Origin of the sequence: Streptomyces sp. NPDC058001 (genome assembly GCF_042886315.1) — a bacterium.
Classification (GTDB): Bacteria; Actinomycetota; Actinomycetes; order Streptomycetales; family Streptomycetaceae; genus Streptomyces.
The window spans coordinates 227,163-284,246 of the sequence record NZ_JBHVQT010000002.1 but is presented as its reverse complement, the minus strand read 5'-3'; the positions used below and the strand labels follow the sequence as shown (position 1 = coordinate 284,246).

Genomic DNA, 57,084 nt, shown 5'->3' with positions numbered 1-57,084 from the left:
TCGATGTCGATGGAGATGTACAGGGGACGGTCGCCGATCCGCTGCCGGAGTTGGTCGGCGATCTCGTCGGCGCCCCGGCGGTAGACGTCGGCCGATGTGACGATGCCGAAGCCCAACTTCTCGTCGTCGGTGAGGTCCTGCTTGCCGTACAGCGGGCCGCGCGTACCGACGTGGGAGAGCGCGGACGTGTCGAGGATGCCCTCCTCGACGGCCCGGCGGAACGGCGTCCCGTGTGTGTACTCGGCGCCGAAGTACGTGTCCCAGGTGTCGAGATGGGCGTCGAAGTGGAGCAGCGCGACCGGGCCGTGCTTCTTCGCGACGGACCGCAGCAGGGGCAGGGCGATGGTGTGGTCGCCGCCGAGGGTCATCAGCCGGGCACCGCTGCCGAGCAGGTCGTCGGCGGCGGCCTCGATGGTGTCGACGGCCTCGTGGATGTCGAACGGGTTGGCCGCGATGTCCCCGGCATCGGCGACCTGGGCGAGCGCGAACGGGGACGCGTCCTGCGCCGGGTTGTAGGGGCGCAGCAGCCGGGACGCCTCGCGGATCGCGTTGCCGCCGAAGCGGGCGCCCGGCCGGTACGAGACGCCGGTGTCGAACGGCACGCCCACGACGGCGACGTCGGTGGTGCCGACCTCGTCGAGCCGGGGCAGCCGGGCGAACGTTGCGGGCCCGGCGTACCGGGGTACGCGGGAGGAGTCGACGGGTCCGCGCGGCGTCTCGTTGCTGCTCATCTGAATGTGCCTTCTTTCCTACGCTTCGTTGCGTTTTCTGACTCTACCCAGGGGTTATTGGGTGGCGGTGACGGGCTCGGGTTCTGCCGTCTCCGGGGCACCGCGTCCCGCGAGCCGTTCCCGCCAGGCGGCGAGTACCGCCGCGTCGGTGGGCGGGGTCGCCAGGGATACGACGACGTAGACGGCGAGCGAGGACAACAGGCCGTAGTAGACGGGCTGGTTGGCGAGGATGCCGTAGTGCCACATCAGGCCGATGACGGCGAGTCCGCCGACGACGACCGAGGCGAGGGCGCCGGGCGCCGTGCCCCGCTTCCACAGCAGTCCGCCGAGGATGGGGACGAGGAGTCCGCCGACGAGCAGGTTGTACGCGACGGTCAGCGCCTCGACCACGTTGTTGAGGGCGATGGCGATACAGATCACGCCGATGCCCATGATCAGGATGAAGACACGGTTCCCCTTCACCTCGTCGTGCGCCTCGCCGTCGTCGCGTTGGCCGCCGACCACGCCCCGCACCCGCGACCAGATGTCGTTGTTGGCGACGGTCGCGCAGGCGATCAGGGCGCCGGAGGACGTCGACATCACGGCGGCGAGCGCGGCGGCGAGCACCAATCCCCGTACGCCGATGGGGAGTTCGTCCTTGACGATGGTCGCGAAGGCGTCGTCCGCGTTGGCGAGGTTCGGGTAGAGCACCTTGGCCGCGGTGCCGATGACGGCGCCGGCCAGCGCGTACACCAGGCAGTAGGTGCCCGCGACGGTGCCGCCCCAGCGGGCCGTGCGGTCGTTGCGTGCGGTGAACACGCGCTGCCAGATGTCCTGACCGATGAGCATGCCGAACGTATAGATCAGGACATAGGTGAAGATCGTCTCGCCGCCGATGCCCAGCGGGTCGAAGTACTCGGTGGGCAGCTTGGCCTTCATCTCGCTGAAGCCGCCCGCCTTGACGACGGCGATGGGCAGCAGGAGCAGCAGCACGCCGATCGTCTTGACGACGAACTGCACCATGTCGGTCAGCGTGATCGACCACATGCCGCCGAGCGTCGAGTAGGCCACGACGATGGAGCCGCCGAGGATGATCGACAGGGTGCGGTTCATGTCGAAGAGGACATCGAAGATCGTGGCGTACGCGATGGTCGAGGTGACGGCGAGCATCAGCGTGTACGCCCACATCACGACACCGGAGATCACGCCGGCCCGGCCGCCGTAGCGCAGGTCGAGCATCTCGGAGACCGTGTACACCTTCAGTCGGGCGATACGGGCCGAGAAGAACACGGACAGGGCGAGCAGGCCGAGTCCGATGGTGAAGACCATCCAGGCGCCGGAGAGTCCGTACTTGTAGCCGAGGCCGACGCCGCCGATGGTGGACGCGCCGCCCAGGACGATGGCGGCCATGGTGCCGGAGTACATGGTCGGGCCGAGCCTGCGGCCCGCGACGAGGAACTCGCTCTTGGACTTGGCGCGGCGCATGCCCCACCAGCCCATCGCCAGCATGCCGGCCAGGTAGATGACGATCACTGTGTAATCGACGGCCATGTGGCCCTCCTTCGCGCACCTCGGTGGCGTGTCGTGTGGGGGAGGTCGGGGACGATCGGTGACCCGGGGACATCCGCCCGTACCCGTGTCATCGACGGGGACGACGATAGGTGGCCGGAAAGCAACGCTGAAGTGTACGTTTCATCCATTCATACCGAACGGAATGGAGGGATCGTCCACCGTGCCGGACTCCGCCGCCCCACCGCCCACTCCCCCGGTCCCGCTGGCCGCGCTGCTGGCCCGGGAGGATCTCGGGCTGCGCCAGATCGCGGGGCCGCCGGCCGGGACGACGACGATCCTGTGGGCGCACACCTCGGAGATGTCCGACCCGTATCCGTATCTCCTGGGCGGCGAGCTGCTGTTGACGGCCGGGGTGCACGCGTCCGAGGCGGCGGGCACCGGGGCCTACTACGACGACTACGTGGCCCGGGTCGTCGAGGCGGGCGGCGCCGCGCTCGGCTTCGGGGTGGCGCCGGTGCACGACACGGTGCCGCGAGCGCTGGTCGCGGCGTGCGAGCGGTACGGGCTGCCGTTGGTCGAGGTGCCGCCGCGCACCACGTTCAGCGCGGTGACGCGGGCCGTGTGGGCGATCATGGCGCAGATCCGGCACACGGAGCTGCGCCGCGTCACGGAGGCCCAGCAGGGCCTCGCCTCCGCCGCCGCCCGGCCCGACCCGGTCCCCGCCGTCCTCCGACAGCTCGCCCAGCGCGTCGGCGGCTGGACGGCCCTCCTCGGCCCGGACGGCACGGCGGTGCGGACGGCGGGTACGGAGCCGGGCGCCGCGGTACGGAACGCGGTCGCGGATCTCGTACGGGTGGTGTCCCGGCCGGGGTCCGGGGCACCGGCGCCCACGTCGGCGACGGACACCGTCGGGGGCGCGCCGCTCGCGGTGTACGCGCTCGGGGGCGGCCAGGGATTCGCGCTGGGGGTGGCCGGCGGCCGACGGGACCCCGGTGACCACACGGTCACGGGTGTCGCGGTCGTCCTGTTGTCGTTGTTGACCGGGGAGCATCAGGGGGCCGCGCAGGCCGGGCGTTCGGCGGCGCTGCTGCGACTGCTGCTCGGGGCCGAGCCGCACCAGGTGGTTCCGCTGCTCGGCGCCGAGACGTGGACCGTCGTGCACGGGCACCGGGCTTCGGGCCCGGCGGACGCGGTGGCCGCCACCGCCCTCGGCACCGCGCTCGGCTCCCCGCTCGTGGACGCGGGGCCCGATGCGGTACGGGTACTGGTACCGGCCGACCGGGAGATCACCGCGCAGCCCGGCTGGAGCCTCGGCGCGAGCGCGTCCGCCGCCGCGCCGGATCTCGCGACCGCCGACGCGCAGGCCGCGCGGGCGCTGGTACGGGCCCTGGCCACCCGGACACCGCTCACCCGGCACCGCCCCGCCGACAGCGGCCTGGCGTCGCTGATCCCGGCGACGGAAGCGGAGGCGCACGCCCGAGCCCTGCTGGCTCCCCTGGCGGAGAACCCGGCCCTGCTGTCGACGTTGCACACCTGGCTCTCGCTGCACGGCAGTTGGGACCGCACGGCCGTCGCCCTCGGCATCCACCGCAACACGGTCCGCCAACGCATCGCCCGCTGCGGCACCCTCCTCACCCAGAACCTGGACGACCCGGACACCAGAATGGAACTCTGGTTCGCCCTCCGCCGAATCCTGTAGGGGGGAGGGGGAGGAAGGGGCCGGCGCCGCCGGGTGTCTCTTCCCGCCACTTCGCGCGGCGCCGGGCTGAGGGACTCAACCCGTGGCCGTGACGGACTCGTCCAACAGCCCCGCCGCGTCCAGCAGATACGCCGTCATCGGGTCGTAGTACCGGGGGCTCGTGACATGGTCGTCGAGGGGAACCGTCACCTGAAGGGTGCCCTCCGCCTCGCCGAGGAACAGCGCCGGGTCGTTGGAGTCCGCGTACCCCACCGAGTCCAGACCGCGCTGCCCCGCGCACCCCGCCCAGCCGTGGTCCGCGACGACCAGGTCCGGCAGCGGACGGCCCTCGCGCGCGAGCCCGTCGAGGATCGCGGTCATCGGCGCGGGCGAATGCGTGTGCCACAGCGTGGCGCCGCGCTCCAGCACGGCGACATCGGCGAACTGGAAGACAAGGCCCTCGTCGGCGTGCAGATGGTCCGGGATCACCACGATCTCGCAGCCCGCCGCCCGCAGCGCCGCGGCCGTCGCCCGGTGCACATCGAGGAGCCCGCCCGGGTGCCCGGTCGCGAAGAGAACGCTTTCCCGCCCCGCCGCCGCCTTCCGCAGCCGCCCCGCCATCCGCTCCAGCCCGTCCACGGTCAGCTCGGGATCGATGGTGTCCTGACCGAACCGGTACTCCGGGTCGTCGTTGACACCGCAGCGCTCGGCCATCACGGCGAGCACGTCCTGCTCGTCGTTCCAGCGGTCGCCGAGTTCCAGGCCGAGCCAGTAGTGACGGTCGCCGTTCGCGAGTTTGCGGTAGTGGGAAAGGTTGTTCTCGCGAGGCGTGGCCACATCCCCCGCGATACGCGTGCGGACGAGATGGTCGACAAGGGCGGCGCGGCTGGGTGTCCCGGATATCGGCATGGGTCCCATTGTGCCGTCGGCCCCCGTACACGGAGGCTCCGTCCCGAACGCTGGGACACGCGTCACGCCCCGTCCACCCACCGCCGGCCCCCAACGCGAGTGGAGACTTTTTGCCCACCCGTACGGCGTCCACCTGTGCATATGCGATCCCCGATACGGAAAAGTCCCCAAAGGTAGTTCAATGAAACGATGGAAGCCATGAAGTTCCTTCTCGAAGTCGATCTGGACGGCATGGCATCCGACGGGGAGCGCGCCCGCGAGCTGGGGCGCGTCCTGCGGTACTGGGCCGGGAACGTCCGCCACTACGACCTGGAGCCCGGCGACGGCTCCCCGGTGTACGACTCCGGGTACCGCGAGGTCGGCCACTGGACCGTCGTGACCGCGGATTCCCCGGCGGATCCCATGGCGGACTCCCCGGCAAAAGCCCCGCTCAGCGGGGAATCCGGACCACGCCCTCCTGAATCACCGTGACCGCCAACTGCCCGTCCCGCGTGTAGATACGGGCCTGGCCGAGCCCCCGCCCCGCAGACGCGGACGGCGACTCCTGGTCGTACAGGAGCCATTCGTCGGCGCGGAAGGGCCGGTGGAACCACATCGCGTGGTCGAGGGACGCGCCGACCACGTCCCCGACCGCCCATCCCCCGCGCCCGTGCGCGAGGAGCACCGAGTCGAGGAGGGTCATGTCGGAGACATAGGTGGCGAGGCAGACATGCAGCAGGGGTTGGTCGATGGCGCCGTGGAGCTTGCCGTTGGTGCGGAACCAGACCTGCGACCGGGGCTCACGCGGCTGCCCGACGCTGGCGTACGGGGGCGCGTCGACGTACCGCAGGTCCACGGCCTGGGCCGCGTCGAGCAGTCGGCGCAGCACATCGGGGTCGAGGACGTCGGAGTACCGGGGCAGCAGTTCCTCGGCCGTGGGAAGCGTCTCCGGGTCCGGTGCCTGCGGCATCGGGGCCTGGTGCTCCAGGCCCTCCTCGTACGTCTGGAAGGACGCCGAGAGATGGAAGATCGGCTGGCCGTGCTGGACGGCGACGACGCGGCGCGTGGTGAAGGAGCGGCCGTCGCGGATCCGGTCGACGGTGTAGACGATGGGCGCCCCGGGGTCGCCCATGCGCAGGAAGTACGCGTGCAGGGAGTGGGCCGCGCGGTCGCCCGGGACTGTGCGGCCCGCGGCGACCAGGGCCTGTGCGGCGACCTGGCCACCGAAGACGCGGGGGATGACGGCGGAGCGTGACCGCCCGCGGAAGATGTCCTCATCGATCTGCTCCAGGTCGAGCAGATCGATGAGGGACTCAAATGACTGATGCATACAACGAGTGTGCCTGTGGTGTGTCGGTGAGGTGTTGCGCGTGCGTTGCGCGCGGCCTACAGGCCCATGTCCTTCGCGATGATCATCTTCATGACCTCGCTGGTGCCGCCGTAGATACGGTTGACACGGTTGTCGGCGTAGAGGCGGGCGATGGGGTACTCGTTCATGTAGCCGTACCCGCCGTGCAGTTGGAGGCACTTGTCGATGACGCGGTGGGCGACCTCGGTGCAGAACAGCTTGGCGCTCGCGGCCTCGGCGGCGGTCAGCTCGCCCCGGTCGTGGGCTTCCAGAGCGCGGTCCGAGACCGCTTCCGCCGCGTCGACCTCGGCCTTGCAGGCGGCCAGTTCGAACTTGGTGTTCTGGAAGGACGCGACGGTCTTGCCGAAGACGGTGCGCTCCTCGACGTACCGCTGGGCGAAGCGGACGGCGGCGGCTGCCTGCGCGTAGGCGCCGACAGCGATGCCGAGGCGCTCCTGCGGGAGGTTCTGGCCGAGGTAGGAGAAGCCCTTGTTCTCGTCGCCGAGGAGGTCCTCGACGGGGACCTTGACGTCCGTGAAGGACAGTTCGGCGGTGTCGGAGGTCTTCAGGCCCAGCTTGTCGAGCTTGCGGCCGACCGCGTAGCCCTCGGTCCTGGTGTCGACGACGAAGAGTGAGATGCCGTGCCGGCGGTCCTCGGGCGTGGGCGGCGCGGTGCGGGCGCAGACGATGACGCGGTCGGCGTGGACGCCGCCGGTGATGAAGGTCTTGGCGCCGTTCAGTACGTAATGCGTGCCGTCGTCGGAGAGCTTGGCGGTGGTCTTCATACCGGCGAGGTCGGAGCCGGTGCCGGGCTCGGTCATCGCGATGGCGTACATGCTGCGCCCGGTGACGAAGTCGGGCAGCCAGCGCTTCTTCTGCTCATCGGTGGCATACGCCTTGAGGTACGGCAGGCAGAGGGCGACATGGACGCCTGAGCCGCCGAAGGACACGCCCGCGCGGGCGGTCTCCTCGGAGACGATCGCCTGGAACTTGAAGGACTCCTCGCCCGCGCCGCCATACTCCTCGGGCACCTCTATGCCGAAGATGCCCAGCTCACCGAGTTGGTGGTAGAAGTCGCGTGGCGCCTGTCCCGCCGCGTACCACTCGTCGTAGACGGGGACGACCTCGGCCTCGATGAAGGCGCGGATGGTCTCCCGGAACGCCTCGTGGTCCTCGTTGTAAACAGTTCGGCGCACGGGGTTCTCCTTCTGGGAGGCGGGGTCCCGGGACTGGGCGTGGGCGTGGGCATGGCTCGACTAAGCGCTTGCTCAGGCCCAGGTTACCCGTCAGTCACCGTAGCCGTCCAGAGAGAGCCGCGTCACTGGGTAAACGCTTACGCCCCCTCTCACGTGCCCGCCGCGTCGAAGGCGCCCCGGGCCAGCCGGTGCAGCAGGCTCGCCATCGCCGTGCGGCCGGGCAGGGAGCCGGGGCGGCCGATGTGCGGGGTCGAGTTGAGCAGGCCGAAGACCGCGTGCACGGTGGCGCGGGCCTCCGGTTCGGAGAGCCGGTCGTACCGGTCACGGACGACGGTGACCCACAGTTCTACGTACTGGCGCTGGAGCTGGCGCACCAGCTTGCGGTCGCTGTCCCGGAGGCGGTCCAGCTCGCGGTCGTGCAGGGTGATGAGGGGCCGGTCGTCGAGCGCGAAGTCGATATGGCCCTCGATGAGCGAGTCGAGCAGCGCGTCGGGGCGCCCGTCGGACTCCTGGACGCGCCGCTTGCCCCCGGTGAGGAGCTGTCCGCTGATGCCGACGAGCAACTCGGCGAGCATCGCGTCCTTGCCGGCGAAATGCCGGTACAGACCGGGTCCGCTGATGCCGACCGCGGCCCCTATCTCGTCCACGCCGACACCATGGAAGCCCCGCTCGGCGAAGAGCCGCGCGGCCTCCTTGAGGATCTGCTCACGGCGGGTCTGTGCGTCGGTTCTCGTGACCATGGCAGCAATTCTAGACAGGGCGGTTAGCGGTCGTTAACCTGGAGGACATACGTTAACGCTCATTAACCATGCTCATGAACCATGGGGGCTCGATGCAAGAGGCACCGGTGCTGGGGACGGCGGCCGATCCCGCGTCCGAAGCGTTTCGGGCCAACGAGGCGGCGCACCGCGCCCTGGGCGACGAGCTGCGGGCGCGTCTCGCGCGCGTGCGGCTCGGCGGCGGTGAGCGGGCCCGTGCACGGCACACCGCGCGCGGGAAGCTGCTGCCGCGCGACCGCGTGGACACCCTCCTCGACCCCGGTTCGCCCTTCCTCGAACTGGCACCGCTGGCGGCCGAGGGGCTGTACGGCGGGGACGCCCCGGCGGCCGGGGTGATCGCCGGGATCGGCCGGGTCTCGGGCCGCGAGTGCGTGATCGTCGCGAATGACGCGACGGTCAAAGGCGGCACGTATTACCCGATGACCGTGAAGAAGCACCTGCGCGCGCAGGAGGTGGCCCTGGAGAACCGCCTGCCGTGCGTGTATCTCGTGGACTCGGGCGGCGCCTTCCTGCCGATGCAGGACGAGGTGTTCCCGGACCGGGACCACTTCGGGCGGATCTTCTACCACCAGGCCCGGATGTCCGGCGCCGGCATCCCGCAGATCGCGGCGGTCCTCGGGTCGTGCACGGCGGGCGGGGCGTATGTCCCGGCGATGAGCGACGAGGCGGTGATCGTGCGCGGTCAGGGCACGATCTTCCTCGGCGGCCCGCCCCTGGTGAAGGCGGCGACCGGCGAGGTCGTGACGGCCGAGGAACTGGGCGGCGGCGAGCTGCACTCCCGGGTCTCCGGGGTCACCGACCACCTCGCGGAGGACGACGCGCACGCGCTGCGGATCGTCCGCACCATCGTGTCGACCCTCCCCGCGCGCGGGGAGCTGCCCTGGGCGGTGCGCCCGGTGGAGGAGCCGAAGGCGGATCCCTACGGGCTGTACGGCGCGGTGCCGGTGGACTCGCGTACCCCCTATGACGTGCGGGAGGTCATCGCGCGCGTGGTGGACGGTTCCCGGTTCGCCGAGTTCAAGGCCGAGTTCGGGCAGACCCTGGTGACCGGCTTCGCGTGGATCCACGGGCATCCGGTGGGCATCGTCGCGAACAACGGCATCCTGTTCTCCGAGTCGGCCCAGAAGGGCGCCCACTTCATCGAGCTGTGCGACCAGCGCGGTATCCCGCTGGTGTTCCTCCAGAACATCTCGGGCTTCATGGTCGGCAGGGACTATGAGGCGGGGGGCATCGCCAAACACGGCGCCAAGATGGTGACGGCGGTCGCCTGCACGCGCGTGCCGAAGCTGACGGTGGTGGTCGGCGGGTCGTACGGAGCGGGCAACTACTCGATGTGCGGCCGGGCGTATTCGCCGCGCTTCCTGTGGATGTGGCCGAACGCCAAGATCTCCGTGATGGGCGGCGAGCAGGCCGCGTCCGTCCTCGCGACCGTCAAGCGCGACCAGGCGGAGGCCCGTGGCGAGGACTGGCCCGCCGAGGACGAAGAAGCCTTCAAGGCCCCGATCCGCGCGCAGTACGAGACCCAGGGCAACGCCTACTACGCGACCGCGCGCCTCTGGGACGACGGCGTGATCGACCCCCTGGAGACCCGCCAGGTCCTCGGCCTGGCCCTGACCGCATGTGCCAACGCCCCGCTGCCGCCCCGCGGCGACGGCTTCGGCGTCTTCCGGATGTGAGGGTGGGAATGGACGACGTGGTAGAGCCAGAGGTGCAGTCGGTGGTGAAGCCAGAGGTGCAGTCGGTGGTGAAGCCAGAGGTGCGGCCGGAGATGCGGCCGGACGGGACGCCCCGCGCGGACGGGGCACTGTTCGACACGGTCCTCGTGGCCAACCGGGGCGAGATTGCCGTACGCGTCATGCGCACCCTGCGCGCGCTGGGGATTCGGTCGGTGGCCGTCTTCAGTGACGCCGACGCCGACGCTCGGCATGTGCGTGAGGCGGATGAGGCGGTGCGGATCGGGCCCGCGCCCGCCGCCGAGAGCTATCTGTCCATGGACCGGTTGCTGGAGGCGGCCCGCCGTATGGGCGCGCAGGCGATCCACCCGGGGTACGGCTTCCTCGCGGAGAACGCCGCCTTCGCGCGCGCGTGCGCCGACGCCGGGCTCGTCTTCATCGGACCGTCCGCCGACGCCATCTCCCTGATGGGCGACAAGATCCGCGCCAAGGAGACGGTCCGGGCGGCCGGCGTCCCGGTGGTCCCCGGATCGTCGGGCAGCGGCCTGACGGACCGTCAACTCATCGACGCGGCCCGCGAGATCGGGATGCCGGTCCTTCTGAAGCCGTCGGCGGGCGGCGGCGGCAAGGGCATGCGTCTGGTCCGGGACGAGGCCCTGCTCGGCGACGAGATCGCGGCGGCCCGGCGTGAGGCGCGCGCCTCGTTCGGCGACGACACGCTGCTCGTGGAGCGGTGGATCGACCGCCCCCGGCACATCGAGATCCAGGTACTAGCGGACACGCACGGGCGGGTGATCCACCTCGGGGAGCGCGAGTGCTCGCTCCAGCGGCGCCACCAGAAGGTCATCGAGGAGGCGCCCAGCGTGCTGCTCGACGCGGCCACGCGCGCGGCGATGGGCGAGGCGGCCGTCCAGGCGGCCCGCTCCTGCGGGTACGTGGGCGCGGGCACCGTCGAGTTCATCGTCCCGGGCGGCGACCCGTCGGCGTACTACTTCATGGAGATGAACACCCGCCTCCAGGTGGAGCACCCGGTGACCGAGCTGGTGACCGGCATCGACCTGGTGGAGTGGCAACTCCGGGTCGCCGCCGGGGAACGCCTGCCGTACGCGCAGGAGGACGTCCGGCTCACCGGGCACGCGGTGGAGGCCCGTATCTGCGCCGAGACGGTGTCCTTCCGCGAGGGCGCGCGCGGATTCCTGCCGTCCGGCGGCACGGTGCTCGCGCTGGACGAACCGCACGGCGACGGTGTGCGCACCGACTCGGGGCTGAGCCTGGGCACCGAGGTCGGCAGCCTGTACGACCCGATGCTCTCGAAGGTCATCGCGTACGGCCCCGACCGGGCCACCGCCCTGCGCAGGCTGCGCGCCGCGCTCGCGCGGACGGTCACCCTGGGCGTACCGACCAACGCGGGCTTCCTGCGCCGCCTGCTCGCCCACCCGGACGTCGTCGCGGGCGCGCTGGACACCGGGCTGGTCGAGCGGGAGGCCGAGGGACTGGTCCCGGACACGGTCCCCGACGAGGTGTACGAGGCGGCGGCGGCCGTACGGCTCGCCGAGCTGGAACCCGCGCGCGACGGCGGCTGGACGGACCCCTTCGACCTGCCGAGCGGCTGGCGGCTGGGCGGTACGCCGGCCCCGGTCGCCTTCCCCCTGCGCATTCCGGGCCACGACCCGGTCACGTACCGCGCGCGCGGTGAGGCCACCGTCACCGCCGACTCCGTGTCGGTCACCCTCGACGGTGCCCGGCACACCTTCCGGCGCGCGGGCGACTGGCTGGGCCGCGACGGCGACGCCTGGCAGGTGCGGGACCACGACCCGGTGGCCGCGTCGCTGACGGGCGGCGCGCACGCGGGCGCCGACTCCCTGACGGCGCCGATGCCGGGCACGGTCACGGTCGTGAAGGTCGCGGTGGGCGATGAAGTCACCGCCGGCCAGAGCCTGTTGGTGGTCGAGGCGATGAAGATGGAGCACGTCGTGTCGGCGCCGCACGCGGGCACGGTCACCGAGTTGGACGTCAGCCCCGGGGCGACGGTCGCGATGGACCAGGTACTCGCCGTGATCGAACCCCACGAAACCCCTGCCGACGCCCTCACCGGCACCCCCGAGGAGGAGACGGCATGACGACCCCCGAACCGGCCCCCGAACGTGCCCCCGAAGTGAACGCCGAACCGGCCCCCGGCCTCCCCATGGAGGTCCCCACCCAGGACCTCCCGCCGCGCGTCCGCATCCACGAGGTGGGCGCCCGGGACGGGCTGCAGAACGAGAAGGCGACCGTCCCGACCGAGGTGAAGGCGGAGTTCATCCACCGGCTCGCGGACGCGGGCCTGACCACCATCGAGGCGACCAGCTTCGTACGCCCCGACCGGGTGCCCCAACTCGCCGACGCGGAAGCCCTCTTCCCGCTGGTCCGCGACTTGCGCGACGAGCGGGGCGTGGCCCTGCCCGTCCTGGTGCCCAACGCGCGCGGTCTGGACCGGGCCCTCGCCCTTGGCGCCCGCCGGGTCGCCGTCTTCGCGAGCGCCACGGAGTCCTTCGCGCGGGCCAACCTCAACCGCACCGTGGACGAGTCCCTGGCGATGTTCGAGCCGGTGGTCGCGCGGGCGAAGAGCGGCGACGCGGGCAAGGTCCATGTCCGCGGCTATCTGTCGATGTGCTTCGGCGACCCCTGGGAGGGCGCGGTGCCCATCGCGCGCGTCGTCCACGTCTGCAAGGCGCTGCTCGACATGGGCTGCGACGAACTCAGCCTGGGCGACACGATCGGCGTCGCCACACCGGGCCATGTCCAAGCCCTGCTCGCGGAGTTGAACGAGGAGGGCGTCCACACCGACCGGATCGGCGTCCACTTCCACGACACCTACGGGCAGGCGCTCGCCAACACGCTGGCCGCGCTGCAACACGGCGTGACCACCGTCGACGCCTCCGCCGGCGGCCTCGGCGGCTGCCCCTTCGCCAAGTCCGCCACCGGAAACCTCGCCACCGAGGACCTCGTGTGGATGCTCAACGGCCTCGGTATCGAGACCGGCGTCGACCTCGGCCGTCTCACCGCCACCAGCGCGTGGATGGCCGGCCACCTGGGACGGCCCAGCCCGTCCCGCACCGTCCGGGCCCTCGTCGGGGCGACCACGGACCCGTCACCCAAGGAGTCCTGACCATGTCGATCGACCACCGGCTCTCCCCGGAGCACGAAGAACTGCGGCGCACCGTCGAGGAGTTCGCGCACGATGTCGTCGCGCCGAAGATCGGCGACTTCTACGAGCGGCACGAGTTCCCGTACGAGATCGTGCGGGAGATGGGCCGTATGGGGCTGTTCGGCCTGCCGTTCCCGGAGGAGTACGGCGGGATGGGCGGCGACTATCTGGCGCTCGGTATCGCCCTGGAGGAGTTGGCGCGGGTCGACTCGTCCGTGGCGATCACCCTGGAGGCGGGCGTGTCGCTCGGCGCGATGCCGCTGCATCTCTACGGCACCGAGGAGCAGAAGCGGGAGTGGCTGCCCCGGCTGTGCACGGGCGAGATCCTGGGCGCGTTCGGCCTGACGGAACCGGACGGCGGCTCCGACGCGGGCGCGACCCGCACGACCGCGCGCCTGGACGAGGCGACGGGCGAGTGGGTGATCAACGGCACCAAGTGCTTCATCACCAACTCCGGTACGGACATCACCGGGTTGGTGACGGTGACGGCGGTGACGGGCCGCAAGGACGACGGCAGCCCCCGGATCTCCTCGATCATCGTCCCGTCCGGCACCCCGGGGTTCACGGTGGCGGCGCCGTACTCGAAGGTCGGCTGGAACGCGTCGGACACCCGTGAGCTGTCCTTCGCGGATGTGCGCGTACCGGCGGCGAACCTGCTGGGCGACGAGGGGCGTGGGTTCGCGCAGTTCCTCCGCATCCTGGACGAGGGCCGCATCGCGATCTCGGCGCTGGCGACCGGGCTCGCGCAGGGCTGTGTGGACGAGTCGGTGAAGTACGCGCGCGAACGGCACGCGTTCGGCCGGAACATCGGGTCGTACCAGGCGATCCAGTTCAAGATCGCGGACATGGAGATGAAGGCGCACACGGCCCGTCTCGCGTGGCGCGACGCGGCGTCCCGGCTGGTGACGGGCGAGCCGTTCAAGAAGGAGGCGGCGCTCGCGAAGCTGTACTCGTCGACGGTGGCGGTGGACAACGCCCGCGAGGCGACCCAGATCCACGGCGGCTACGGCTTCATGAACGAGTACCCGGTGGCCCGGATGTGGCGGGACTCGAAGATCCTGGAGATCGGCGAGGGCACGAGCGAGGTCCAGCGGATGCTGATCGCCCGCGAACTGGGGCTTGTGGGCTGACTCATGGGCCGGCCCATCGGCTGATTCATGGGCGAGGAGCGGTGGCGGTACGGGTCCCCCTGGCCCGACGAGGTGAGGTTAGGCTAACCTTCCTTCGTCGCGTTCCGGCGGGACCCCTGTCCAGGTCCTGCCGGCCGAGCCCCCACGACTCTCCAGGAGTCCTCATGACGACTGCCGTAGCCGCCCCGTTCCGGTTCTTCTCCCTCCAGGTCGTCCGGACGAGGCGGCTCGGTCCTTCGATGGTCCGGATCACCTTCGGGGGACGGGAGTTGGACGGCTTCGACTCCGGCGGGCGTGACCAGAGCGTCTCGCTGTTCCTGCCGCACCCGGGGCAGGACGAGCCGGTCGTCCCCCTCGAAGCGGGCGACAACTGGTGGCACGCCTGGCGTGAACTCCCCGCCTGCGTACGGGCGGTGATGCGGTCCTACACCATCCGCGAACAGCGCCGTGACCCCGAGGGCGCGGGCGAGATCGACATCGACTTCGCACTCCACGGCACCGACACACCGGACAGCGCCCCCTCAAGCAGCGCCGCCTCAAGCACCGCACCCGCAGGCCCCGCAGGCCCCGCCTCCCGCTGGGCCGCCACCGTCTCCCCCGGCGCCCGCGTTCTCGTCCTCGGCCCGGCGGTCGCCGACAACACCGCCGTACGATTCCGGCCGCCGACCGAGGACCCCGATCTGGTGGTCCTGTGGGCCGACGAGACGGCACTGCCCGCCGCAGCCGCGATCCTGGAGTGGCTGCCGGAGGGCACCCGCGCCCGCGTCTGGCTGGAGGTCGCGCACTCCGGTGACCGCCAGGACCTGCGGACCCGCGCCGACGCCGAGATCACCTGGCTGGTGCGGGACGAGGGTGCCCCCAGCGGCCCCGACGCGGTACGGGCCGCTGGGCTCCCGCCCGCCGAACGGCCGTACGCCTGGATCGCCGGGGAGTCCGGCTGCGTGAAGGCGCTGCGTCGGCATCTCGTACGGGAGCGCGGGATCGACCGGCGGCAGGTCACGTTCGTCGGGTACTGGCGGCGCGGCTTCTCGGAGGAGCAGGTGCGCGCGGCGGCCGAGACGGACACCGGCGCCGAGGAGTGACCTGAGGGACCGTGCGGGGTGATTCTCGTCCCGCGCCGGTCCAAACCCCTGCGCGAGTGGCGCTGCGCACAGTGACCGCATGCCATCCCAGACGTAACTTAGGTTAGGCTAACCTAAATAGAGCTGATCGCGGCTCGAAGCCTTCGCGTCCCCTTCCTTCCCCCGCACGGAGGACCCCCCATGCGCTCGCACCTGCTCAATGACACGACCGCGGACCGGTATCGCCGTTCCGTGACCGAGGGAATCGAGCGGGTGGCGGACCGACTCGCCACCACCGCACGGCCGTTCACCGGAGTGACGGTCGACGCCCTGACGCCGCGCCTGGCCGCCGTCGACCTGGACCGCCCCCTCCTCGACACGACCGCCGCCCTGGACGAGCTGGAAGAGGTCTACCTCCGCGACGCCGTCTACTTCCACCACCCCCGCTATCTCGCCCATCTCAACTGCCCGGTCGTCATCCCGGCCGTGCTCGGTGAGGCCGTCCTGTCCGCCGTCAACTCATCGCTCGACACCTGGGACCAGTCGGCGGGCGGCACCCTGATCGAGCGCAAGCTCATCGACTGGACCACCGAGCGCATCGGCCTGGGACCGGTCGCCGACGGCGTGTTCACCAGCGGCGGCACCCAGTCCAACCTCCAGGCGCTCCTCCTGGCCCGCGAGGAGTCCAAGGTCGACAGCTTCGCCAAACTGCGGATCTTCGCCTCCGAGGCCGGCCACTTCAGCGTGCAGAAGTCGGCGAAACTGCTCGGCCTGAACCCCGACGCCGTGGTCCCCATACCGTGCGACCACGAGAAGCGCATGCAAACCCTCGCGCTGGCTCGGGAGTTGGCACGCTGCTCCCGGGACGGTCTGGTCCCGATGGCCGTCGTCGCCACGGCCGGGACCACCGACTTCGGCTCCATCGACCCGCTCCCCGAGATCGCCGAACTCTGCGCCCAGTACGGCACCTGGCTGCACGTCGACGCCGCGTACGGCTGCGGACTGCTGGTGTCCCGCCGCAACCGGCATCTGCTCGACGGCATCGAACGCGCCGACTCGGTCACCGTCGACTACCACAAGTCCTTCTTCCAGCCGGTGAGTTCGAGCGCGATCCTGGTCCGGGACGCCGCCACGCTGCGGCACGCCACGTACCACGCCGAATACCTCAACCCGCGCCGCATGGTGCACGAGCGCATCCCCAACCAGGTCGACAAGTCCCTCCAGACCACCCGCCGTTTCGACGCGCTCAAGCTGTGGATGACGCTGCGCGTGATGGGCGCCGACGGCATCGGGGAACTGTTCGACGAGGTGTGCGACCTGGCCGCCGACGGCTGGCGGCTGCTGGCGGCCGACCCGCGCTACGACGTCGTGGTGAAGCCGACTCTGTCCACGCTCGTCTTCCGCTACATCCCGGCCGCGGTCACCGACCCGGCCCACATCGACCGCGCCAACCTGTATGCCCGCAAAGCCCTGTTCGCCTCCGGAGACGCGGTCGTCGCGGGCACCAAGGTGGGCGGCCGGCACTTCCTGAAGTTCACCCTGCTCAACCCCGAGACGACCACCGCCGACATCGCGGCCGTCCTCGATCTGATCGCCGGCCACGCCGAGCAGTACCTGGGAGAAGACCTTGACCGCGCCGTCTGACCACACCGGCACCGGAGCCACCCCCATGGACACCCCCGTGGATGCCTTCGTGGACGCCGACTTCATAGGCATCGGCCTCGGCCCCTTCAACCTCGGCCTCGCCTGCCTCACCGAACCGATCACCGAGCTGAACGGTGTCTTCCTGGAGTCCAAGCCGGACTTCGAATGGCACGCGGGCATGTTCCTGGAGGGCGCCCACCTCCAGACACCGTTCCTCTCCGACCTGGTCACCCTCGCCGACCCGACATCCCCGTACTCCTTCCTCAGCTATCTGAAGGAGTCCGGGCGGCTGTACTCGTTCTACATCCGCGAGAACTTCTATCCGCTGCGCACCGAGTACAACGACTACTGCCGCTGGGCCGCGTCGAAACTCTCCAGCATCCGCTTCCGCACCACGGTCACGGAGGTGACGTACGACGCGTCCGACGGCCGGTACACCGTGCGCACCGACGGCGGCACCGCGTACCGCTCGGCGCGGCTGGTCCTCGGGACCGGTACCCCGCCGTACGTTCCCGAGGCGTGCGAGGGTCTGGGCGGGGACTTCGTGCACAACTCCCGTTATCTGCAGGCCAAGCCGGACCTTCAGCGCAAGGAGTCGATCACGCTGGTCGGCAGCGGCCAGTCCGCCGCCGAGATCTACTACGACCTGCTGGGCGAGATCGACGTCCACGGCTACCGGCTCAACTGGGTCACCCGCTCCCCCCGCTTCTTCCCGCTGGAGTACACCAAGCTCACCCTGGAGATGACCTCGCCGGAGTACGTGGACTACTTCCACACGCTCCCCGAGGAGACCCGCTACCGCCTGGAGTCCCAGCAGAAGAGCCTCTTCAAGGGCATCGACGGCGACTTGATCAACGCCATCTTCGATCTTCTCTACCAGAAGAACCTCAGCGGCCCGATCCCCACCCGACTGCTCACCAACTCGGCCCTGCGCACGGCGACTTATGACGAAGGCACGTACACCCTCGGGCTGTGCCAGGAGGAGCAGGGCAAGGACTTCGAGATCCGTACCGAGGGCCTGATCCTGGCGACCGGCTACCGCTACCGCACCCCGGACTTCCTGGCCCCGGTGCACGACCGCATCCGCTGGGACGGACAGGGCCGCTTCGACATCAGCCGCACCTACGCCATCGACACGACGGGCCGCGGAATCTTCCTCCAGAACGCGGGCACCCACACCCACTCGATCACCTCACCCGACCTGGGCATGGGCGCGTACCGCAACAGTGTCCTGATCAGAGAACTGCTGGGCACCGAGTACTACCCCGTCGAAAAGACCATCGCGTACCAGGAGTTCGCCGCATGAGCACCACCCCCACACGCCCCGACGTGACCGCGGGCGGCTTCGCCGTACGCCCGCTCGACCCCGTGGCCGACGCCTCGCTGGTGCATGCCTGGGTCACGCATCCCAAGGCCGCGTTCTGGATGATGCAGGACGCCCGGCTCCAGGACGTCGAGCGCGCGTACATGGCCATCGCCGCGGGCGAGCACCAGGGCGCGTTCATCGGCCTGTACGAGGGTCGGCCCGCGTTCCTCATGGAGCGGTACGACCCGGCGTACGTCGAGCTGGTGGGCCTGTACGAGCCGGAGCCCGGTGATGTCGGGATGCACTTCCTGGTCGCCGCGACGGACACGCCCCTGCACGGGTTCACGCGGGCCGTGATCACCGCCGTGATGGCGTTCCTGTTCGAGGACCCGGCGACCCGGCGGGTCGTCGTGGAACCCGACGTCCGCAACACCGCCGTGCACGCGCTGAACGCGGCCGTCGGCTTCGTACCGGAGCGTGAGTTGGAGAAGCCGGAGAAGCGGGCGCTGCTGAGCTTCTGCACCCGGGAGCAGTTCGAGGCGGCCCGTGGGGTGACGGCATGACCCCGACCTCGTCCCCGACCCCGACCTCGTCCGCGGCCGACTCCGTCGCCCATCTCACCCCCGACCGCTGGGCGGCGGCCACCCGGCACCTCCTGTGCAAGGCGCTCTCCGAGTTCACGCACGAGCGGCTGATCGCACCCGAGCCGCTGATCGCACCCGAGGGCACCAAGGTCGACGGCCACTACCGCGTCCCCACCGACGACGGCTCCGTCGACTACCGCTTCACCGCGCGGCGCCTCGCCCTCGACCACTGGCACATCGACCCCGCGTCGATCACCCGCCACCGCACCGCCGACTCCACCGAACTCCCCCTGGCGGCACTGGACTTCTTCATCGAGCTGCGTGGCGCGCTCGGCCTGAGCGACGAGATCCTGCCGGTGTATCTGGAAGAGATCTCGTCCACGCTCGCCGGCACCTGCTACAAGCTCCGCGCGCCGGACGTGCCGGCGGCCGACCTCGCGCGGGCGGACTTCCAGGCCATCGAGACGGGCATGACCGAGGGCCACCCCTGTTTCGTCGCCAACAACGGCCGGCTCGGCTTCGGCGTGCACGAGTATCTGGCGTACGCGCCGGAGACCGCGCGGCCCGTGCGGCTGCTGTGGCTCGCCGCGCGCCGCGACCGTGCGGCCTTCACGGCGGGCGCCGGAATCGAGTACGGGCCGTTCCTGCGCGCGGAGTTGGGCGAGGAGACGCTGTCCCGGTTCGACGGGCTGCTGCGGGAGCGGGACCTCGATCCGGCGGACTATCTGCTGATGCCGGTACACCCCTGGCAGTGGTGGAACAAGCTCTCCGTCAGCTTCGCCGCCGAGGTCGCGCAGAACCGTCTCGTGGTGCTCGGCGAGGGCGAGGACGCCTATCTGGCCCAGCAGTCGATCCGTACCTTCTTCAACACGAGCGACCCGGCCAGGCACTACGTCAAAACGGCGCTGTCCGTCCTCAACATGGGCTTCATGCGCGGGCTTTCGGCGGCGTACATGGAGGCGACCCCGGCGATCAACGACTGGCTGGCGGGACTGATCGAGCGGGACGAGGTACTGCGCTCCACCGGCCTGACGATCATCAGGGAGCGGGCCGCCGTCGGATACCGGCATCTGGAGTACGAGGCCGCGACCGACCGGTACTCGCCGTACCGCAAGATGCTCGCCGCGCTGTGGCGCGAGAGTCCCGTGCCGTCGCTCCGGGACGGTGAGCGGCTCGCCACGATGGCGTCACTGCTGCACACCGACCGCGCCGGCCGGTCGCTGGCCGCCGCCCTGATCACCGGCTCGGGCCTCCCTCCGGTGGAGTGGCTGCGCCGCTATCTGCGGGCCTACCTCACCCCGCTGCTGCACAGCTTCTACGCCTATGACCTGGTGTTCATGCCGCACGGCGAGAATGTGATCCTGGTCCTGGACGAGGCCGGCGCGGTGAGCCGGGCGGTGTTCAAGGACATCGCCGAGGAGATCGCGGTGATGGACCCGGACGCGGTGCTGCCGCCCGCCGTGGAGCGCGTCCGGGTGGAGGTCCCCGACGACAAGAAACTCCTGTCGATCTTCACGGACGTCTTCGACTGCTTCTTCCGCTTCCTGTCCGCGCAGCTCGCCGTGGCGGGCGTCATGACCGAGGAGACGTTCTGGCGGACCGTCGCCCGATGCGTGAGCGACTACCAGGACGCGCGGCCTGAACTCGCCGACAGATTCAAGCAGTACGACCTTTTCGCGCCGGAGTTCGAGCTGTCCTGCCTCAACCGACTGCAACTGCGCGACAACCGGCAGATGGTCGACCTCGCCGACCCCTCCGGGGCGCTCCAGTTCGCGGGAACGCTGACCAATCCCCTTGCCCGGTTCGCCGGCTGAGCGCTCCGTTGGCAGTCTGGTGCGAAGACTGCGGGCGGTCGGTGGCTGGTCGCGCCCGCGCGGCGGAGCCGCAGATGTCACAGCCCCGCGCCCCTGAAGGGGCGCTTCCCTCCAGACCGGCGGGTGCCCCGGCACACGGTCCCGTGCCGGGGCGTCCGTCTCACAACTCTTCGCAGGGACCGGTCAGTTGGAGGGCCAGGGCACCTGTGGGGAGCGGTAGTAGCCGATGCCGAGGGCGTCCCAGCGCGGGGCCTGCGCCGCGAGCCGGACCTTGTAGGTGTCCCAGTCGTGCGTGGCAGCGGGTGACCAGCCCAGTTCGGCGATTCCGGGCAGCCTCGGGAACGCCATCACGTCGATGTCGGCCGAGGTCACCAGCGTCTCGGACCACAGGGGCGCCTCGACGCCGAGGATCGACTCGGCGGGCGCGCCCGCGAGATACGTGCCCGGGTCCCAGTCGTAGGACCGCTTCACCTCGACCAGCCCGGCCCAGGACAGGCCGAGCGGGGTGTCCTTGGTGTACTTCATGTCGAGATAGCTGCGGTCTGCCGGGGACAGCACCAGTTTCGTGCCGTTCTTCGCGGCGTCGGCGACCTGCTTCCGCTCGGCGGCGCCCGTCGCGTCGTACCCCCAGTACTGGGCGACCGCTCCCTCGGCGGGAGTCGCGCCCGTCAACTGGTGCCAGCCCATGACCGACTTGCCGTACTTCGCGACGAGGGGCTGCACCTTGTTCATGAAGGTGACGTAGTCCGCGTGGCTCGTGGAGTGCGCCTCGTCGCCGCCGATGTGGATGGTCCCGCCCGGGGTGAGCGCGGCCAGTTCCCGCAGCACGTCGTCCACGAAGTCGTAGGTGATCTGCTTCGGGACGCACAGGGAGCTGAAGCCGACGCTGGTGCCCGTGTAGAGCGGGGGTGCGACACCGTCGCAGTTGAGGTCGGCGTAGGAGGCGAGGGCGGAGTTGGTGTGGCCCGGCATGTCGATCTCCGGGACGACCTGAAGATAGCGCGAGGTGGCGTAGCGGACGATCTCCTTGTACTGGGCCTTGGTGTAGTACCCGCCCGCGCCGCCGCCGACCTGTGTGGAGCCGCCGTAGGTGGCCAGGCGCGGCCAGGAGTCGATCGCGATCCGCCAGCCCTGGTCGTCGGAGAGATGCAGATGCAGCTTGTTGACCTTGTAGAGGGCGAGTTCGTCGATGTACCGCTTGACCTGGTCGACGGTGAAGAAGTGCCGGGACACATCGAGCATGGCGCCCCGGTAGGCGTAGCGCGGGGTGTCCTCGACGGTGCCGCCCGCGATGAGCCAGGGGCCGGGCTGCCGGGTGTCCTTCTCGACGGCGGCGGGCAGCAGTTGACGGAGCGTCTGGACGCCGTGGAACAGTCCGGCGGGCCGCCGCGCGGTGATGGTGACGCCTCGGGAACCGCTGTCCAGGCGGTAGCCCTCGTCGCCGAGTTCCTTGTCCTTGGCGGTCAGCTTCAGCCGGATGGCGTTGCCCCCGCCGTGGTCGGTGACGGGCAGCCGGTACCCGGTGGACGGCCGCAGCACGTCCGCGAGATAGTCCCCGATCCGCCGTACGTCGCGTGAGCCGTCGTCCACGCGGATCGTGGTGCCGGGGGTGATGCGGTACGCGGATCCGCCGGCGTCGACGGACGCGGGCGCCGGGACCACCTGGCCGAGCGGGGTCGGGGTCGGGGCGGTTGCGGGCCGGGCGGGGGCGGCGCCGACGCAGGAGATGCCGACGGCGGCGACGAGCAGCAGCGAGCCGAACAACCGGGTCGCTCTGTGATGGGGGTTCACCAACGGTCCCTTCGACGAGGTTCGCGGTGCATGGTGTAGACCACTCTCCCCGTGATGCGAATGTCAGAATCCCCGTATGGCGGAAATCATCCAGCGGGACGGGACGTGGACGTTCGACGGCGAGGCCCTTCGGCTCGTGCCGGGGCGGGACAGGAAGGTCGGGCTGCTCCGGACGACGCTGGGCGAACTGGCCGTGCCGCTGGGCGCGTTGGCGGGCGTCGCCTTCGAGCAGGGCCGTAAGTCGGGGCGGCTCAGGCTGCGGTTGCGGGGCGGCGCGGATCCGCTGCTCCAGGTGACCGGCGGGCGCCTTGAGGACGCGTCCGACCCGTATCAGCTCGCGGTCGATCCGGACCGGTACGGGGTCGCCGAGTATCTGGTGGACGAGGTCCGCAACGCGCTGCTGCTCGACCAGGTGCCGGCGGGCCCGAGCGACCGTTACCTGCTGCCCGGCCCTCCGGTGCCGCTGTCGGTGTCGGCGGGGGACGCCACGGCGGGCTTCGACGGCGAGACGGTGCGTCTGGAGTGGAACTGGAAGACGGAGGAGGCCAAGTCGGCGGCCGGGCCGCGGTCGATCGCCCTGGAGGACATCACAGGCGTCGAGTGGCAGCCGTCCGCCGGGCTGGAGAACGGGTATCTCCGCTTCACCGTGCGGGGCACGACGGGAAAGGCCGCCCCGGCGAAGTACGACCCGCACGCGGTGGATCTCTGGGGCTTCAAGAAGGACCCCCTGATGGCGCTGGTCGCGGCGGCGGTCCAGGCCCGGCTCCCGCACCCCTCGGCGCCCGCGACCCCGGCGGAGCTGCCCGCGCCGCCGGTCGAGCGGTCCGCCATCGCGGCTGCGTCCGGGGCGGGGTCCGGGGCCGGGTCGCAGTCCGGGGCCGGGGCCGAGGACGACCATGACGCGCTGCTGCGGCGACTGCGCGAACTGGGTGAACTCCACCAATCGGGCATCCTCACGGACGAGGAGTTCACGGCGGCCAAGCAGGCGGTACTGAAAAGGCTGTGACCCGGGCCACCCGGGACGACCACTCACCCGCCCTTGTGCCCGATATCGGGCAGGAATCTTGCGAAAGTGCGAGCCGTGGCCCAGGATCGTCGGGTGCACGACGACCTTGTTGATCACCTGTCCCGCAGTACGCCGCTGAGCCGCGGCGAAGCCCTCCGGGTGATCCAGGACGTCCTGGCGTACTTCGACGAGACCACCGAGGAGTACGTCCGCCGCCGGCACCGGGAACTCCAGGGCCGGGGCCTGGTGAACGCGGAGATCTTCGAACGGATCGCGGCGGACCTGGCGTACCGCACGGTCGCCCCGCCCCAGCCCTCACTGAGGCAGCTGCGCCGCATCGTCTACGGCTGACGGTCACCCGAACAACCAAAGGAACACATATGTGCGGAATTGTCGGATACATCGGGCGTCGTGATGTGGCACCGCTCCTCCTTGAGGGGCTCCAGCGCCTGGAGTACCGGGGCTACGACTCGGCGGGCATCGTCGTCACCGGCCCGAAGGCGGCCGGTCTGAAGATGGTCAAGGCCAAGGGCCGGGTCCGTGACCTGGAGGCCAAGGTCCCCAAGCGGTTCGCCGGGACCACCGGTATCGCGCACACCCGCTGGGCCACCCACGGCGCCCCCTCCGACCTGAACGCACACCCCCATCTGGACGCCGAGGGCAAGGTCGCCGTCGTCCACAACGGCATCATCGACAACGCGTCGGACCTGCGCGCCAAGCTCACCGCCGACGGCGTCACCTTCCTCTCGGAGACCGACACCGAGGTCCTCACGCACCTCATCGCCCGCTCCGCCGAGAAGACCCTGGAGGAGAAGGTCCGCGCGGCCCTGCGCCTGGTCGAGGGCACGTACGGCATCGCCGTCGTGCACGCCGACTTCCCGGACCGGATCGTGGTCGCCCGCAACGGCTCCCCGGTCGTCCTCGGCATCGGCGAGAAGGAGATGTTCGTCGCGTCGGACGTCGCCGCGCTGGTCACCCACACCCGCCAGGTCGTCACCCTGGACGACGGCGAGATGGCGACGCTCAAGGCCGACGACTTCCGTACGTACACCACCGAGGGCACCCGGACGACCGCGTCCCCGACCACCGTCGAGTGGGCGGCCGAGTCGTACGACATGGGTGGCCACGACACGTATATGCACAAGGAGATCCACGAGCAGCCCGAGGCCGTGGACCGGGTGCTGCGCGGGCGGATCGACGACCGGTTCTCGACCGTGCACCTGGGCGGCCTCAACCTGGACGCCCGGGAGGCGCGGGCGGTGCGCCGGGTGAAAATCCTCGGCTGCGGCACCTCGTACCACGCGGGTCTGATCGGCGCCCAGATGATCGAGGAGCTGGCCCGTATCCCCGCCGACGCCGAGCCCGCGTCGGAGTTCCGGTACCGCAACCCGGTGGTCGACCCGGACACCCTGTACGTGGCCGTCTCGCAGTCCGGTGAGACATACGACGTGCTCGCGGCCGTGCAGGAGCTGAAGCGCAAGGGCGGGCGGGTGTTCGGCGTGGTGAACGTCGTCGGCTCGGCCATCGCCCGGGAGGCCGACGCGGGCGTGTATGTGCACGCGGGCCCCGAGGTCTGTGTCGTGTCGACCAAGTGCTTCACGAACACCACGGTCGCCTTCGCGCTGCTCGCGCTGCACCTGGGCCGGATCCGCGATCTGTCCGTGGCGGACGGCAAGCGGATCATCGCGGGGCTGCGCCGGCTGCCCGCGCAGATCACCGAGTGCCTCGACCAGGAGGCCGAGATCAAGAAGCTGGCGGAGCAGTACGCGGACGCCCGCTCGATGATGTTCATCGGCCGGGTACGCGGCTATCCGGTGGCACGTGAGGCGTCTTTGAAGCTCAAGGAGGTCTCGTACATCCACGCCGAGGCGTACCCCGCCTCGGAGTTGAAGCACGGGCCGCTCGCACTGATCGAGCCGGCGCTGCCCACGGTCGCGATCGTCCCGGACGACGACCTGTTGGAGAAGAACCGTGCCGCCCTGGAGGAGATCAAGGCCCGCAGCGGTCCGATCCTCGCGGTCGCGCACCAGGAGCAGGAGAAGGCCGACCACACGATCGTCGTCCCGAAGAACGAGGACGAGCTGGACCCGATCCTCATGGGGATCCCGCTTCAACTCCTCGCGTATCACACGGCGTTGGCGCTGGGCCGGGACATCGACAAGCCGCGGAACCTGGCGAAGTCGGTGACGGTGGAGTAGTGGAGTAGCGGAGCAGTGCGGTAGTGGGCCGACGGGGAGCCTCTTGCCGGGGCCTGGCGTGAGTGATCCCTGTGCGGAAGGTGGCGCGCACAGGGATCACTCCTCGGCCGCCGGGGTCGCCCATCACTCCGGCGGCGGCTGCTCAGCCGGTGGCCGTCACTCCTCGGCCGGCAGCGCGTCCGGGCAGGGTCGTCGGCCAGTGGGCCAGGGCCGCCGTCGCTCCGTACCACGCGGCGAGTCCGCCGAGCGCGGCGAACCAGCCGCCCGCCTTGGCGAGTCCGGCCGAATCGCCGAACTGACCTATGGCCAGCAGGACCAGGGCGACGAACATCAGCGCATAGGTCGCCCGCAGCAGCGGTGAGCCGCCCGTGGCACCCAGGGTGAGGCTGAGCGCGACGAGGGCGAACAGCAGCAGGAAGAGTCCGGCCGCGTTGGCCGAGACCTGGCTGTCCGCCGAAACGCCCCAGGTGAACCAGAAGGCACCCAGACCGGCGAAGGCCGTGCCGGTGAACGAGTCACGCTCACGGAACGCCAGCAGTCCGGCGATGAACAGGGCGAGGCCGCCGATGTAGGTGGCGACCGAGACGGCGTCCGCCGCCGTCACGCCGTCGATGACTTGGGTGTTGCCGACACCGAAGGCCAACAGGGTGAGGCCGAGGGCGAGATGGCCGAGGGTGGATGTGGTGCTTCCCGCAGAGACGTCGTTGTCCACGGCGGGCTCCCTTCAGATGCAGTCGTGCCGCGTGAGTTGGGGCCGCTTGGTTGCGGCCTGCGACCGATATATGCCCTTCACAAGGGCACAAACCACCTCTACGCGCGGGTAGATTTGTCGGTCGCCACACGGTGACGGCGTCATCTCACCTGGGGGAACCCGGAGTTACGGGATCACTATGACCGGGCGCTGGGCGCGGCGGGCGAGGCGGCCGGCGACCGAGCCGAAGATCCGGCCGACGATGCCGTGGGTCGACCCGACGACGATCGCGTCCGCCTCGTACTCCCGCCCCACTTCCTCAAGTTCGTGGCAGATGTCGCCGCCGCGCTCGACCAGGATCCAGGGGACCTCGGCCAGATACTCGGCGCAGGCCAGTTCGAGCCCGAGGACCTCGGTGCGGTGGTCCGGGACATCGACGAAGACAGGGGGTTCGCAGCCGGCCCATACGGTGGTGGGCAGCCGGTTGGCGACATGGACGATGATCAGTCCGGAGCCCGAGCGGTGAGCCATGCCGATCGCATACGCGAGGGCGCGCTCACTGGACATCGATCCGTCGAAACCGACGACGACGCCGTGCTTGAAGGCTGGATCGCAGGGGTGGCGTGATTCTTCCGCCGCCAGCGGGTCGGACGTCGGATCGACGACCTGCCGCTTGCGGTCCGCGGGTTCGAAGGATTCGTGACCGGCCATGGGTGTCTCGGCGAAGGGAGTCCTCTATGAGAGGGGCGGCTGTCCGGGATGAGGCTGTCAAGGAGTCGAGGCTGTGTCCGGGAATCATCTTCCCAACCCCATACCCCCAAGGGTACGGCGACACTCCTCTCCTGCCCAGAGCCGTCGCGTTCACTCAACGTTCCAGGGAGCATGCATGAGGGCACACCCGTGACGCAATGGTGCCTGCCACGTACAGCCGCTTTGCCGGGGTATGCGCCTCAGGGTTTGGTTGCTCAGTTGTGGGCAGGCGCCGTGTACCGAGAACGGGTGGGCAGCACGCCAGGTGCCGGGCGCCCCGGAAGTTCGCGTAACCAGGGACACAGAGCGCCCTCATTCGTACGCCCGCGCACTGACTGATTCCCGCGCACGCCCCCATACATTTTCAGCCAACTTGGCCAAGGCGCCGTCCCTTTGGTCCAATACCGCTCCACCCCCCGTCCCACCTGGGATGAAAGGACCAAGAGGCCCGTTGGCACCCTACGCGGACCGGCCACGCGCGAATCGCGCACTTCCCTGCACGGCCCCGGAGTGCAACGCTTCGTGATCGAATGCTTCACGCCAAGTTGTCATGTCGACAATGTGCGGGGTGCTCAAGTGGTCACCCCGACACCATGGGACACAGTAGATTCGATCATGACTGTCGTACGGCGGGGGACTCGTGCAGGACCGAGGGGAAATGTGCTGGAGCGACATGCCCAACGCGTTAGGGGCGCCGCGACCACCGAGGGGGGCTTAGCCGCATGAGCCACGACTCCACTGCCGCGCCCGAGGCCGGCACCCGGAAACTCTCCGGGCGCCGCCGCAGAGAGATAGTCGCGGTGCTGCTGTTCAGCGGCGGCCCGATCTTCGAGAGTTCCATCCCGCTGTCGGTGTTCGGCATCGACCGCCAGGACGCCGGCGTACCGCGCTACCGCCTCCTGGTGAGCGCGGGCGAGGACGGTCCGCTACGGACCACCGGCGGGCTCGAACTGACCGCGCCACACGGCCTGGAGGCGATCTCCCGGGCCGGCACCGTGGTCGTACCGGCCTGGCGTTCGATCACCGCGCCGCCCCCTGAGGAGGCGCTCGACGCACTGCGCCGCGCCCATGAGGAGGGCGCCCGGATCGTCGGGCTGTGCACCGGTGCGTTCGTCCTGGCCGCCGCGGGTCTCCTCGACGGCCGGCCCGCGACCACCCACTGGATGTACGCGCCGACCCTGGCCAAGCGGTATCCGTCCGTCCATGTCGATCCGCGCGAGCTGTTCGTCGACGACGGAGACGTCCTGACCTCGGCCGGTACGGCGGCGGGCATCGACCTGTGCCTGCACATCGTGCGGACCGACCACGGCAACGAGGCCGCCGGAGCACTCGCCCGCCGGCTCGTCGTACCGCCCCGGCGCAGTGGCGGCCAGGAGCGCTATCTCGACCGGTCGCTGCCGGAGGAGATCGGCGCCGACCCGCTCGCCGAGGTCGTCGCCTGGGCCCTGGAGCATCTGCACGAACAGTTCGACGTGGAGACCCTCGCGGCCCGCGCGTACATGAGCCGCCGTACGTTCGACCGCCGGTTCCGCTCGCTGACGGGCAGCGCCCCGCTCCAGTGGCTGATCACCCAGCGGGTCCTCCAGGCGCAGCGGCTCCTGGAGACGTCCGACTACTCGGTGGACGAGGTGGCGGGCCGCTGCGGCTTCCGCTCCCCCGTCGCGCTGCGCGGCCACTTCCGGCGCCAGCTCGGCTCGTCGCCCGCCGCGTACCGGGCCGCGTACCGGGCGCGCAGGCCGCAGAGCGAGAAGATCATCGATACGGGAGTACTCGGCGGCCCGGACAGCCCGGTCCCCGCCCAGACCCGGCGTACGGCGGCTGCCGACTCGCTCGGCCGATCCGCCGCGGTGCACGCGGACCCGGGCAAACACGGCGCCGACATGTACGCGGCAGGACTGTCCGGACGCCCGAGTCTGCCCGGCCAGCGGAGCGCGCCGTAGGGTAAGGCACATGAACGATCGCATGGTGTGGATCGACTGCGAGATGACAGGACTCTCGCTGGCGAATGACGCGCTCATCGAGGTGGCCGCACTGGTCACCGATTCCGAGCTGAACGTACTCGGCCACGGGGTGGACATCGTCGTCCGCCCGCCGGACGAGTCGCTGGAGACCATGCCCGAGGTGGTGCGGCAGATGCACACAGCCTCGGGCCTCCTGGAGGAGCTGGCGGGCGGTACGACGCTGGCCGACGCGGAGGCACAGGTCCTGGCGTACGTGCGTGAGCACGTCAAGGAACCGGGCAAGGCACCGCTCTGCGGAAACTCGGTGGGCACGGACCGGGGCTTCCTGGACCGGGACATGCCGGCCCTGGAGTCCTTCCTCCACTACCGCATCGTGGACGTCTCCTCGATCAAGGAGCTGGCCCGCCGCTGGTATCCGCGGGCCTACTTCAACAGTCCCGAGAAGAACGGCAACCATCGCGCCCTCGCCGACATCCGGGAGTCGATCGCCGAGCTGCGGTACTACCGCGAGGCGATCTTCGTACCCCAGCCGGGGCCGGACTCGGAAACGGCACGGAAGATCGCCGCGAAGCACGTCCTGCCCGTCGAATGAACGGGTGCCGCGCCTGACGGAAAAGGCGGGCGCGAGCACCCTCCGGGACCCTGTACACTTTTTCTCGGCCGGTAGGTGATCCCCACGGAGAATCCACCGGTCATGGTGGGTGTAGCTCAGCTGGTAGAGCACCTGGTTGTGGTCCAGGATGCCGCGGGTTCAAGTCCCGTCACTCACCCTGAATGATCAAGGCCCGACCTGCACAGACAGGTCGGGCCTTCGTCATACCCGCCGCTTTGGGAACATCATGGGAACCCACACTGCCGCAATGGCGTTCGTGGACGTTCGCCGACTGTTCGGCCGTCGCCCCGCCCGCTACTCTCCCTCCCCATGACCACGGAGCTTCCCGCCGGGTTGCGGCGCATAGATGGACATCCCGGGGTTCCGTTCGCCGCCGAGGTGTGGCGCGTAGTGGAGGGGATGGGGATTCCGGTCGCGCTCGTGGCCGAAGAGGGGGGTGTGATGCCGCCGCCCTTCGGGGTGACGATGGCGGTCGACGAGGACAACGTGATGATCACGTGGGCCGTTCCGCGCGAGGAGCGGCTGCCCGAGCAACTCCCGCCCCACCCTTCGGAGATCTCCCTGATCTCCCTCGATCCCTTTCCGGTCTACGACCACATCCCCGACCACATCCACGACGAGACGGACGACCACACCGAGGACCAAAGCGACCTTGACCTCGACACCGACACCGACACCGACACCGACACCGACGAGTGGCTCGCCGCTCTTCAGGCCGCCACCACTCTCACCACCACCCTCGCCGGGATCCTCGTCACCCTCGGGTACGCCGTGAGCGGGGTCTCGCTGCCCGACGACCCCTACCCCCCGAGCCTCGTCGTCGTGCCGAGTGAGGGCGTCTGACCGGACACCCGTCAGGACGACGCCCGTTCCACCAACTCCGTGGGCAGGACCACCTGCCGGCGCTCCCCCGGTTCCCCACGGTGGGTCGCGATCTCCTCCTGCAAGAGTTCGATCATCGCCCGGCCCATCCCCTCGATCGGCTGGCGCACACTCGTCAGGGGCGGGTCCATGTGCCGGGCTATGGCCGAGTCGTCGAAGCCGACCAGGGCCACGTCCTGCGGGGTGCGCCGGCCCCGCGCCCGCAGGGTCTGCCGGGCGCCCGCCGCCATCACGTCCGAGCCGGCGAACACGGCGTCCAGGTCGGGGTGCCGGTCGAGGAGTTCCGCCATCGCCCGAAGACCGCCCTCCTCCGTGAAGTCCCCCGCCGCGATCATGGTCTCGTCCACCGCACGGCCCGCCAGCCGCAGCGCCTCGCGGTAGCCGTCGACGCGGCGCTGCGCACCGTACACATCCATCCGGCCCGCGATCGTGGCGATGGACGTCCGGCCGCCCGCGATCAGATGCTCCACGGCGGACCGGGCGCCGCCGAAGTTGTCCGAGTCCACCGACGGCAGCGTCTCGTCGGCCGAACGGCGACCGCTGATCACCGTGGGGATCTCCAGTTGGGCCAGCAGATCGGGCAGCGGATCGTCCGCGTGCACCGAGACGAGCAGGACGCCGTCCACCCGGTGCGCTGCGAGGTACTGGGCGAGCCGCCTGCGCTCGCGGTCGCTGCCCGCGAAGATCAGGAGAAGTTGAAGTTCCGTCTCCGCCAGTTCCGCGCCGACCCCGCGCAGCATGTCCGAGAAGTACGGTTCCGCGAAGAACCGGGTCTCCGGCTCCGGGACGACGAGGGCGATCGCGTCGGTACGGTTCGCGGCCAGGGCGCGGGCCGCCGTATTCGGTACGTACCCCAGTTCCGCCACCGCCGCCTCGACGGCGAGCCGGGTCGCGTCGCTCACCCGCGGTGACCCGTTGATCACCCGGGACACCGTGCCGCGGCCCACACCGGCGCGGGCCGCCACCTCTTCCAGGGTCGGCCGTCCGCCACCCCGGCCCCGCACTCCATGGCCCGCCATTTTCGTCGCCCGCCTCCCGTCGACCGGCGCCCGACTCCGGCGCCCCCGCCCCCACCCGAACTGGAATGTAACAGCCGCCGCACGGCCGCCCCGCTGACCCTGGCGCCCGTAGCTAACAGCCCGATAACTGAACGCAACTCTCCGCGTCCCGTCCCTTGACACCCCCGCGCGGACCCGCGAACCTTCAACACATCACATGTGGGAGCGCTCCCACAGTACCTGACACATACACATCCCGCACGTTCCCCGCCCGAGCCGCAGCGAGAACCAACGGGCCCAGCAGAGCAGTTGGCCGGGGGGTCGGCACGTCAGGCAACAGGAGGACACACATGCGTACGAGTACCCGCGGGTCCCGTCGGCTGGCCGCTTTCGCGGTCGTGGCCGCGCTCACGACGGGGCTGCTCGCCGGGTGCGCCGACGACGCGAAGGACAGCTCGTCGAACGCATCGGACGGTGGCGGCAACAACGCCAAGGGCAAGATCACGCTCACGGTCGGCACCTTCGGTGTCTTCGGATACAAGCAGGCAGGGCTCTACGACGAGTACACGAAGCTGCACCCGAACATCACCATCAAGGAGAACGTCACCGAGCGGAACGACGTCTACTACCCCAAGCTGCTCACCCGCCTCCAGGCCGGCAGCGGGGCCGACGACATCCAGGCGATCGAAGTGGCCAACATCACCGAGGTCGTCCAGACGCAGGCCGCCAAGTTCGAGGACCTCGGCAAGGCGGACGGCGTCGACAAGTCGAAGTACCTGGCGTGGAAGTGGGACCAGGCGACGACGCAGGACGGCAAGACGATCGGCCTCGGCACCGACATCGGCCCGATGGCGCTGTGCTACCGCAAGGACCTCTTCGAGAAGGCCGGACTGCCCACCGACCGCGAGGAGTTGTCGAAGGCGTGGGCCGGTGACTGGAACAAGTACGTCGCCCTCGGTGAGCAGTACATGAAGAAGGCCCCGAGCGGGACGAAGTTCGTGGACTCGGCGTCCAGCGTGTACAACGCGGTGTTCGCCGGGGCGACCGAGCGCTACTACGACAAGAGCGGCGAGCCCACCTACGAGCAGAGCGCGGGCCGCAAGCTGGCCTGGGACACCGCGATGAAGGTCGCCACGAGCGACATGTCGGCGAAGCTCAAGCAGTTCGAGAAGCCGTGGGACCAGGGGTACGCGAACGGCAAGTTCGCGACCGTCTCCTGCCCGGCGTGGATGCTCGGCTACATCCAGGAGAAGTCCGGCGACAGCGGCAAGGGCAAGTGGGACGTGGCCGCTCCGCCGACCGCGGGTAACTGGGGCGGCGCGTTCATCGGCGTCCCGTCGGCCGGCAAGAACAAGGCGGAGGCGATCAAGCTCGCCACCTGGCTGACCGCGCCCGAACAGCAGGCGAAGGTCTTCGCGAAGCAGGCCAGCTTCCCGTCGACCCCGGGTGCGTACGCGGGTCTGAAGGTGGCCCCTGCGACGGACGAGTACTTCGACAAGGCTCCGATCGCGGCCATCTTCGGTGACGCGGCGAAGAACATCCCGTCCGCGGTCTACGGTGTCAAGGACCAGCAGATCGGTACCGCCATCGCCGACATCGGCATCCTCCAGGTCGAGCAGCAGGGCAAGTCGCCGACCCAGGGCTGGGACGCCGCGGTCAAGGAGATCAAGGACGTACTGGGGCAGTGACGTCGATGTCCGATACCTCCACCGAGAACGCCGAGACCGCGTCCCCCGTCAAGGGGGGCGCGGCCCCGGCCGCGTCCGGCGGCCCGCGCAGGCCGCCGTCCACCTGGCGCAGCCGGCTCTACCGCTGGGACCTGAAGGCGAGTCCGTACGCGTACATCGCGCCGTTCTTCCTCTTCTTCGGGGCCTTCGGGCTCTTCCCGCTGCTGTACACGGGCTGGTCGTCGCTCCACAAGGTGCAGCTCGCCGATCTGAACAGCCGTACCTGGGTGGGTCTGGACAACTACACCAACCTCCTCCAGAGCGACTTCTTCTGGAACGCGCTGAAGAACACGTTCACCATCGGGGTCATCTCGACGGTGCCGCAGCTTCTGATGGCGCTGGGGCTCGCGCATCTGCTCAACTACAAGCTGCGCGGCTCGACGTTCTGGCGGGTCGCGATGCTCGCGCCGTACGCCACATCGGTGGCCGCCGCGACGCTGGTGTTCACCCTGCTGTTCGCCTGGGACGGCGGCATGATCAACTGGCTGCTCGACTTCGTCGGTATCGACCCGGTCAACTGGCGTGAGTCGCAGTGGGGTTCGCAGTTCGCGGTCTCCTCGATCGTGATCTGGCGCTGGACCGGCTACAACACCCTGATCTACCTCGCCGCGATGCAGGCCGTCCCGCACGACCTGTACGAGTCGGCGGCGCTCGACGGTGCCTCGCGCTGGCAGCAGTTCCGGCATGTGACGGTCCCGATGCTGCGGCCGACGATCCTGTTCACGGTCGTCGTCTCGACCATCGGCGCGACCCAACTCTTCGGTGAGCCCCTGCTGTTCGGCGGCGCGTCCGGCTCCAAGGGCGGCGCCGACCACCAGTTCCAGACGCTCGGTCTCTACATGTACGACCAGGGCTGGATGATCGGCAACCTCGGCAAGGCGTCCGCGATCGCCTGGTCGATGTTCGTGATCCTGCTGCTCATCGCCGCGGTCAACATGCTGATCGCCCGACGACTGAGGAAGAACGGATGACCGCGACGACCCCCACCGGTCCGGCGTCGGCAGGCGGCGCCGCTCCCGCCGGCGACACCCTGACCGCAGAGGCCCCGGCCACCCTCGCGCCACAACCGGTCGGCAAGCGCGGCCGGCGGCGCCCCCTGGCCCGGCGGGCGGGCGGCCAACTGCACGCCGGTCCGCTCACGTACGCGGTACTGACCGTGTTCGTGCTGGTGTCGCTGTTCCCGCTGGTGTGGACGACGATCGCCGCGTCCCGTACGGACACCCGGCTCGCGAAGACTCCGCCGCCGCTCTGGTTCGGCGGGAATCTCTTCACCAACCTGGAGACGGCCTGGACCCAGGCGGGTCTTGGCAAGGCGATGTTCAACACGACCATCGTCGCCGGGAGCATCACCATCGGTACGGTGCTGTTCTCGACGCTCGCCGGATTCGCCTTCGCCAAGCTGAAGTTCAGGTTCAGTGGCGCGCTGCTGATGCTGACGATCGGCACGATGATGATCCCGCCGCAGCTCGGTGTCGTACCGCTGTATCTGTGGATGGCGGACCTCCAGTGGTCCAATCAGCTCCAGGCGGTGATCCTGCCGACGTTCGTGACGGCGTTCGGTGTGTTCTTCATGCGGCAGTACCTCGTGCAGGCGCTGCCCGGTGAACTCATCGAGGCGGCCCGGGTGGACGGCGCGAGCAGTCTGCGGATCGTGTGGCACGTGGTGTTCCCCGCAGCCCGTCCGGCGATGGCCGTGCTCGGGCTGCTGACCTTCGTGTTCGCCTGGAACGACTTCCTCTGGCCGATCATCGCCCTGAACCAGCAGAACCCGACCGTGCAGGTCGCCCTCAACCAGCTCGGTACGGGCTATATCCCCGACCAGGCCGTGATCATGGCGGGCGCGCTGCTCGGCACGCTGCCCCTGCTGCTCGCCTTCATCCTGTTCGGCAAGCAGATCGTCGGCGGCATCATGCAGGGCGCCGTCAAGGGCTGAGCCGGCCGCGGCGTCCCCCCAACTCCCCCTTTCCGTACGCCCTTTCATGGGAGCGCTTCCATGCCTGAGTCCGTGACCGAATCCGCGACCGATACCGCGAGCCATTCCGCGACCGATACCGCCACCGATACCGCCACCGAACCCTCGACCGGTTCCGCGTCCGTGCCGTTCCCGCCGGGCTTCGTCTGGGGCGCCGCCACCTCCGCGTACCAGATCGAGGGCGCGGTACGTGAGGACGGGCGCACCCCGTCCATCTGGGACACCTTCAGTCATACGCCGGGGAAGGTGGCCGGGGGTGACACGGGTGACATGGCGGTGGACCACTATCACCGCTACCGCGACGACGTCGCGCTGATGGCGGATCTCGGTCTCACCTCGTACCGCTTCTCGGTGTCGTGGTCCCGGGTGCAGCCGACCGGGCGCGGGCCCGCCGTGCAGCGCGGGCTCGACTTCTACCGGCGGCTGGTGGACGAGCTGCTCGCGCGCGGCGTGAAGCCCGCGGTGACCCTCTACCACTGGGATCTGCCGCAGGACCTGGAGGACGCGGGCGGCTGGCCGGCGCGCGAGACGGCGTACCGATTCGCCGAGTACGCGCAGATCGTCGGCGACGCGCTCGGCGACCGGGTCGACCAGTGGATCACCCTCAACGAGCCCTGGTGCAGCGCCTTCCTGGGCTACGGCTCCGGGGTGCACGCCCCCGGCCGTACCGACCCGGTGGCCGCGCTGCGGGCCGCCCACCATCTCAACCTGGCGCACGGCCTGGGCACTTCGGCGCTGCGCGGGGTACTGCCGTCCCGCGCCTCGGTCGCGGTGAGCCTCAACTCCTGCCCGGTCAGGACCGTTTCCGAGGACCCGGCGGATCTGGACGCGGTGCGCCGGATCGACCATCTCGCCAACGGTGTCTTCCACGGCCCGATGCTGCACGGCGCCTACCCGGACGGCCTGTTCGCGGACACGGCCCGGCTGACCGACTGGGCGTATGTCCAGGACGGCGACCTCGCGGTGATCCACCAGCCGCTGGACGCGCTCGGCCTGAACTACTACACGCCGACGCTGGTCGCCGCCGCCCGATCCGACGGCACCTCACCGGGCACCCGCGCGGACGGGCACGGCGCGAGCGACCACTCGCCGTGGCCGGCCGCCGACGACGTGACGTTCCTTCAGACCCCGGGCGAGCGCACCGAGATGGGCTGGACCATCGACCCCTCGGGCCTGCGCGACCTGATCCTGCGCTACAGCCGCGAGGCACCAGGGCTGCCGCTGTACATCACCGAGAACGGCGCGGCCTACGACGACAAGCCGGACGCCGAAGGACGCGTCCACGACCCGGAGCGCATCGCCTATCTCCACGCGCACCTGTCCGCCGTCCACGAGGCGATCGACGAGGGCGCCGATGTCCGCGGCTACTACCTGTGGTCCCTGATGGACAACTTCGAGTGGGCGTACGGCTACGAGAAACGGTTCGGCGCGGTGTACGTGGACTACGCGACGCAGACCCGTACACCGAAGTCGAGTGCGCGCTGGTACGCGCGGGCGGCACGCACCGGGGGCCTGCCGCCCGTGCCCGGCACCGGACGGTAGCCCGGGGTCGGGATCCAGGTTCTGGGATCCGAGTTCTGGGATCCGGGGGGCGGAGGCGCCCCGGCCGCGTGGGGGAAGGTCGGCCGGGGCGCGTCCTGGGGGGTGGTGGCTTCGGGCTACTTGTAGGCGGCGAACGCCTTCGTGAAGGCGAGCGGCTGCTGGTCGATGGAGGAGCAGGTGGCCTGCGCGGAGTTGACCGGACCGCCGGGGCACGCCTTGTCCCGTGTGGACGACCACATGGAGAGCCGGCCCAGGCCCTTGCTCCGGGCGAACGTCACCAGTTGGTCGGCGTCTTCGACCTTGAAGACCTCGACGGCGACATCGTTGACGCCGATCATCGGGGTCACCGCGATCTTCTGCCAGGCGGCCCTGTCGGAGAGTCCGAGCACACTCTTGATCTGCGCCTGGGTCGCCGTGGCCGCCTGCTCGGCATAGGTGCCCATGTCACCGCTGTACGCCGGGCCGTAGTCCATCGCCATGATGTTCACGGCCGAGATGTCGACGCCGTTCTTCTTGGCGTCCGCGACCAGGTCGACGCCCGGCTGGGTCAGGCCCTCGGGCATCACGGGCAGCGTGAACGACACGTCAAGTCCCGGGTGCGCCTTCTGGAGCTGTGCGATGGCCTGCGCGCGACGGGTGTTGGCGGCGGTGTCGGGCAGCGCGGCACCCTCGATGTCGAAGTCGACCTTGGTCAGCTCGAACTGGTCGACGACCTTGCCGTACGCGGCGGCCAGCGAGGCCGTGTCCGAGCAGGCGAGGCCCAGTTCGGAGCCGGACGCGCCGCCGAAGGAGACCCGGACATCACCGCCCTTGACCCGCAGGTCCCCGATCTGCGCGGCCACCGCGTCCGCCCCGAGGTCGGTGACCCCGCCCCACTTCGGGGTGCAGCCGCCGCCGGAGGTGATGAAGGCGAGCGTGAACTCCTTGACGCCCGTCTTGTCGACGGTGTCGAAGAGGTTGTAGGCGGGGTAGAGCGAGGTGTCGACGTAGGGGGCGAACTTGGCGCCGGTCGTCGTGCCGCCACCCGGGTCGCTCGCGGTCGGGGTGGGCGTCGGCTTCGGGGTCGGACTCCCCGTGGGCGTCGGGGTCGGGGTCGGACTCCCCGTGGGCGTCGGGGTCGGGGTCGGTGTGGAATCGGTCGGGCGGCCGGTGGGCTCGGGTGTCGCGCCGTCGTCCACGGAACAGGTCGCGCCGTTGATCCGGCACCCGGTCGGGTCCTGGTCGCCGGTGACGACGAAGCCGACTGTGGTGGACTTGCCGGCCGCGAGTTCCTTGTCCCAGGACGCGGGCTTCACGGTGACGTGCTGGTCCTTGACCGTGGAGTTCGCGTTCCACAGGGAGCTGAGCCGGGCGCCGGACGGCAGGTCGAACTCCAGTGTCCAGTCGCTCTGCGCACCGCCGGTGGAGTTGGTGACAACGTACTGAGCGGTGTAACCGCCCTGCCACGCACTGGTCTTGGTGTACGCGGCGCCGACGGCCGCTGCCTGCGCGGTCCCGGTGAGGAAGAAGGCCCCGCCGCCCACGACGGCTGCCGCGACCACACCGCCTATCGCCTTGTTCCGCCCGCTGACTCTGCGCCGGTGCGTGGTACTCATCGCCTGCCTGCCTTACCTGGAACCGGGGGGTGACGGCAGAACGTTAGGGCCCAACTACGCGGCTGCGGTGGCTCTTAGGGCTGCGTTAAGGGAGGGATGGGGGGCGATTAAAGATCGGGGGCGAATCAGCCGACGCCCGCCCTCTTCCGTCGCCGTATCCCCCGGTGCCCGCGCCGCCCCGCGTCCCCGCCGGGGGCGAGCTGGATCCAGATCCGGACCTCCGTACCGCCGAGTACCGAGTGCCCGATCCGTACGTCGCCCCCGGTGGATTCGGCGAGGCGGCGCACGATGTCGAGCCCGAGCCCGGTCGACCCGTCGGCACCCGACCCGCGCCCCCGCGCCATCGCCGCCGCCGGGTCCGTGATGCCGGGTCCCGCGTCGGACACCAGCACGATCACGGCGTCGTCACCGTTGTGCACATCGACCGCGAACGCGGTGCCCTCGGCGGTGTGCCGGAACACATTGCCGAGCAACGCGTCGAGCGCGGCGACGAGTTCGGGCCGCGCCACCGGAATCCGTACCGGCCGGTCGACCCCGGCGACCCGTACCTTGCGGCCCTCGTCCTCGGCGAGCGCGGACCAGAAGCCCATCCGCTCCCTGATCACCTCGGCGGCGTCGCACCCGGCGCCGGGCCCGGCGGCGGCGGTCTGCGGCTTGGCGTCCCGCGCGGTACGGATGATGGTGTCGACCTCGCGTTCGAGCTGGGCGACGGCGGCGCGGGTCTGGTCGGCGGCCGGCCCGTCCCCGAGCGAGGCGGCGTTGAGCCGGAGCACGGTCAGCGGAGTGCGCAACCGGTGCGACAGATCGGCCGCCAACTCCCGCTCATTGGCGAGGAGTTGGACGACCTGATCGGCCATGGAATTGAAGGCGACGGCGGCCAGGCGCAGTTCCTTGGGTCCCTCTTCGGGCACCCGCGCGCCGAGTTTGCCCTCGCCGAGGTCGTGCGCGGCGCCGACGAGCCGCTGCGCGGGCTGGACCATCCGTCCGCCGAGCCGGTCGGCGACGGCCACGGACCCGATGACGAGCGCGATCCCGACGCCGGCGAGGACCAGCCAGGCGGTCGTGACGCCGCCCGCGACCTCGGCATCGGGCACGAACACCTCGATGACGGCGATCTCGCCGGAGCTGATCGCGGTCGGCTGAAGCAGCGCCGAGCCGCCCGGCACCTCGGAGATGGAGGCCCGGCCGATCGTGCGGGTGGTGGCGATGTCCTTGTCGGTGGCCCGCTGACGGCCGATGTCGATCCGGTCGGCGCCGCCGGACGCCGGAATGTGCAGGGCCATCCGTCCGTCGGAGCCGGACTCGGTGGAGACGACGGCACCGGTGAGCTGGTCCCGGTCGGTGGTGATGGACAGCGCGGGCCCGATCGTGGCGGCCTGCCGTTCGGCGTCGGAGATGGCACGGTCGCGTGCCATCTGCTTGACGACCAGGCCCAGCGGTACCGCGAAGGCGACCACGACCATGGTGGTGACCGCGAGGCACACCTTCACGAGCGCCCATCTCATCGCGGCGACTCCCGCTCCGTGTCGGTCATCGCGTCGACTCCCGCTCCCTGTCGGTCATCGCGGCGGTTCCAGTTTCACTCCGACCCCGCGCAGCGTGTGCAGATACCGGGGCCGCGCCGCCGTCTCGCCCAACTTCCTTCGCAGCCAGGACAGATGAACGTCGATGGTCTGGTCGTCGCCGTACGACTGCTGCCACACCTCGGCGAGCAGTTCCCTGCGCGGTACGACGACACCGGGCCGCCCGGCGAGGAAGGTGAGCAGGTCGAACTCGCGGCGGGTCAGGTCGAGCGTCACCCCGTCGAGTTCGGCCTGCCGGCGCAGCGGGTCGATGGAGAGCCCGCCGACCTGGATGACCCGGCTGGGCGGCGCCTCACCGGAGTTGGCCCGGGACCGCCGGAGCACGGCGGCCATCCGCGCGGACAGATGCTCGACGGAGAATGGTTTCGTCAGGTAGTCGTCGGCGCCGTCGTTGAGCAGCCGGACCACCTCGGTCTCGTCGTCGCGCGCCGTGGCGATGATCACCGGGACATCGGTGATGCCGCGCAGCATCTTCAGCGCCTCCGACCCGTCGAGGTCGGGCAGCCCCAGATCCAGGATGACCAAGTCGAAGGGGAAATGGGCGACTTCGCGCAACGCCTCCAGGGCGGTGCCGACGCTCCGTACGGTGTGGGACGCCTCGGTGAGATGCCGGATGAGGGCCGAGCGTACGAACTGGTCGTCCTCGACGACGAGCACACGTGCCATGGGCGGCACCGTACGCCATGCGCAGGACACAAGTGGGCCGGGTGGGGCAGGATGGCCCGACGATGCGCAGAGGACTCGTACACGTACTGGCCTGGTCGCTCGCCACGGGCGCGGCGGTCACGCTGTCGTGGTGGGGTGTCCACACGGTGATGGCGGGTACCGCCTACGATCCGCCGCGCGCCCTGCCGATCACGGGCGCGCTCGGCCAGGACTCGGAGCCGCTGTCGTCCTCGACCCGGCGGGCCGACGAGTCGCCGTCGCCGTCCGCGTCGCCGTCACGTGCGAAGCCGAGCCCGGACGGGGCACCGTCGAAGAAGGCCCCGAGCGGTACGCCGTCGTCGTCCGCCCGTACGACTCCGGCGGCCCCGACCCCACCGGCTCCGGCGCCTTCGGACCGGGTGAAGAGCTATACGACGGACGGTGGGCGGGCCGCTTTCGAGCTGGGGGACAGTGCGGCGACGCTGGTGTCGGCGACCCCGGCGGCGGGCTGGTCGATGCAGGTGTGGACGGAGTCGACATGGATCCGGGTGGAGTTCTCGTCGGGCGCGGACCGTGTGTCGGTGTTCTGCACCTGGCACGACCATCCGCCGCGCGTCGACATCAACACGTACTGATGCACGTCCCGTTCAGTGTTCAGCGGAAGACGGACGCCGGTGGGCGCGGTGAGGCGATGGCGGCGGCGTCCATGACGGGCACCGCGCCACCCGTGAACGCCCGGAGCGCGGGCCCGTGTTCGACGCGGCCGGGGTGCGGGTCGGACGCGGCCCTGCGGGTGAGTTCGGCGAGCGGCAGCGGACGGTCCGACGCGATGAGCACGGCGTTGCCGAACCGTTTGCCGCGCAGGACGGTCGGATCGGCGATGAGGGCGAGTTCCGGGAACACGGCGGCGGCGGTGGCGATCTGGCCGCGCAGATGGGCGAGCGGCGGGCCGTCGGCGAGGTTGGCCGCGTAGCAGCCGCCGGGCGCGAGGACTCTGCGGACCTCGGTGAGGAATTCGGTGCTGGTGAGGTGTGCGGGGGTGCGGGCGCCGCTGAACACATCGGCGATGATCAGGTCGGCCCAGCCGTCGGCCAGCTTGGCGAGCGCGGCACGGGCGTCGGCGGTCCGTACCTTGATCCGGGCGTTCGGGTCCAACGGCAGCTCACGACGGACCAGTTGGACGAGGGCCGCGTCCCGTTCGACTATCTGCTGGGTGGACCTCGGGCGCGTCGCGGCGGTGTACCGGGCGAGGGTGAAGCCACCCCCGCCGAGGTGTACGGCCCGGACGGGGGCGCGCGGCGGGGCAACGAGATCGACCACGTGCCCGAGCCGGCGCTGGTACTCGAAGTCGAGGTAGGTGGGGTCGTCCAGGTCGACATGGGACTGCGGAGCCCCGTCCACGAGCAACGTCCAGGCACGCGGCCGGTCGGGATCAGGAATCAGCTCGGCGACCCCACCGTCGACATCTTCGACGAGGGTCACAGCGGCCTGCTTGCTCCGTGAACGTGCCATCGCCCCATTATCGACGCGATGCCTGGTGCGCGCCCCGCAGGGGTACGCGCCCCGAAGGGGCGCGGGGAACTGCGCGCCCAGCCACGACGGCGCAGCAGACGACCACCCGCTCAGCGACAGCTGTCGGCCGCCTCGATCAGCCGGGCCGCCTGCCCCAGCGCCGCCCGCAGCACAGCGGGATCGGTCACCAGATCAACCTCACCCGGCGCCAACAGCCACCCAGTCCCGTCAACCGGCGGAGCCACCCCGCGCACGAGAGTCCGGGTGCAGGCACTGCCCGGGAGATCCCAGCGGGCAGCCGTGCCGGGCGGCACCAGGAAGCCGAGGGTGTCGCAGCCGCCGTCGTGCAGGACGGGGCCCACGGAGTCACCGGCGGCGCGGCGCAGGATGTCGACGGCCTCCAATCCCTGCCGGGTGGGCACGGTGACCAGGTCGCACTCATCGGTCGGTCGGTGCTGCGCCGTCGACAACGGCGTACAAGCCGCGCTGGCCTTCATGCCGGACTCCAACACGGAACCCCTCCTCGGTCGAGTCGGTCGCGTCGCTCGTGATGTCGCTACCGGGAACGCAAGGCTCCCTGTCCGCATGGTTCAACGCGCGACGGCGTCAACAGCAACGGCGGCGCACCGCCGCAAAGGATGGCAGTTCATGGCAGATCGCGGGTGAGATATCCGGTTTGTAGCTAAACCCTGTGTGGTGGTGCCGTCACAGCGGGTACGTTCGTGCCCCGCCGGAACGGGCAGGGGACACGGCGCGGCGGGCCCGAGGGTCCGCGTCCTCGACGCCCCGCGGAGTCCGGTCACCATGCGCACGAGAGGCCCGGCCATGGCGTCGTCACCGATGACATCGTCATCCCCGTCCCAGGAACCCCCGTACCAGAAACCTCAAGAACCCCAGGAAGTCCAGAAATCCCAGGAATCCCAGCAGCCGCCGGAGCCGCAGGAGTCCCGCCCCGCCACTCCGGTCACGCCCAACCTCGCGTTCCGGCAGGCGCGTGGCGGGCGCTCCCCTGGCGAGTTCGCCGCGGCGGTGCGGCGGGCCGCGCGGGAGATCGGGGAGCGGGTGAGTTGCGACGCCCGGTACATCGGGCGGGTCGAGGCCGGCGAGATCCGCTGTCCCAACTACGCGTACGAGCGGGTGTTCCTGCATATGTTCCCCGGCCGCACGCTGGCCGACCTGGGCTTCGCGCCGCGCTCGGCGGTACGCGGCCGGGCGGCCCGTACCGCACCGTCCTCGGAGCCGGAACCGTCCCACAGGTCCCCGGCGTCCCAGGAATACCAGGAGTCCCAAGTGCCCCTGGAGTCACATGAGTTGGACACGTCCCACGAGATCGAGCAGTACGAGAGAGACGAGGAGAGCGACGTGCAGCGTCGCGCATTCATGACCGGCGGCACGGCCACCATGGCGAGCGCCTCCCTGGCCCCCTTCGCGGCGGCGCCGTCCGCCGTGGCCGCGGCCGGGCCCATGGCAGGGCTCGCGGACCGCCCGCACCACAAGGCCGGTGAGGCGGAGGCGAACGCCGTCGAGGAGGCGGTACGCCGGATCCGGCTGCTGGACGACCGGCACGGCGCGGATGGTCTGTACCGGCGGGCCGCGGCGCCGCTGCGCACCGCGTTCGCCCTGCTCGACGCGGGCACATCGCGGCAGGCGACGGCCGACCGGCTCCAGGCGGGCGCCGGTGAACTGGCCATCTCCGTCGGCTGGTTGGCGCACGATTCGGGCCGGTTCGACGATGCCCGCTCGCACTACGCGGAGGCGCTGGCGACGGCCCGGATGTCCGGGGACGCGGCCCTGGAGGCGCACGCGTTCTGCAACACGGCGTTCCTCGCGCGCGACGCGGGGCGTCCCCGGGAGGCGGTGCGGGCGGCGCAGGCCGCGCAGCGGGCGGCACGGCAGCTCGGTTCGCCGCGTTTGCTGTCGCTGCTCGCGCTGCGCGAGGCGGGGGGCTGGGCGGGGCTCGGCGACCGGTCGGGCTGTGACCGGTCGATCGTCCGGGCGCAGTCCCTGTTCGACTGCGGTCCGTCGGACGCCGACCCGGAGTGGATGACGTTCTACGGCGAGGCCGAGTTGGAGGGCCTGGAGGCGCAGTGCTGGTCGGCGCTCGGCGACTGGCAGCGCGCGGCCCGGCACGCCCGCCGTGCCGCCGCGCTCCAGGACCGGCACTTCACCCGGAACATCGCCCTGTACACCGCCGAACTGGCCGACGACCTGGCCCGCGCGGGCCACCCGGACGAGGCGGCGGCGGCCGGTACGCAGGTGATCGGGCTGCTGGACGAGGTCCAGTCCTCACGCATCCAGTCGATGCTCGCGACGACGGCCCGGGTCCTGCTCCCCCACCGCCGAGCGAACGGCGTGGCAACTTTCCTGGACCGCCATGCGGGGCTGCGGCGCGGGGCCTGACCGGTATCGGGCACCGGGGGCTGTCACCGCTGCGCGGGCAGGAGCGACCCTGGCGGGTCGGGGGCGCGAGCCGTTCGGCACCGCCGGGCTGCACCGTCGCGCTGCGCGCCGCTGCGGCGGAAGAGAAATGACCCTCGCGGGTCAAGGCGGATGGGAACGACCCACGCGGGTCGAGGCGGATGGGAACGACCCTGCCGGGGCAGGGGGCGCGAGTGGTTCGACACCGCCGGGCTGCACCGTCGCGGCTGCCCGCCGCTGCGGCGGAGAAGAAATGACCCTCGCGGGTCGACGCGGGTGGGAGTGACCCTGCCGGGTCAAGGCGGGTGGGAGTGACCCTGGCGGGTCGGGGGTGCTAGCCGTTCGGCACCGCCGGGCTGCACCCTCGCGGCTGAGCACCGCTGCGGCGGGAAAAAAGACCCTCGCGGGTCGACGCGACGCGGGTGGGAGTGACCCTGCCGGGTCGGGGGGTACCGGCCCCATCCCGCCCCGCCCCCTCACCCGTAAATCCCCGGAGGGGACTGGTGGCCTGTGTCGTTCCAGGTTTCTATTGCCGGGGCTCCGTATGCCCAGCCCAGGATCGACAGAGATGTCGGGTTGAGGCGGATTCGGGCTGCGAAGGTCAGGTCGAGGTCGAGCCAGCGGGCGCCTATGGAGCGCAGCATGTGGCCGTGTGCGAAGACCAGGACGTCGCGGTCGGCCGAGCGTGCCCAGGCGACGACCTCGTCCGCGCGGGCGGTCATCTGCTCCAGGGTCTCGCCGCCGGGCACCCCGTCCCGCCAGATCAGCCAGCCGGGCCGGACGGCCTGGATCTCGTCGGGTGTCATGCCCTCGTACGTGCCGTAGTCCCACTCCATGAGGGTGTCCCAGGGCGTCGCGCGGTCGCCGAACCCGGCCAGTTCGCAGGTCTCCCGCGCGCGGGACAGCGGGCTGGTGCGCACCTCGACTCCGGGCAGCCCGTCGTACGGCGGCCGGTGCAGGCGCTCGCCGAGGAGCTTGGCGCCCTGCCTGCCTTCCTCCAGGAGCGGCACATCGGTCCTGCCCGTGTGTTTCCCGGCCAGCGACCACTGCGTCTGTCCGTGTCGGGCCAGCAGGATGCGGGGTGCCATGGAGGGCCTTTCCGGGAGGGGGCGCGAGTCGTCTGTTCCGGACGGAAACTGCCCGCTTCCTCCATCATCGCGCACCCCTGCGACACGCAACCCACCGGGCGATCTCTGCGTCTTGCAACACCGGGGGCGCCCCCTTACGGCGTTCACATACGCCTTAAAGTGGGCGATCGGCCTTCGGCCGACGTACGGGGGGAAGGAGATCATCGGAATGCCGCAGAACGACGCGCCGGACACCGGCGCGGCGCGGAGGCACCGGCTCCGCTGGTGGACGGAACTGCCACTGATCGTGCTGGTGTACGGCGCCTACTCGGCGGGCCGTCTCCTCGCGCGCGGGGATGTGTCGACGGCGGTCGACCACGGTCTGGCGATTCTGCGCGCGGAGCAGTGGCTGTATCTCAACGCGGAACATCCGCTGAACCGGCTCTTCACCGCCCACGCCTGGCTCGGCGTACCCGCCGACTTCTGGTACGCCTCGCTGCACTACCTCGTCACACCGGCGCTCCTGATCTGGCTGTTCCGCTCCCGCGCCGTGCACTACCGGGTGGCCAGGACCTGGCTCCTGGTGTCCACGTTCATCGGTCTGATCGGCTTCACGCTGCTGCCGACCTGCCCGCCGCGACTGCTCGCACCCGGGCACGGTTTCGTCGACACGATGGCCCAGTACAGCGCGTACGGCTGGTGGGGCGGTGACGCGAGCGCGCCGCGCGGTATGGGCGGCATGACCAACCAGTACGCGGCGATGCCGAGCCTGCACGTGGGGTGGGCGCTGTGGTGCGGGGTGATCCTGTGGCGGCACGGCCGCACCCGTACCGCGAAGGTCGCCGCCGTCGCGTATCCGCTGCTCACCACGGTCGTGGTGATGGGCACCGCGAACCACTACTTCCTCGACGCGGTCGCCGGGGCGGTCGTCATGGGCGTCGGTTTCCTGCTGGTCCGTCCGGCTCTGCGGCTCGCGGACACGGCGCGCGCGTGGGTGGGCGAGCGGGCGTTCGTACGTGACCGGTTCGCGCCGGTGGCCGCGCGGACGGAAGGGGCGACCGTGGCCGCGTCGGGCGGGAGTTCCCCGATTGTCGGTGGCGGGTGCCAGACTTCGACGGGTGAGCGAATCCCCCGACAGCGCAAGCAGCGTGACGAGCCGAGTACCACCCCCGCCGACGCGGACGACGGCACTCCGGCACCGGCTCGCTGAGCTGCGCGGACCCGCCGTACCGCCGCAGGCCCTCGACGCCAGGTCGCTGGCCGCGCTCGCCGCGAATCCGGGGTGCAATCGGCGCGCGCTCCTCGACGGCGCGGGGGTGAACAAGGCGGTGCTCGCGGGCGCGCTCGGGGTGCCGTCCGGTTTCGGCCAGTCCCAGTTCGCGTTCGTGCGGGGCAACGCGTTCGAGGCGCGGGTCAAGAGCGACGGCGGCGCGGAACTGCTGCGCCTTGCGCACGAGCGGCTCGACCGGGGCGCGCCGGCGCCCGTACCGGGTGAGGCGCGGGTTCCGGACCTCACGGCCGCCGGTCCCGAGGGGCGCGCGGCGCGTACGGCGCTGGCGCTGCGGGAGGCGTCCGAGGCGGCGGGCGACGGGGTCTGGACGCTGCTCGACCATCCGATGCTGGCGCTGGACGTGGCGGGCACGCCCGCGTTCCTGGAGCCGGACGCGGTGGTGGTGCACCCCGACGGCCGGTGGACGGTCGTGGAGATCAAGTCGTTCCCGATGATCGACGGTTCGGCGGAGCCCGCGAAGGTCGGCGCGGCGGCCCGGCAGGCGGCGGTGTACGTACTGGCCCTGGAGGAGGTCGCCGCGCGGACGGAGCCGTCGGCCGGGGTCGGACCCGCTCAGATCGGGCAGGCGCGGGACGGACTGGCTCGGGTCGGGCAGGCTCGGGTCGGGCATCGGGTCCTGCTGGTCTGCCCGAAGGACTTCTCCAACCTGCCGACGGCCGCCGCCGTGGACATCCGTAAGCAACTGTCCGTGACCCGGCGCCAGTTGACCCGGCTCACCCGGATCGAGGACATCGCGGACGCGCTGCCCGACGGGACGACGTTCGCCGTCGAACAGCCGCCCGAGGAGCTGCGCACGGCGGTCGAGTCGGTCCCGGCGACGTACGCCCCGGAGTGTCTGTCCGCCTGTGAACTGGCCTTCCACTGCCGTGCCCGCGCGCGTGCGGGCGGCGCGGTGACCACCCTGGGGCGTGCGGTCCGGGGCGAGTTGGGCGGTCTCACGACGGTCGACGCGGTGCTGTCGGCGGCGCACGGCGAGACGGGCGACCCCGACGACCCGGCGGTGGTGGCACTGCGGCGCGCCGCGAGCCTGCGCGCCGAAGTCCTGGGGGCATCCCTGTGTCACTGATCCAGCACCTGGCCCGCCTGGAGGCCGTCCAGTCAGGGCGAGCGCAGCAGACGGCCACCGTCCGGCACCGGCATCTCTCCGAGCGCCCCCTCGTCCTGGTGCCGCTCACCACCGCGGGCGAGTCGGGCGCCCCGCTCGGCGCCCTGGTCGGGACGGAACGCACCGCGCCCCGCGTCCTGTTCGTCCCCCAGCCCCGCGACCGCGACCTGCGCTTCGCGTTCCTCGCGGACCTCGCCGGTTCGGTCCTCCCGTACATCGAGGCGTACGCCGACTCCGTGGAGGCCGCCGAGCGGACCGAGACCGACCCGGAGACCGGCAAGCGCGTCAAGGTCGAGGTCGAACTGTGCGCGGACGCACCCCAGTTGATCGTGCCGAGCCGCGCGGGCGTCGACTTCGTGCGGCTCCTGGGCCGCTCGATGCGGTTCCGCCGCACCGCCGAGCAGGACCCCGAGACGCCGTATCCCGCTCCCCCGCGCGTGCCGCTGCTCGGCCGGTGGCTGACGCACTTCGGTGAGCGTGCCCGGGTGCCGGGCTCCTCGCTGCTGCTCGCCATGACCGACCTGCTGTCCCGGCACTGGGCGACCGGTCAGTCCGCTCTGGAGGACCAGCATCTGGGCGCGCTGCTCGCGTGGCTGGCGGCGCCCGACGGCACATCGGGCGCGGCGGCGGCCCTGCGGGCGGAGCTGGCGCGGGACACGGACGGGCAGTTGCTCTGTCCGCCGGCCGGCCCGGCGACGGACCCGGCGTTCGACAACCGTCTGCTCGCCCCGGCCATCGAGCGGTACGACCGGGCGCGGGTCGCGTTCGCGGCGGCCGAGGACGGTATCGAGGCCGACGACCGGCTCGGCGAGGTCACCGAGGCCGAGCACGCGATCCGCGCGCTGATCGAGAGCCGCACCCGGCCCACCTGGGACGCCGTGTGGCGCGGCCTGGACCTCCTGTTCACGCTGCCGGAGGGCGGGCACGCGGCGGACCGGTGGACGCGGGACCGCTGGTCCTTCACGGGTCACCGCGACCGGGTCCTCGCGGGCGAGCCGCCGCAGCCGCGCCGCGACGACGCGGTGACCGCGGCGAACAAACTGGCCGCGCGCGAGCGGGAACAGGCCCGACTCGACGCCCAGGAGGCCCTGGACGACCCGCTGGTGATGGCCGGACGGCGGCTGGCCGGTGAGGCGTTCGCGGGCGAGGTCATCGAGTCCGTGATGGCGTACAGCGAGGGCAAGCGGCCGAGCCCGCGCCCCCTGGTCACGGTCCGTACGGACGACCGACCGCATCTCGGCGCCCGCACGAAGGTGTACCGCTCACTGGGCGGCAAGCCGCAGTCGGCGGAGTTCGTGGAGTACGTGGAGTACGTGGAGTCCTTGGAGTACGCGGAATCGGACCACGGGAAGTCGGGCGCCGGGGACGGAAGTCGCACGGTGGTCCTGCGGATCCTGGACAAGATGGGCCGGGGCAAGGAGCCCGAGCCGGGTTCGGTGCCGGAGAAGGGCGACCAGGTGTGCTGGACGCTGTTCGAGCACGACCAGCGCGGCGGCCCCAAGCTGCCGGAGCCGGAGGAGACACCGTGGACCCATGGCGGTCCCCCGGGTGAGCGGGCCGAACAGGCCGACCCGGTGACCGGAGAGGACGTCCTGTGACCCCCACCGACGTGTCCCCGGGCGCGGCGGACGCGCGGGTTCCCGACCCGGGCACGGCCGCGACCCGCGCCACCGACGCGATCCTGCGCGACACCCTGCACGGCGAGGCCCGGGGCGTCGTGGTGGACTCGCCGCCCGGCGCCGGGAAGTCGACCCTGGTGGTCCGGGCCGCGCTCGAACTGGCGTCGGCGGGGCGCCCGTTGATGGTGGTCGCGCAGACCAACGCCCAGGTGGACGACCTGGTCCTGCGGCTCGCCGAGAAGGCCCCCGACCTGCCGGTGGGCCGACTGCACAGCAGCGACCCGGACGCGTACGACAAGGCACTCGACGGACTCCCGCAGGTCCGCAAGTCCACGAAGGCCGGGGACCTCGCGGGCCTTGACGTGGTCATCTCGACGTCCGCGAAGTGGGCGCATGTGAAGGACGTCGAGCCCTGGCGGCACGCGATCGTGGACGAGGCGTACCAGATGCGGTCGGACGGGCTCCTCGCCGTGGCGGGGCTGTTCGAGCGGGCGCTGTTCGTGGGCGACCCGGGCCAGTTGGACCCGTTCGCGATCGTCGGCGCCGAGCAGTGGGCCGGGTTGTCGTACGACCCGTCGGCGAGCGCCGTGTCGACGCTGCTCGCGCACAATCCCGAACTGCCGCAGCACCGGCTCCCGGTGTCCTGGCGGCTGCCCGCGTCGGCGGCGCCACTCGTCTCGGCCGCCTTCTACCCGTACACGCCGTTCCGCAGCGGTACGGGGCATGGGGACCGGCGGCTGAACTTCGGTGTGGCGTCGGACGGTTCGGGTCCCGACCGGGTCATCGACGAGGCGGCGGAGTCCGGTTGGGGCCTGCTCGAACTGCCCGCCCGGCACACCCCGCGTACGGATCCCGAGGCGGTACGGGCGGTGGCCCGGGTGGTCCGCAGGCTGCTCGACCGGGGCGGGTTCACCGTCTCGGAGCGTGGCCCCGATCCGGCGCCGCTGACCGCCGACCGGATCGCGGTCGGCACGGCCCACCGTGACCAGGCGGCGGCGGTACGGGTGGCGCTCGCCGACCTGGGGGTCACGGACGTGACGGTCGACACGGCGAACCGGCTCCAGGGCCGGGAGTACGACGTGACGGTGGTCCTGCACCCGCTGTCGGGCCGCCCGGACGCGACGGCCTTCCACCTGGAAACCGGCCGCCTCTGCGTCCTGGCGTCCCGCCACCGCCACGCCTGCGTGGTCGTGACCCGCGCCGGCATCCCGGATCTCCTGGACGACCACCCGTCCACAGACCCGGTACAACTCGGCGTCACCCTGAAGTTCCCGGATGGCTGGGAGGCGAACCATGCGGTGCTGTCACATCTGTCGGAGCACCGGGTGACGTGGCGGCCGTGAGTTCCGGCGGCTGACCCGCCCTGACGCCGGACGGAGTCCGGCACCGCGATGACCATGTGGGAGCTGAGGCGGCTGCGGAACCGGCACGGGATCACCGTGCGCGGGGCGCTGCGGCGCTGAACGGGACGCGCCCCTTTTTTCTCGTACGGATCACCTGGTGGTCGCCGTCCCGTGGCCGGTCTTGCGGGCCGAGGGACAATGGGAGGCGGCGCACCGGCCCAGGACGTACGAGGAGGACCCATCATGACGGAGCCCGAGCGGCCCCGTACCGAGCGGCGACCGCGTCCCGCGCCGCTGCTCTTCGAGCCGGCCGAGGCCGCCGCGGACCCGGAGCACTTCTTCGACCTGGAGTCGATCGAGGACCCCCGCCAGTTGCTGACGCGGGCGACGGAGCTGACGCACGCGTTCCGCGCGGCGACGGACCGGTCGATGGAGTTCCAGGCCATCGCCGCCGCCCAACTCGCCGACCCCCGCCGCTTCGACCGCCTGACCCCCGCCGCCATCGCGGAACACGCGGAGTGGACGGAGGACTACGCGAAGAAGATGGTCGAGTTCGGCCAGGACCTGCTTCGGGGGGGCGCGGAAGAGTCCTGACCTGGGCGAACCGAACGACCCTCGGTACCGTCTCTCCCGCTGACGCACCCACGAGTGAGGTGCGCCGACCGTACGGGGGACCCCATGAAGACGTATCGCGCCGCCCTGACCATCGGAGGCGCTGTCGCCGTGCTCGTCGGGGCCGTCGGATGCACCTCCGGCGATGGGGACGCCAAGGCGGAGGGCGCGTCGCCCTCCACCAAGACGCTGACCTGTGACGCCTCCGGGTTCGCCTGGAGCGGGACCCGGCGCGAGATCAGGCTGACCGGGACCAGCGACCTGCTCCACTACTCCGGCAAGGGCGAACTGGTCGCCGTCGTCAAGGACGGCGACCAGCACTACGCGCCGAACGTGAGCGGCACGTCCGCCCGGCTCAGCGCCGCCCAGGTGATCAAGGCACTCGGGACGCACCTCAAGACCGCTCAACCCCTTGCCGGACCCGGCGAGATGGCGGTCACCGATACGCAGAACGCGTTCCACGACGACACCGGGCAGCGACGCGGCGCGTACTACGCCTGGAACTCCGTCACCGTGGTCACCGCCGACTTCACCCACCCCTGTGCCGTCGGCAACGGCCACGTGGTGACCTGGGAGACCACTGGCACCGGACTGCTGTCCTGCGCCAACCGGGTCACCTGGACGGCGGGCGACGAGAAGGACCAGGCGACTGCGCGGGTCATCCACGAGGCGGCCGTGAAGGTGTGCCCGGAGGGGAGCGGCGCGACCCGTGCGCCGCGTGAGGCGGTCTGAGCCGTCGCGGCGGGTCCGACCGGTCGCGGGCCGGACTCCGATAGCCCCCGAAAGATCTTTTGGCATATGCCAAGGGGGCAAGATACTCCCTCCCACCCCCTCCTGTCCCGGTTTCCGTCAACCCACAGAAACGAATCTCTTACTCCCGGTACATCTGGGTGCTATGAGCAGCGATCGGCACCTGGCGCCCACCCGCCCCTCCGCACGCCTCAACTCCGTACGCCTCAACTCCGCACGCGTCGACCTGGGCGACCGCCACGACGTGTCCGGTGTCACTCGTGAGGGCGCCGCCTGGCTCGCCTCCGCAGGAACGTATCCGCACAGCACACTCGCGCTCTGGAACGACCGCCCCGCCGCCCCCGTAGTGCTGCCCTGCGGCACCGCCTTCGACGTGGTGAGCGCCCCGGCGATCTTCGGGCGCCGCATGCTGAACCGGTTATGGAACGAGGGGCCCGGCTCCGGGCCCGTCGCGGCGCACCGGGGCCGCATCCTGCTGTTCTGCGCCCCCGGCACGGCCCAGCGGCTCCCCGTGCTCCTGCGCTGGGAGGAGTGGGGCACCGGAACGCCGGAGTCCGGGCGCCGGCCCGCCGTCCCGCCACTCCTCTGTCACGGCACCGGCGACGCCGTCACCGTGCCGCCGCCGACCTCGGGGGCCACCCCCGACGGCACCGCGCCGCCCGGCGCCCGGGGACGCCCCGACTCGCGCTGGCTGGTCGCCCCCGACACCCGCAGACCGTGGCTTCCGGGGCCCGAGATCCTGCTCTGGGCCTGCGTCCGAGCGGCCCGCGCGGCGGCCGGATCGGCGGTCCGTATATCGATTTTTCCTGGCACCGATCAGGATGCTAAGGTCTACGACGTCAGCAGGCGCCGCTAGCTCAGTTGGTTAGAGCAGCTGACTCTTAATCAGCGGGTCCGGGGTTCGAGTCCCTGGCGGCGCACAGACGACGAGAAGCCCTTCGCGTGAGCGAGGGGCTTCTCGCATGTCCACCCCCGGTCGGCTCAGCCCGTCGTGATCTTCACCGTCCAGTCGCCGTTCTCCGTCCGCTCCTCGGCGTCGACCACGATCCGCACCTTCTCGTCGGGCACCGTGAAGCTCTCGCCCGCCCGCACCGGGGCGTCCGCGAGCGCCGGGTAGACCGACTGCCCCCAGCACGCCTCGGACCCCGGATGCGCGTCGATCACCTCCACCGGGCCCGCGCCGGACGCGGTCTCGCTGCGCACCCGGTAGATCAGCAGCCCCTCCGTGCAGGTCGCCGCGTCGTTGCCGATCGCGCCCCGGGCCTCGATGGCGATGGCGCTGCTCCGGCCCGTACGGACCACGGCGAGCTTGGTGCCGAGCCCCGCGCCGAACCGGCCCGGCGCCCCGGCCGCCCCGCCGTCCGCCTTGCCGTCCACGGCGGCCCCCGCCCCCGGTTCCCTACCCGTCGTCCTGGCCGGACCCGGCGCCGTCCCCGTCGCCGTACCACCCGGTCCCGCCGACAGCGGCTCCATGGTCAGCCGCGTACTGCCACGGCCCTGGACGCACACCACCTGGCGCGGCTCCAGCCAGCCCAGCTTCCACTTGTGCCAGCCGAAGAAGTCCGGCGCCAGACCGAACTGACTGCCCATGACGTCCCAGTCGCCGACATGCGTGTCCCAGTCGCCCTTGCCGTCGGTCGGCCGGTGGTAGAGGTCCGGCAGGTCGAAGACGTGCCCGGTCTCGTGCGCGAGGACATTGCGGTCCGGCGGATGCCGCTCGAAGACGGTGACGATACGGCGGATACTCGTCCCGTCCGCCTCCATCGGCCGGTCGAAGTTGACGACCTTCGTGGCGTCCGAGTCGACGCCCGGCGCGTCCGGGTCGGCGACGAAGTAGACGACGTCGAAGTCGCGGAAGTCGACATGCGGGTCGGCCGCCGCGACCGCGTCCCGCAAATAGGCGCTGCGGTGCGCGGCGTCCCAGTCACGTCGTATGGCGTACGCGCTGGAAGGTTTCGGCATCTGGATCCACTCGCGCTGGGGATGCGGCCGGAGCGTGAACTTGCCGTAGGACGCCTGTTCGTAGAAACGGCTGGTCGCCGGGAAGTAGTCGGCCGTCAGCTCGGCGGGCGTGGTCAGGGGGCGGGCGTCCGGGAAGGACAGGAAGACCATCACCGCGTTCAGGGGGCGGGTCGGGCGCGGATAGGCGGGGTTCCAGGTGTCGAGGCCCTCCGAGTGGTGGGCGGCCGAGCGTTCGAGCGCGCAGGGTCCGGCGAAGGGCTGCGCGACGGAGGGGCCGGCGACCAGCGAGGTCGCGGCGAGTGCGGTCATCGAGGTGAAGGCGGCGGCGGTGCTGCGCAGCCGGGACCGGTCGCGTACGGGGCCTCGGGAACCGCCGAAGCCTTCGGGTCTTTCGGGTCGTTCGGGACCTCCTGGAGTTGGCGCCGTGGGGGGATGCTGACGCGGCACGGCGACCTCCGGGTGCGGATGACAGGACACCGCACCCAGACTGTTCCTATTTATCGCACTTCGCCCTGTTTGGCTGACCCGGCCGGGTGAGCACTCGACACTCCGGGTACTCACGGACCGTCACCAACGGTCAGGGGCGGAGGAATCCCGTCCAGACCCGAGCAGAAACGATCTGTCAAAGAGGCCCGCAACGGGGTATCACCGGAATGTGGCTGGATAGCCCGGGAGCGCTGCCTCTATGATCGGCAGACTTTCCAGCGCGAATCCGGCCGGAGCGGCTCGTCCCACCGCCCGGCCCGCCACTCGTCCGAGACCTTTACGAGCACGACTGCACTGCGGGAGCGAGCGGTGAGCGGAACGCCCGAAGGACCGGCCCCCGCGGCAGACCTCGCCCACCCGCACGTGACGGAGAGTCGCGTGGGTGACTCCGGTGCGGAGACTCGTACACGTGAGACGGACGCGGAGGCTCGCGGGCGCGATGCCGCGATGGATGCCCGCCCCCTCGACACCGGCACGGAGGCTCGTACCGTCGCCTCAGACTCTGACGCGGACGCCGGAGCCGTCCTCTACCGCGCCGCCTTCGCCGCCGCGCCCCTCGCGCTCGCCGCCGTCGGCCACGACGGGACGGTCCTCGCCGCGAACGACGCGTTCGTCACGCTGTTCGGCGCGGCGGTGTGGGGCCGGGGCGCCACAGGCCCGGTCGGCCGGGTCGCCGCGGATCTCGTGGACCTGGGGTCCGACGGCCGCACCTGGCACGCGTACCGGGAGGTGCTGCGCGGGCGCCAGGCGAGACTGCGCTGCACCCGGCGGCTCAAGCACCCCGAGGGCCACTCGATGTGGGCGCAGATCACCGTGTCGCCGCTGCACGCGGGGGACGGCCGGGGCGCGGCCCTGCTCTCGGTGTCCGACATCAGCGCCCGCCGGGAACTCCAGGCGCGGCTGCGGCATCTCCAGATGCACGACCCGGTGACCCGGCTGCCGAACCGGACCCTGTTCTTCGAACGGCTGACGGCGGCCCTGGAGGCGGGCTCGTACGAGGACGCGGGGACCGGGCGGATCGGGCTCTGCTATCTGGACCTGGACGGGTTCAAGGCGGTCAACGACACGCTCGGGCACCGCATCGGCGACCGGCTGCTCGCGGCGGTCGCCGACCGGCTGACGCACTGCGCGGACGAGGCCGGTTTCGCGCGCGCGTCGACACCGCTGGTGGCGCGGCTGGGCGGCGACGAGTTCGCCCTCCTGGTCGAGGACTCGACGGGTACGGAGCAGTTGGCGGACCTCGCGGAAACGGTGCTGCGGACGCTTCAGGAGCCGTTCGACCTGTTGGGGCAGCGGCTCTCGGTGTCCGCGTCGATCGGGGTGGTCGAGCGGCACGCGGCGGGGACCACGGCGACCGGGCTCATGCAGGCCGCGGACACGACGCTGTACTGGGCGAAGGCCGACGGCAAGGCGCGCTGGACGCTGTTCGACCCCGAGCGCAACGCGCACCGGATGACCCGCCAGGCCCTCGCCTCGTCACTGCGGCCCGCCGTGGAGCGGGGCGAGTTCGTGCTGGAGTACCAGCCGCTCGTGGGCCTGGACGACGGCGCGGTGCACGGGGTGGAGGCGCTGGTGCGGTGGCAGCACCCGCAGTTCGGGACGCTGACGCCGAATCGGTTCATCGGCCTTGCCGAGGAGGACGGTTCGATCGTGCCGCTGGGGCGGTGGGTCCTGCGGACGGCGTGCCGCCAGGCCCGGCGCTGGCAGTTGGACCACCCGGAAGCCGAACCGCTGTACGTGAGCGTCAATGTGGCGGTGCGTCAGGTGTGGGACTCGGATCTGGTCGCGGATGTCGCGGAGATCCTCGCGGAGACCGGGTTGCCGCCGCGGCTGCTGCAACTGGAGCTGACCGAGTCGGCGGTGATGGGCTCGGCGGGCCGCCCGCTCCAGGCCCTTCAGGCGCTCAGCGACATGGGTGTCCGGATCGCCATCGACGACTTCGGCACCGGCTACTCCAACCTCGCCTACCTCAGCCGCCTCCCGGTCTCCGTCCTCAAACTGGACGGCTCATTCGTCCGGGGCTTCCGCTATGACGACGGGGCGCACCCCAACCCCGCCGACGAGGTCATCGTGGAGGCCCTGATCCAGCTCGCCCACCGCCTGGGCCTCACGGTCACCGCCGAGTGCGTCGAAACAGCGGGCCAGGCGTCCCGCCTCCGCCGCATCGGCTGCGACACAGGCCAGGGCTGGCTCTACTCCCGCCCCCTCCCCCCGGACCACATCACCCCACTCCTGACGACTCGGGTGTGCCCACAGACCTGAGGGGGCCGGGACCCGGGTGGCGCGGTCCGTCAGCCGCGCGGCAAGTCATAGGCGTCCGCGATGAGTTCGTAGGAGTGGCTGCGGATGGTGGCGGTGTGGGCGTTGGCGGTGAGCATCAGTTCGTCGGCGCCCGTGCGCTTCTGGAGGTCGTCCAGGCCCGCGCGGACCTGGTCGGGGGTGCCGTGGATGACGT

The 57,084-nt window shown here is 70.9% G+C and carries 49 protein-coding genes and 2 tRNA genes (2 of these 51 running past the window's edge); 33 read left to right on the top strand and 18 right to left on the bottom strand.

What is annotated here, in order from left to right; genetic code table 11:
• Both speB and ACFVT5_RS04795 read right to left on the bottom strand, forming a co-directional pair.
• Nucleotides 1-731 carry the 5' portion of an agmatinase gene (gene speB / locus ACFVT5_RS04800; RefSeq protein WP_389881430.1) on the bottom strand. 265 nt of this gene lie to the left of the window's left edge, so 731 of the gene's 996 nt are visible here — the first part of the coding sequence; it begins with the start codon at nt 729-731; the stop codon falls past the left edge of the window.
• A gap of 54 nt (nt 732-785) precedes the next feature.
• Nucleotides 786-2,261: a sodium:solute symporter gene (locus ACFVT5_RS04795; protein WP_389881428.1), complete on the bottom strand. Its 1,476-nt coding sequence runs from the start codon at nt 2,259-2,261 to the stop codon at nt 786-788.
• 163 nt (nt 2,262-2,424) lie between these two features.
• On the opposite strand from ACFVT5_RS04795, the gene ACFVT5_RS04790 reads away from it, so the two are divergent.
• Nucleotides 2,425-3,921, top strand: coding sequence for a PucR family transcriptional regulator (locus ACFVT5_RS04790; protein WP_389881426.1), 1,497 nt, complete (start codon nt 2,425-2,427; stop codon nt 3,919-3,921).
• Nucleotides 3,922-3,996: 75 nt separating this feature from the next.
• Here the strand turns inward: ACFVT5_RS04790 and ACFVT5_RS04785 are convergent, their stop codons facing one another.
• On the bottom strand, nt 3,997-4,809 hold the full coding sequence (locus tag ACFVT5_RS04785; protein WP_389881424.1) for a phosphatase: 813 nt from the start codon (nt 4,807-4,809) through the stop codon (nt 3,997-3,999).
• A 189-nt stretch (nt 4,810-4,998) separates the two neighbouring features.
• Between ACFVT5_RS04785 and ACFVT5_RS04780 the strand changes: the two genes are divergently transcribed.
• The gene (locus ACFVT5_RS04780; protein WP_389881422.1) at nt 4,999-5,280 is read left to right on the top strand and encodes a hypothetical protein; all 282 of its coding nucleotides are present in this window, start codon (nt 4,999-5,001) and stop codon (nt 5,278-5,280) included.
• Here the strand turns inward: ACFVT5_RS04780 and ACFVT5_RS04775 are convergent.
• From ACFVT5_RS04775 to ACFVT5_RS04765, 3 genes are all read right to left on the bottom strand, one after another.
• Entirely contained in the window at nt 5,240-6,118 is an 879-nt protein-coding gene (locus ACFVT5_RS04775; RefSeq protein WP_389881421.1) for an acyl-CoA thioesterase, read from the bottom strand. The genes ACFVT5_RS04780 and ACFVT5_RS04775 overlap by 41 nt on opposite strands.
• Before the next feature lie 56 nt (nt 6,119-6,174).
• Nucleotides 6,175-7,332 (bottom strand): acyl-CoA dehydrogenase family protein, encoded by a 1,158-nt coding sequence (locus ACFVT5_RS04770; protein WP_389881419.1) that lies wholly within the window; start codon nt 7,330-7,332, stop codon nt 6,175-6,177.
• A gap of 149 nt (nt 7,333-7,481) precedes the next feature.
• Nucleotides 7,482-8,072, bottom strand: a complete 591-nt coding sequence (locus ACFVT5_RS04765) for a TetR/AcrR family transcriptional regulator (RefSeq protein ID WP_389881417.1) — start codon at nt 8,070-8,072, stop codon at nt 7,482-7,484.
• 92 nt (nt 8,073-8,164) lie between these two features.
• Here ACFVT5_RS04765 and ACFVT5_RS04760 point away from each other — a divergent pair, with 92 nt between their 5' ends.
• The 9 genes from ACFVT5_RS04760 to ACFVT5_RS04720 all read left to right on the top strand — a co-directional run bounded on the left by ACFVT5_RS04760 (nt 8,165) and on the right by ACFVT5_RS04720 (nt 20,510).
• Entirely contained in the window at nt 8,165-9,787 is a 1,623-nt protein-coding gene (locus ACFVT5_RS04760) for a carboxyl transferase domain-containing protein (RefSeq protein WP_389881415.1), read from the top strand.
• Nucleotides 9,788-9,879: 92 nt separating this feature from the next.
• On the top strand, nt 9,880-11,904 hold the full coding sequence (locus ACFVT5_RS04755) for an acetyl/propionyl/methylcrotonyl-CoA carboxylase subunit alpha (RefSeq protein ID WP_389882074.1): 2,025 nt from the start codon (nt 9,880-9,882) through the stop codon (nt 11,902-11,904).
• A gap of 65 nt (nt 11,905-11,969) precedes the next feature.
• Nucleotides 11,970-12,932: a hydroxymethylglutaryl-CoA lyase gene (locus tag ACFVT5_RS04750; RefSeq protein WP_389882072.1), complete on the top strand. Its 963-nt coding sequence runs from the start codon at nt 11,970-11,972 to the stop codon at nt 12,930-12,932.
• Between the two features lie 8 nt (nt 12,933-12,940).
• Entirely contained in the window at nt 12,941-14,101 is a 1,161-nt protein-coding gene (locus ACFVT5_RS04745; protein WP_389882070.1) for an acyl-CoA dehydrogenase family protein, read from the top strand.
• A 164-nt stretch (nt 14,102-14,265) separates the two neighbouring features.
• Nucleotides 14,266-15,183 carry a siderophore-interacting protein gene (locus ACFVT5_RS04740; RefSeq protein ID WP_389881414.1) on the top strand — a complete coding sequence of 306 codons (918 nt, stop codon included), beginning with the start codon at nt 14,266-14,268 and terminating at the stop codon, nt 15,181-15,183.
• A 180-nt stretch (nt 15,184-15,363) separates the two neighbouring features.
• A complete protein-coding gene (desA, locus tag ACFVT5_RS04735; protein WP_389881412.1) occupies nt 15,364-16,806 on the top strand; it encodes a lysine decarboxylase DesA in 1,443 nt (480 codons plus the stop codon).
• A gap of 25 nt (nt 16,807-16,831) precedes the next feature.
• On the top strand, nt 16,832-18,112 hold the full coding sequence (locus tag ACFVT5_RS04730; RefSeq protein ID WP_389882068.1) for a lysine N(6)-hydroxylase/L-ornithine N(5)-oxygenase family protein: 1,281 nt from the start codon (nt 16,832-16,834) through the stop codon (nt 18,110-18,112).
• A complete protein-coding gene (locus ACFVT5_RS04725; protein ID WP_389881410.1) occupies nt 18,109-18,675 on the top strand; it encodes a GNAT family N-acetyltransferase in 567 nt (188 codons plus the stop codon). Before ACFVT5_RS04730 ends, ACFVT5_RS04725 begins: the two co-directional genes overlap by 4 nt.
• Entirely contained in the window at nt 18,672-20,510 is a 1,839-nt protein-coding gene (locus ACFVT5_RS04720; protein WP_389881408.1) for an IucA/IucC family protein, read from the top strand. The genes ACFVT5_RS04725 and ACFVT5_RS04720 overlap by 4 nt, the downstream gene beginning before the upstream one ends.
• A 183-nt stretch (nt 20,511-20,693) precedes the next feature.
• On the opposite strand, the gene ACFVT5_RS04715 is transcribed toward ACFVT5_RS04720, so the two are convergent.
• Entirely contained in the window at nt 20,694-22,301 is a 1,608-nt protein-coding gene (locus ACFVT5_RS04715; RefSeq protein ID WP_389881406.1) for a beta-N-acetylhexosaminidase, read from the bottom strand.
• Between the two features lie 76 nt (nt 22,302-22,377).
• Between ACFVT5_RS04715 and ACFVT5_RS04710 the strand changes: the two genes are divergently transcribed.
• From ACFVT5_RS04710 to glmS, 3 genes are all read left to right on the top strand, one after another.
• Nucleotides 22,378-23,307, top strand: a complete 930-nt coding sequence (locus tag ACFVT5_RS04710) for a DUF4429 domain-containing protein (protein WP_389881405.1) — start codon at nt 22,378-22,380, stop codon at nt 23,305-23,307.
• A gap of 93 nt (nt 23,308-23,400) precedes the next feature.
• A complete protein-coding gene (locus tag ACFVT5_RS04705) occupies nt 23,401-23,658 on the top strand; it encodes a hypothetical protein (protein ID WP_389882066.1) in 258 nt (85 codons plus the stop codon).
• Nucleotides 23,659-23,687: 29 nt separating this feature from the next.
• The gene (gene glmS, locus ACFVT5_RS04700) at nt 23,688-25,505 is read left to right on the top strand and encodes a glutamine--fructose-6-phosphate transaminase (isomerizing) (RefSeq protein ID WP_389881403.1); all 1,818 of its coding nucleotides are present in this window, start codon (nt 23,688-23,690) and stop codon (nt 25,503-25,505) included.
• A gap of 142 nt (nt 25,506-25,647) precedes the next feature.
• Here the strand turns inward: glmS and ACFVT5_RS04695 are convergent, their stop codons facing one another.
• Together ACFVT5_RS04695 and ACFVT5_RS04690 are read right to left on the bottom strand one after the other, a co-directional pair.
• Nucleotides 25,648-26,217: an acetate uptake transporter gene (locus ACFVT5_RS04695; protein WP_389881402.1), complete on the bottom strand. Its 570-nt coding sequence runs from the start codon at nt 26,215-26,217 to the stop codon at nt 25,648-25,650.
• A gap of 165 nt (nt 26,218-26,382) precedes the next feature.
• A complete protein-coding gene (locus ACFVT5_RS04690; RefSeq protein ID WP_389881400.1) occupies nt 26,383-26,907 on the bottom strand; it encodes a universal stress protein in 525 nt (174 codons plus the stop codon).
• Nucleotides 26,908-27,668: 761 nt separating this feature from the next.
• Between ACFVT5_RS04690 and ACFVT5_RS04685 the strand changes: the two genes are divergently transcribed.
• The 4 genes from ACFVT5_RS04685 (at nt 27,669) to ACFVT5_RS04670 (ending at nt 30,363) form a co-directional block, all read left to right on the top strand.
• Nucleotides 27,669-28,886: a helix-turn-helix domain-containing protein gene (locus tag ACFVT5_RS04685; protein ID WP_389881399.1), complete on the top strand. Its 1,218-nt coding sequence runs from the start codon at nt 27,669-27,671 to the stop codon at nt 28,884-28,886.
• 10 nt (nt 28,887-28,896) lie between these two features.
• Nucleotides 28,897-29,499: an oligoribonuclease gene (orn, locus tag ACFVT5_RS04680; RefSeq protein WP_389881397.1), complete on the top strand. Its 603-nt coding sequence runs from the start codon at nt 28,897-28,899 to the stop codon at nt 29,497-29,499.
• A 105-nt stretch (nt 29,500-29,604) separates the two neighbouring features.
• Nucleotides 29,605-29,677 (top strand) — tRNA-His (locus ACFVT5_RS04675).
• 152 nt (nt 29,678-29,829) lie between these two features.
• Complete coding sequence (locus ACFVT5_RS04670) at nt 29,830-30,363, top strand: hypothetical protein (RefSeq protein ID WP_389881395.1); 534 nt, start codon at nt 29,830-29,832, stop codon at nt 30,361-30,363.
• An 11-nt stretch (nt 30,364-30,374) separates the two neighbouring features.
• Here ACFVT5_RS04670 and ACFVT5_RS04665 read toward each other — a convergent pair whose 3' ends face one another.
• Complete coding sequence (locus ACFVT5_RS04665; RefSeq protein WP_389881393.1) at nt 30,375-31,421, bottom strand: LacI family DNA-binding transcriptional regulator; 1,047 nt, start codon at nt 31,419-31,421, stop codon at nt 30,375-30,377.
• A gap of 329 nt (nt 31,422-31,750) precedes the next feature.
• On the opposite strand from ACFVT5_RS04665, the gene ACFVT5_RS04660 reads away from it, so the two are divergent.
• Genes ACFVT5_RS04660 through ACFVT5_RS04645 form a run of 4 tightly spaced genes read left to right on the top strand, consistent with a single transcriptional unit; the run spans nt 31,751 to nt 36,641 of the window.
• Nucleotides 31,751-33,088 carry an ABC transporter substrate-binding protein gene (locus ACFVT5_RS04660; protein ID WP_389881391.1) on the top strand — a complete coding sequence of 446 codons (1,338 nt, stop codon included), beginning with the start codon at nt 31,751-31,753 and terminating at the stop codon, nt 33,086-33,088.
• A 5-nt stretch (nt 33,089-33,093) separates the two neighbouring features.
• A complete protein-coding gene (locus tag ACFVT5_RS04655; RefSeq protein ID WP_389881389.1) occupies nt 33,094-34,098 on the top strand; it encodes a carbohydrate ABC transporter permease in 1,005 nt (334 codons plus the stop codon).
• Nucleotides 34,095-35,060: a carbohydrate ABC transporter permease gene (locus ACFVT5_RS04650; RefSeq protein WP_389881387.1), complete on the top strand. Its 966-nt coding sequence runs from the start codon at nt 34,095-34,097 to the stop codon at nt 35,058-35,060. The genes ACFVT5_RS04655 and ACFVT5_RS04650 overlap by 4 nt, the downstream gene beginning before the upstream one ends.
• A 60-nt stretch (nt 35,061-35,120) precedes the next feature.
• Complete coding sequence (locus ACFVT5_RS04645) at nt 35,121-36,641, top strand: glycoside hydrolase family 1 protein (RefSeq protein ID WP_389881385.1); 1,521 nt, start codon at nt 35,121-35,123, stop codon at nt 36,639-36,641.
• Nucleotides 36,642-36,757: 116 nt separating this feature from the next.
• On the opposite strand, the gene ACFVT5_RS04640 is transcribed toward ACFVT5_RS04645, so the two are convergent.
• From ACFVT5_RS04640 to ACFVT5_RS04630, 3 genes are all read right to left on the bottom strand, one after another.
• On the bottom strand, nt 36,758-38,236 hold the full coding sequence (locus ACFVT5_RS04640) for a cellulose binding domain-containing protein (RefSeq protein WP_389881383.1): 1,479 nt from the start codon (nt 38,234-38,236) through the stop codon (nt 36,758-36,760).
• Nucleotides 38,237-38,361: 125 nt separating this feature from the next.
• Nucleotides 38,362-39,741 carry a sensor histidine kinase gene (locus ACFVT5_RS04635; RefSeq protein WP_389881381.1) on the bottom strand — a complete coding sequence of 460 codons (1,380 nt, stop codon included), beginning with the start codon at nt 39,739-39,741 and terminating at the stop codon, nt 38,362-38,364.
• Nucleotides 39,742-39,795: 54 nt separating this feature from the next.
• The gene (locus ACFVT5_RS04630) at nt 39,796-40,485 is read right to left on the bottom strand and encodes a response regulator transcription factor (protein WP_389881379.1); all 690 of its coding nucleotides are present in this window, start codon (nt 40,483-40,485) and stop codon (nt 39,796-39,798) included.
• A gap of 62 nt (nt 40,486-40,547) precedes the next feature.
• Here ACFVT5_RS04630 and ACFVT5_RS04625 point away from each other — a divergent pair, with 62 nt between their 5' ends.
• Nucleotides 40,548-41,099 (top strand): hypothetical protein, encoded by a 552-nt coding sequence (locus ACFVT5_RS04625; protein WP_389881377.1) that lies wholly within the window; start codon nt 40,548-40,550, stop codon nt 41,097-41,099.
• Between the two features lie 19 nt (nt 41,100-41,118).
• Here ACFVT5_RS04625 and ACFVT5_RS04620 read toward each other — a convergent pair whose 3' ends face one another.
• Complete coding sequence (locus ACFVT5_RS04620; protein ID WP_389881375.1) at nt 41,119-41,976, bottom strand: spermidine synthase; 858 nt, start codon at nt 41,974-41,976, stop codon at nt 41,119-41,121.
• Nucleotides 41,977-42,086: 110 nt separating this feature from the next.
• Nucleotides 42,087-42,473 (bottom strand): hypothetical protein, encoded by a 387-nt coding sequence (locus tag ACFVT5_RS04615; protein WP_389882064.1) that lies wholly within the window; start codon nt 42,471-42,473, stop codon nt 42,087-42,089.
• Between the two features lie 343 nt (nt 42,474-42,816).
• On the opposite strand from ACFVT5_RS04615, the gene ACFVT5_RS04610 reads away from it, so the two are divergent.
• Nucleotides 42,817-44,376, top strand: coding sequence for a hypothetical protein (locus tag ACFVT5_RS04610; RefSeq protein WP_389881373.1), 1,560 nt, complete (start codon nt 42,817-42,819; stop codon nt 44,374-44,376).
• Between the two features lie 494 nt (nt 44,377-44,870).
• Here ACFVT5_RS04610 and ACFVT5_RS04605 read toward each other — a convergent pair whose 3' ends face one another.
• A complete protein-coding gene (locus ACFVT5_RS04605; RefSeq protein WP_389881371.1) occupies nt 44,871-45,482 on the bottom strand; it encodes a histidine phosphatase family protein in 612 nt (203 codons plus the stop codon).
• Nucleotides 45,483-45,690: 208 nt separating this feature from the next.
• Here ACFVT5_RS04605 and ACFVT5_RS04600 point away from each other — a divergent pair, with 208 nt between their 5' ends.
• The 8 genes from ACFVT5_RS04600 (at nt 45,691) to ACFVT5_RS04565 (ending at nt 53,101) form a co-directional block, all read left to right on the top strand.
• A complete protein-coding gene (locus tag ACFVT5_RS04600) occupies nt 45,691-46,671 on the top strand; it encodes a phosphatase PAP2 family protein (RefSeq protein WP_389881369.1) in 981 nt (326 codons plus the stop codon).
• On the top strand, nt 46,610-47,818 hold the full coding sequence (locus ACFVT5_RS04595; RefSeq protein WP_389881367.1) for a hypothetical protein: 1,209 nt from the start codon (nt 46,610-46,612) through the stop codon (nt 47,816-47,818). The genes ACFVT5_RS04600 and ACFVT5_RS04595 overlap by 62 nt, the downstream gene beginning before the upstream one ends.
• The gene (locus tag ACFVT5_RS04590) at nt 47,809-49,455 is read left to right on the top strand and encodes a hypothetical protein (RefSeq protein ID WP_389881365.1); all 1,647 of its coding nucleotides are present in this window, start codon (nt 47,809-47,811) and stop codon (nt 49,453-49,455) included. The genes ACFVT5_RS04595 and ACFVT5_RS04590 overlap by 10 nt, the downstream gene beginning before the upstream one ends.
• Nucleotides 49,452-50,819 carry an AAA family ATPase gene (locus tag ACFVT5_RS04585; protein WP_389881363.1) on the top strand — a complete coding sequence of 456 codons (1,368 nt, stop codon included), beginning with the start codon at nt 49,452-49,454 and terminating at the stop codon, nt 50,817-50,819. The genes ACFVT5_RS04590 and ACFVT5_RS04585 overlap by 4 nt, the downstream gene beginning before the upstream one ends.
• A gap of 243 nt (nt 50,820-51,062) precedes the next feature.
• Nucleotides 51,063-51,413 carry a hypothetical protein gene (locus tag ACFVT5_RS04580; protein ID WP_389881361.1) on the top strand — a complete coding sequence of 117 codons (351 nt, stop codon included), beginning with the start codon at nt 51,063-51,065 and terminating at the stop codon, nt 51,411-51,413.
• A gap of 84 nt (nt 51,414-51,497) precedes the next feature.
• A complete protein-coding gene (locus ACFVT5_RS04575; RefSeq protein ID WP_389881359.1) occupies nt 51,498-52,163 on the top strand; it encodes a hypothetical protein in 666 nt (221 codons plus the stop codon).
• A gap of 163 nt (nt 52,164-52,326) precedes the next feature.
• Nucleotides 52,327-53,037: a bifunctional DNA primase/polymerase gene (locus ACFVT5_RS04570; protein ID WP_389881358.1), complete on the top strand. Its 711-nt coding sequence runs from the start codon at nt 52,327-52,329 to the stop codon at nt 53,035-53,037.
• Nucleotides 53,028-53,101, top strand: a tRNA-Lys gene (locus tag ACFVT5_RS04565). Before ACFVT5_RS04570 ends, ACFVT5_RS04565 begins: the two co-directional genes overlap by 10 nt.
• A 61-nt stretch (nt 53,102-53,162) precedes the next feature.
• On the opposite strand, the gene ACFVT5_RS04560 is transcribed toward ACFVT5_RS04565, so the two are convergent.
• Nucleotides 53,163-54,620, bottom strand: a complete 1,458-nt coding sequence (locus tag ACFVT5_RS04560; protein WP_389881356.1) for a M6 family metalloprotease domain-containing protein — start codon at nt 54,618-54,620, stop codon at nt 53,163-53,165.
• A 318-nt stretch (nt 54,621-54,938) separates the two neighbouring features.
• Here ACFVT5_RS04560 and ACFVT5_RS04555 point away from each other — a divergent pair, with 318 nt between their 5' ends.
• Entirely contained in the window at nt 54,939-56,891 is a 1,953-nt protein-coding gene (locus ACFVT5_RS04555; protein WP_389881354.1) for a putative bifunctional diguanylate cyclase/phosphodiesterase, read from the top strand.
• Nucleotides 56,892-56,920: 29 nt separating this feature from the next.
• Here ACFVT5_RS04555 and ACFVT5_RS04550 read toward each other — a convergent pair whose 3' ends face one another.
• Nucleotides 56,921-57,084: the 3' portion of an LLM class flavin-dependent oxidoreductase gene (locus tag ACFVT5_RS04550; RefSeq protein ID WP_389881353.1), read on the bottom strand. Its footprint extends 940 nt past the window's final position; 164 of the gene's 1,104 nt are visible here — the last part of the coding sequence; its start codon lies beyond the right edge, outside the window — the gene reads right to left on this strand; the stop codon is at nt 56,921-56,923.

Coding starts and splice junctions, on each gene's coding strand:
- orn (WP_389881397.1), top strand. CDS start 28,897: ATGAACGATCGCATGGTGTGGATCGACTGCGAGATGACAGGACTCTCG.
- desA (WP_389881412.1), top strand. CDS start 15,364: ATGCGCTCGCACCTGCTCAATGACACGACCGCGGACCGGTATCGCCGT.
- ACFVT5_RS04660 (WP_389881391.1), top strand. CDS start 31,751: ATGCGTACGAGTACCCGCGGGTCCCGTCGGCTGGCCGCTTTCGCGGTC.
- ACFVT5_RS04740 (WP_389881414.1), top strand. CDS start 14,266: ATGACGACTGCCGTAGCCGCCCCGTTCCGGTTCTTCTCCCTCCAGGTC.
- ACFVT5_RS04760 (WP_389881415.1), top strand. CDS start 8,165: ATGCAAGAGGCACCGGTGCTGGGGACGGCGGCCGATCCCGCGTCCGAA.
- ACFVT5_RS04775 (WP_389881421.1), bottom strand. CDS start 6,118: ATGCATCAGTCATTTGAGTCCCTCATCGATCTGCTCGACCTGGAGCAG.
- ACFVT5_RS04575 (WP_389881359.1), top strand. CDS start 51,498: ATGAAGACGTATCGCGCCGCCCTGACCATCGGAGGCGCTGTCGCCGTG.
- ACFVT5_RS04620 (WP_389881375.1), bottom strand. CDS start 41,976: ATGGCACGTTCACGGAGCAAGCAGGCCGCTGTGACCCTCGTCGAAGAT.
- ACFVT5_RS04600 (WP_389881369.1), top strand. CDS start 45,691: ATGCCGCAGAACGACGCGCCGGACACCGGCGCGGCGCGGAGGCACCGG.
- ACFVT5_RS04605 (WP_389881371.1), bottom strand. CDS start 45,482: ATGGCACCCCGCATCCTGCTGGCCCGACACGGACAGACGCAGTGGTCG.
- ACFVT5_RS04710 (WP_389881405.1), top strand. CDS start 22,378: ATGGCGGAAATCATCCAGCGGGACGGGACGTGGACGTTCGACGGCGAG.
- ACFVT5_RS04655 (WP_389881389.1), top strand. CDS start 33,094: ATGTCCGATACCTCCACCGAGAACGCCGAGACCGCGTCCCCCGTCAAG.
- ACFVT5_RS04635 (WP_389881381.1), bottom strand. CDS start 39,741: ATGAGATGGGCGCTCGTGAAGGTGTGCCTCGCGGTCACCACCATGGTC.
- ACFVT5_RS04780 (WP_389881422.1), top strand. CDS start 4,999: ATGGAAGCCATGAAGTTCCTTCTCGAAGTCGATCTGGACGGCATGGCA.
- ACFVT5_RS04640 (WP_389881383.1), bottom strand. CDS start 38,236: ATGAGTACCACGCACCGGCGCAGAGTCAGCGGGCGGAACAAGGCGATA.
- ACFVT5_RS04755 (WP_389882074.1), top strand. CDS start 9,880: ATGCGGCCGGACGGGACGCCCCGCGCGGACGGGGCACTGTTCGACACG.
- ACFVT5_RS04670 (WP_389881395.1), top strand. CDS start 29,830: ATGACCACGGAGCTTCCCGCCGGGTTGCGGCGCATAGATGGACATCCC.
- ACFVT5_RS04610 (WP_389881373.1), top strand. CDS start 42,817: ATGACATCGTCATCCCCGTCCCAGGAACCCCCGTACCAGAAACCTCAA.
- ACFVT5_RS04615 (WP_389882064.1), bottom strand. CDS start 42,473: ATGAAGGCCAGCGCGGCTTGTACGCCGTTGTCGACGGCGCAGCACCGA.
- ACFVT5_RS04630 (WP_389881379.1), bottom strand. CDS start 40,485: ATGGCACGTGTGCTCGTCGTCGAGGACGACCAGTTCGTACGCTCGGCC.
- ACFVT5_RS04720 (WP_389881408.1), top strand. CDS start 18,672: ATGACCCCGACCTCGTCCCCGACCCCGACCTCGTCCGCGGCCGACTCC.
- ACFVT5_RS04650 (WP_389881387.1), top strand. CDS start 34,095: ATGACCGCGACGACCCCCACCGGTCCGGCGTCGGCAGGCGGCGCCGCT.
- ACFVT5_RS04785 (WP_389881424.1), bottom strand. CDS start 4,809: ATGCCGATATCCGGGACACCCAGCCGCGCCGCCCTTGTCGACCATCTC.
- ACFVT5_RS04685 (WP_389881399.1), top strand. CDS start 27,669: ATGAGCCACGACTCCACTGCCGCGCCCGAGGCCGGCACCCGGAAACTC.
- ACFVT5_RS04730 (WP_389882068.1), top strand. CDS start 16,832: ATGGACACCCCCGTGGATGCCTTCGTGGACGCCGACTTCATAGGCATC.
- ACFVT5_RS04725 (WP_389881410.1), top strand. CDS start 18,109: ATGAGCACCACCCCCACACGCCCCGACGTGACCGCGGGCGGCTTCGCC.
- ACFVT5_RS04580 (WP_389881361.1), top strand. CDS start 51,063: ATGACGGAGCCCGAGCGGCCCCGTACCGAGCGGCGACCGCGTCCCGCG.
- ACFVT5_RS04570 (WP_389881358.1), top strand. CDS start 52,327: ATGAGCAGCGATCGGCACCTGGCGCCCACCCGCCCCTCCGCACGCCTC.
- ACFVT5_RS04795 (WP_389881428.1), bottom strand. CDS start 2,261: ATGGCCGTCGATTACACAGTGATCGTCATCTACCTGGCCGGCATGCTG.
- ACFVT5_RS04690 (WP_389881400.1), bottom strand. CDS start 26,907: ATGGCCGGTCACGAATCCTTCGAACCCGCGGACCGCAAGCGGCAGGTC.
- ACFVT5_RS04790 (WP_389881426.1), top strand. CDS start 2,425: ATGGAGGGATCGTCCACCGTGCCGGACTCCGCCGCCCCACCGCCCACT.
- ACFVT5_RS04765 (WP_389881417.1), bottom strand. CDS start 8,072: ATGGTCACGAGAACCGACGCACAGACCCGCCGTGAGCAGATCCTCAAG.
- ACFVT5_RS04750 (WP_389882072.1), top strand. CDS start 11,970: ATGGAGGTCCCCACCCAGGACCTCCCGCCGCGCGTCCGCATCCACGAG.
- glmS (WP_389881403.1), top strand. CDS start 23,688: ATGTGCGGAATTGTCGGATACATCGGGCGTCGTGATGTGGCACCGCTC.
- ACFVT5_RS04625 (WP_389881377.1), top strand. CDS start 40,548: ATGCGCAGAGGACTCGTACACGTACTGGCCTGGTCGCTCGCCACGGGC.
- ACFVT5_RS04665 (WP_389881393.1), bottom strand. CDS start 31,421: ATGGCGGGCCATGGAGTGCGGGGCCGGGGTGGCGGACGGCCGACCCTG.
- ACFVT5_RS04645 (WP_389881385.1), top strand. CDS start 35,121: ATGCCTGAGTCCGTGACCGAATCCGCGACCGATACCGCGAGCCATTCC.